Raw genomic sequence first — 55,670 nt, forward strand, 5'->3', positions numbered from 1 at the left:
CGACGGCGCGGGTCTGTTCGTTCGCACGCAACCAGACGAGCGCGAGCACGGTGCGCAAGCGCAGCGCAAGATAGTCGCCGCGCCGGTCTTCGACGCTTCGCAAAGCGCATGTCAATGACCCGAGCGCTTCCTCGGTGTGGTTCTGGGCCATCGCGACCCAGGCCACCGCGATGGCACGGAAGGTTTCGATCTCCGGCGAGACCGCTTCCTCCGCGGCGCAACGGGAGCCCACCAGTTGATCCATCTGCACGACACACGCCGATGCTTCAGTCACCCTCCCTTCCGCAAGATAGAGTCTTGCGCGCTCGACGAGGACGCCGGCAGTCAGCCGGTCCCAGCGGCGCGTGTAACCCAGGGACTGCGCCTGATCGAGCAGCGCATAGGCCTGCTCGGTGTCGCCGCGCGCGATGGCGATCCGCACGAGCACCCGATAGGCGATCAAGGTGCTATCGAGCAGGACCGCCAGGTCGATCAACGGCATGAGATCGACTAGCAGCGCTTCCGCTTCGTCGAGCCGGCCCTGCTCGTACCAGATCTGCGCAATCATCGGCGCGCACAACGCGGCCGAGATGGATTTCGGACCGGAATGGCGCTCGGCGAGTTGCATCGACTCGGTGAAATAACGCTCGGCAAGCGCGAAGTGCATCTGCTGCATTTCCGCGTGGCCGAGCAGGCATAGCCGGTAGACCGAAGCGAACACGTTGCGCTGGTCTTCCTCGATCGAAAAGGGGATCCAGGGTGTCGCGTACAGCGCTTGCAGGTTGCCTGCCTTCCAGTGCCCGAAGCGCACGACGTTGGAGACGACGTTGGTGGTCCAGCTGTCTGTCGACGGCCGGTCGAGACACGCCTGTGCGATCGCAAGCGCGCGCGGCGCGTCGTCCTGTAGCCCGGCCACCACCGAGCGGATCGCCTGGCACTCCCAGCGGATGTTTTCCTGGGCGTTGCCCGGACCCGTACCGGCGTCGCGCTCGATCTCATCGAGCATCGCGAGCGCTTCGTCGAAACGCATCGCCAGCGCCATTCCCCACGCGATCGCGAGCGTGACCGCGACCTGCCCGCGCATCAGGCGCGCAGGGAACTGCCGTTGCCAGCCGAGCAGCGTAAGCAGGTCGCCCTTCGTGACGAGCGCCATCGCGCAGTGACCCATCAGGGAGACGGCGTCTTCCGTATCGCCCGCGGCGATCGCGTGCCTGACCGCGTCTGTCCATTGCTCCGCCCGGGCGTACCACTGGCATGCACGACGATGCAGGTCCACCACTTCATCGCGATGCCGGGTTTCGAGCAGCCGGCGCAGGTACTCGCCCATCAGATGGTGATAGCGGAACGAGCGTCCCTCGATATCGAGCGGTTCAAGCAGCAACTGGCGGGCGGAGATCGTCTCCAGCATGCCTTGCCCCGCGCCAATGCCGGTTACCGCTTCACACAGCGACGCCGTCAGGCGATCAAGTATCGACGTGCGCAACATGAACTCGACCATGCCGGCCGGCAAACGCTTGAGGATGTCTTCAAGGTAGGCGGCGAAGGGCCGCGAGGCGCCGGACGGCGCGCTCACGTCCCAATCGGGTTTGCATTCGTCGCGCGAGAGCACCGAGGCGGAAATTCGCAGCGCCGCAGCCCAGCCTTCCGTGTTCGCGAACAGCGACTTGATGCTGGCGGCACGCAGCCCGCCGGGGCATTCGTGTTCGACAAAACTGCGGGTTTCGTCGAAGTTGAAACGAAGCGCCGACGCGTCGATTTCCAGCAGCTCGTTCCTGGCTCTCAGGTTGGCGAGCGGCAGCGGCGGATCGGTACGCGTGCACACCACGACGTGCACGCTCGTCGGTGCGTTCGCGATGAAATACGACATGGCGTCGTGAATGGCGGGCAGGCTGATCAGGTGATAGTCGTCGACAAATAGATAGACCTCGTCGTCGACGTCGACGAGTTCGTTGATCAGCGTCGACACGACCGAGTGCGCGGGCACGAGCGACGCCTCGGTGGTCAGGCTGAGCGCGGACGCGCCGACGCTCGCGCAAGCGTTGCGAAGCGCCCGCGCCAGATGATGGAAGAAGCGCGCGGGTTCGTCGTCCTCCGTGTCGAGCGACAGCCACGCGACATAGGCGCCGCTTGTGTTCAGCCCGTTGAGCCACGTGAGCGCAAGCGATGTCTTGCCAAAACCGGCAGGCGCCTTGATGACGGTCAGCCGCTTGTACTCCGCTTTCCCGGCGAGCGCGACAAGCCGTGGCCGGTCGATCAATCCGGCGGGCAGGCGCGGCGGGAAGACCTTCGTTGCGAGGAAGACAGGCGGCCTGTACAGGGATGGTGCTTCTATCACGTGCATCAGTTGCTCCAGGCGTTCGGGTTGACCCTGACTGCCATTTGCCGTCCTCGCGATCGCGCTCCCCTGTAAGGGGGATTTTGCGCGGGGCCGCGTTCAGACACCATTGATTCCAGCGAGGAGACATGCAGTTCCACAGTTGGACAACGGTGCGGCACGACGACCGGTCATTGGGAGCCGCCCCTCGGCGGGCGCGACCAGTTGGGGTGCTCTGCTCGGGAAATGATACGCGCAACTGCCTTGAGGCAGCAGACGTGTCTACCCGCATCCGATCGTATTGCGGTGCACAAGCCCGGGCTGGCGGCGCGTATCCCGTACGAACAAAACCAACCCTTTAGCGATCGGTTCACATCGCCGGCGCGAAAGAGTCCTTATCGAAACGGAGAAGGCAATGAAAGTACTGGTTCCTGTCAAACGCGTCGTCGACGCGAACGTGAGAGTCCGCGTGAAGGCCGACGGCAGCGCTGTTGACATCGCGAATGTGAAGCTGTCGATGAACCCCTTCGACGAAATCAGCGTGGAAGAGGCGGTGCGTTTGAAGGAAGCCGGCGCGGCGTCAGAGGTGGTCGTCGTGTCTTGCGGCGTGCAGGGTTGCCAGGAGACGCTGCGCACGGCGATGGCGACAGGCGCTGACCGGGCCATCCTCGTGCAGACCGACGCCGAGTTGCAGCCGCTCGCGGTCGCGAAGCTGCTCAAGGCGCTGGTGGACAAGGAGCAGCCGCAACTCGTAATGCTCGGCAAGCAGGCCATCGATGACGACGCGAACCAGGTCGGCCAGATGCTCGCGGCGTTGCTCGGCTGGCCGCAGGCGACCTTTGCATCGAAGGTGAGCGTTGAAGCCGGCAAGGCGCTCGTGACGCGCGAGATCGACGGCGGACTGGAGACGATCGAGGTCGATCTGCCGGCGGTGGTGACCACCGATCTGCGCCTCAACACACCGCGCTATGCGACGCTGCCCAACATCATGAAGGCGAAGAAGAAGCCGCTCGAGGTGGTGACGCCCGATGCGCTCGGCGTCGACATCTCGCCCCGGTTGTCGACACTGAAGCTCGCTGAGCCGACGAAGCGCGAGGCAGGCGTTCGCGTCGCCGACGCCGCAGATCTCGTGGCCAAGCTGAAGAACGTCGCACACGTCATCTAAAAAGGAAGAGGGAGACATGTCCATACTCGTTATTGCAGAACACGACAACCAGACGCTGAAGGCCGCGACGTTGAACACCGTCACCGCCGCTGCGCGTCTTGGCGACGACATCCATGTGCTCGTCGCCGGATCGCAATGCGCGGCCGTGGCCGAGCAGGCCGCAAGCATTGCCGGCGTGACCCGCGTGCGCGTCGCCGATGCGCCGCACTATGCGCATCCGCTGGCCGAGAACCTGGCCGCGCTGATCACGACGGTCGCGGCCGACTACACCCACCTGCTGGCGCCCGCCACGACCACCGCGAAGAACGCGATGCCACGCGTGGCTGCACTGCTCGACGTCGCGCAGATCTCCGACGTCATTGCCGTCGAATCCGCCGATATCTTCGTGCGCCCCATCTACGCGGGCAACGTGCTCGCGACGGTGCGAAGCGCGGACCGTATCAAGGTCATGACGGTACGCACGACAGCCTTTGAGGCGGCGCAGGCCGTTGGCGGCGCGGCGGCGATCGAAGCGCTCGCACCGGCCGCCGAGGTCCCGGGCTCGCGTTTCGTGAGCCACCAACTGACCCGCTCCGAGCGTCCTGAGCTGACAGCGGCGCAGCGGGTGATCTCGGGTGGCCGGGGCATGGGTTCCGGTGAAAACTTCGCTCTGCTGGACGATATCGCCAACAAGCTGGGCGCAGCGGTCGGCGCATCGCGCGCTGCCGTGGATGCCGGCTTCGCGCCGAACGACTATCAGGTGGGCCAGACCGGCAAGGTCATCGCGCCGCAACTCTATATCGCGGTCGGCATCTCCGGCGCGATCCAGCATCTGGCCGGCATGAAGGACTCGAAGGTGATCGTCGCAATCAACAAGGACGAGGAGGCGCCGATCTTTCAGGTCGCGGATTACTGGATCGTCGGCGATCTCTTCAAGGTATTGCCGGAGTTGTCCGGTGAGCTGGACAAACTGCAACAAAACTAATTCCGGAGACCATGATGAGCACCTATATTGCACCGCTGCGCGACATGCGCTTCGTGATGACGGAACTGGCCGGTCTCGGCGAGTTGTCTTCGCTGCCGGGCTTCGAGGAGGTGAGCACAGAACTCGCCGAGGCTGTGCTCGACGAGGCGGCAAAGCTCGCAACCGAAGTGCTGGCGCCGCTCAACAAGTCCGGCGACGAGCAGGGTGCGCGCCTGACGAAGGACGGCGTGGTCGCAGCGGACGGTTTCGCGACAGCCTACCGGCAGTTCGTCGAAAGCGGCTGGACCGGCCTCTCGGGTGACCCGGATTTTGGCGGCCAGGGGCTGCCCGAGTTGTTGAGTGCGGCGACCGTCGAGATGTGGAATTCATCCAACATGGCGTTCGCGCTATGTCCTCTGTTGACCGCAGGCGCCACGGAGGCGCTAAGGCAGCACGGTTCGGACGAACTCAAGGGACGCTATTTGCCGAATCTCGTCAGCGGCGAATGGACGGGCACCATGAACCTGACCGAGCCGCAAGCGGGCTCGGATCTCGCTGCCGTGCGCTCGAAGGCGGTGCCCGAGGGTGACCACTATCGCCTCTCCGGTCAGAAGATCTTCATCACGTGGGGCGATCACGATATGACGGGCAACGTCATTCATCTGGTCCTCGCACGCACGCCGGATGCGCCCGAGGGCGTGCGCGGCATATCGCTCTTTGTCGTGCCCAAGTTCCTGCTGAATGCCGATGGCTCGCCGGGACAACGCAACGACGTTCACTGCGTGTCTCTCGAACACAAGCTTGGCATTCACGCGAGTCCGACCTGCGTGATGAGCTTTGGTGATCAAGGCGGGGCGATTGGTTATCTGGTGGGGCAGGAGAACAAAGGCCTCGCGCATATGTTCACGATGATGAACGAGGCGCGCCAGAAGGTAGGTATCCAGGGGCTCGCGATTGCCGAACGCGCTTATCAGCAGGCCCGTGAATACGCGAAGGAACGCGTCCAGGGGCGGCTTGCGACCAGCAAGTCGGGAGGCGCGGTGGCAATCATCCATCACCCCGATGTGCGGCGCATGTTGATGACGATGAAGTCCCAGGTCGAAGCGATGCGCGCTTTCGCATACGTGATGGCCGCTGACATGGACCGCGCGCATCGTGACCCCGACGCCGGTGAACGCGCACGTCGCCAGACGCGCGTCGATCTTCTGATCCCCGTGTTGAAGGCATGGTGTACGGAGTTGGGCGTCGAGATTGCATCGATGGGTGTGCAGGTGCATGGCGGGATGGGTTACATCGAAGAGACGGGCGCATGCCAGTTCCTGCGCGACGCGCGCATCGCTCCGATCTACGAGGGCACGACGGGCATCCAGGCTGCCGACCTCGCGGGCCGCAAGCTCACATCAGATCAGGGCGCGGGGATGGCTGAACTGGTGGCCGAGATTCGTCAGGCCGCGCAGGAGTTGGAGCGCAGCACGGAACGCCAGGTGGCGTCCATTGGCACGGCGCTCGTGGCCGCTGTCCAGGCCCTCGACGATGCCACCATCTGGATGTTGCATGCGTTGGCCACTGAGCCTGATGCAGCGCTTGCCGGTTCCGTCGACTATCTGATGCTCGCCGGATACGTGTGCGGCGGGTGGCAGATGGGGCGCGCCGCGCTTGCTGCGTCAAAGAAGTGCGAGGCGAATGAAGACCCGGATTTCCATCGCGCGAAGCTTGTCACTGCGCGCTTCTACGCCGACAAGATCTTGCCCAAGGCGAATGCGCTTCTGGAGACAATCCGCAGCGGTGCACCGAGCGAGTTGAGCCTTCCCATCGAGCAGTTCTGACCCGTGCTGAGCGGCGCTATGAGAGAAAACGGCGGCGTTGAGATATTGATACGTCATACTAAATAAACCAGAGACAAAATGATGAAAAAACTTCTATGCCTTGCGTTAATACCGGGTGCGATATGTTCCACTGCGATGGCGCAGAGCGCGGGCAGTCTCATAACCAGTGTGGGTGGAGTGTGGCTCGACTTTGGCCCGTCTTCCGCAACGTCGTTGCAGAGCACCTCGGGTTTCGGCACATTCACGTCGACAGGAACGGGTGGTCAGATCCATAACACGTTCACCATGGAGCTTTCGACCACTTATTTCGTCACGGACCACATTGCTTTTGACCTGGCGGCGGGCATACCGCCCAAGCTCCAGCTCTTTGCGCAGGGCAAGGCCACGCCATTCGGTGCTGGCGGCCCGTCGCTCGATCTGGGGAATCTTGCGCCGCTCGCCACCACCCGCTCGTGGTCACCCATTCTGTTCCTGAAGTATTACTTCTTCGACGCGCAGACGAAGTTGCGCCCGTTCGTCGGTGTCGGCGGGAATTACACGTGGTTCTCGCATACCAATCTCAACTCGACATTCAGTGCTGCGGGACAACAGATTGCAGGGCCGGGCGGGCAGGTCAAGGCTTCGCTTAGCCCGTCATGGAACCCCGCGGTCACCGCGGGCGCGTCTTACAACATCAGCAAGAACTGGTATGCGACCGGGTCGGTGACCTATCTGTCTCTCAAGACAAATGCGACGGTCACTTCTGTGGCCGCCAACGGTCAGACGGTGTTGACCAGCAGGACGCGCATCACGGCGGATCCGGTGATCGTTTTTCTGGGAGTGGGGTACCGGTTCTAGCTAGACGCTAGTCATTTGGGCTTCTTCAGGAAATCGAGCCCTTCCGGTAATTGCGCATCCGGAAAATGTGTGGAAAGCGTCGTTTCGCGCCACCGCTCTTGTTCCTCGGCGCGCTCAGCGTCTGCGAGACTGCAGACGTGCAGCGCGTCTCCACCGAGCAACAGACGCAACGGAAGCTCTTCGCGACGTGACAGTTCAACGATCAATGCCGCGATCTTCGCGGGGTCGCTGATCTCGTGACCGCCATAGGCTTCGAGAAGCCTGAGCATACTGCCGACCGACTGTTCGTAATCGGGCAACAAGCCATCAACGCCGCTACGTGCTTCGCTGGCCCAGTCGGTGCGCATCCCGCCAGGTTCCAGCGTGCACACGCGGATGCCCATGTGCGCAACCTCCTTCGCGACGACGTCACTGAAACCGCCGACGGCCCATTTCGCCGCCTGATAGGCAGACAACCCTGGCGCCGACGTGCGGCCTCCCGCCGATGACACCTGGAAAATGTGACCAGCGCGCTGTTTGCGCATCACTGGCAGCACCGCGCGAGTCAGGTTGACGACACCGAAGAAGTTCGTTTCCACCTGATCGCGGAAATCTTGCGTTGTCATTTGCTCGAATGGAGCGGTATGGCCATAACCCGCGTTATTGACCAGCACGTCGATGCGGCCAAAGGCATTGAGCGCGTGGTCGACCGCGCGCTGCGCGGCAAGCTCGTCGGTGACATCGAGTGCGACGGGACGAATCCGGTCTGGATAGCGCTCGACTAAATCTCCGAGGCGATCGGGATCACGGGCGCCGGCAACAAGACGATCGCCCACGGCCAGGACCGCCTCGCTGATGAGGCGCCCAAGTCCGCGCGCAGCGCCGGTTACCAGCCAGATTTTTGAAGTATCAGACATAGTGAATTCCTTTAGTTGCGGCCGCCCTGCGCGGCCTTCGAAACGTTCTCCCAGCTTTCCCAAACCTTCAGGCGTTCCGCGTAGACCTGTTTGATCAACGGCAGCATTGCGCTGCCGAGGATAAGACGAAGGGGCGGCTCGGGCGCATCGACCACCTTCAGGATCGCTTCTGCCGTTGCGGAAGGATCGCCAAACGCGTCGGCTGACAGCAGCGAGGCAAGGTGCTGGCGTACCGGCTCGTAAGCCGGCATCGACGGTGCCTTTCTGATGGACGATTCATTCATGAAATCCGTGGCGAACGGTCCCGGCTCGATGATCGTTACCTTGATCCCAAATCCGGCAACCTCGGCGGCAAGTGCTTCGCCCAAAGCTTCGACGGCAAATTTCGTCGCTTCATAGATACCGCCCGCCGGGAAGGCAACGATTCCCCCGGCGCTCGACACCGGCAGGATATGTCCCGATCCCTGCGCTCGAAGGAGAGGGAGCGCCGCCTGAATCACGGACAGCGTGCCGAACACGTTGGTGTCGAAGTTGGCGCGGGCGTCCTGAATGCTGGCCTCCTCGATGGCGCCCATATAGCCGTAACCGGCAACGCTCAAGATCACGTCGAGACGTCCGAAGTGCTGGCGCGCGATTGACGGTACGGACAACCTCGTCGTGGTCGGTGACGTCGAGCGGGAGCAGCAACAGGGTTTCGTCGTATTGTTCTTGCAGGACTTCTAGTGATTGCAGCTCACGTGCGGTAGCCGTGACCTTGTCTCCGCGCGCGAGCGCTGCTTCTGCCCATCGACGGCCAAAGCCGCGCGACGCGCCGGTGATGAACCACACTTTGGGCTCGGCCATGCATATCTCCTGAGTTGATAGTTGCCGCTTAGCTGTCACTACGAATTGACGTTTTTGGTAAAAATGTCAACTTCAGTCTAGTTCATCTGACAGTTTTCGTCAAAGTGTCTTGCCTTCGATGTGCCATAATCGCCGTCATGAGCGAAGCAACTTCAACGCGCCGCGACCAGGTGGTCCAGGCGGCGATAGGCGTATTTCTCCGATACGGCTATGCGCGCACGACAATGGCGGACATCGCGCAAGCGGCGGGTCTGTCTCGTCCGACGCTGTATCTGGCGTTTCCCGATAAGGACGCGATCTTTCATGCAGTCGTGGATGCGATGGTGGCTGGCAAGCTGAGCGAGATTCGTCAGCGGCTGCCTCGCTATCGAGGGTTCGAAAAAAAGCTGCGTTATGCCTGCGAGGCGTGGGGAGCAGAGGGATTCGAACTGGTACAGGCACACCCGGACGCGAAAGACATGTTTGATCTGGGTTTCGCGTCCGTCTGCAATGGATATTCCGCGTTCGGCGACTTGCTGATGGAGATCATCAGCGCACCGCTTGCCGAATCGGGTCTCGGAATAGAAGCCGTCGACCTGGCCCAGACGATCCTGTTTGCTATCAAGGGGTTCAAGGAAATCGCTCGCGATGGCGCAGACATGCGGCGAATGATTGGTGTGCAGGTTGCGATCGTCGCTGCTGCAGTGGGTCGGAAGGGGTGAGGCTGTTTGATGGGGGCTTGATTACAAGCGGATCTTGCCGCCGGTGCCGCTTTGCATGGACGCCAGCCTTGGGAACGTGGCAAATTTACGGCCAGACTTGACCCTGACCCTGACTCACCGCGACGACGCGGGCGCTCCTGCTCGTTTGACTTATCGCCGCCCTTGCTCCATTCCAAATACGTCTTCGCGGAAGATCATGTCAGTTGATCGAATCCCGCTCATCAAGCACGCGCCCGAATAGGATTGAACGTCTCGATACCGGGAAAATCTCTTTCATTATCAGTCACCACAACGCATTGGTTGGCCTCGGCGACGGCCGCGATGATAGTGTCCAATGCGCTCCTTGGCTGTCCCCTGGTCTTTGCATCGGCCATCAGGCGAGCCCAAATAAGACTGGCGTTTTCGTCGAAGGAAAGTACGCGCCCGGCGAACAGTGACTGAGGACCTTCAGGCCCGAAAAACCAGGCATCGAGTTGATCTCGCCGTTTGCCAGCGGGCTTCTCCAGCAAGCCCCGACGGATCTCCGCAACCGTCAGGGAGGCGATGAAAAGGTCTTCGTCGTTCTGTTGGGCCATCCACGTCAGTAGTGACTCGGACGGGGCTGGTTTGATGACGTTGCTAATTATGTTGGTGTCGAGCAGGTAGCGCATCAGATATCTACGTGACGTCCATCATCGTGTGAACGAACCAGATCAATATCGGTTTCGACCAGCGGCGAGCGTCGAAGGGCAGCCAGGATGCCGCCCTTTTTGGGTGGGCTACCAGAGATGGTCTGGCTTATTGCTGCACGTAGTTGTGAGGCCTGGGGAGTGTCTTCGGCCAAGCAGCGAGCCAACGAGCGGAGAAGGTCGCGATCAGCATCACGGCCCAGTACTTCAAAACGTGCAAGGCCACGTTCGCTGAGCCGACTGCGATAGTTCTGAATGGCGCGATTTTGTGATGTGCGCATGATGCACTCCCGATATATCCAGTAATATAGCCGGGAATTGGCATTCTAGCAAGCGTGACTTCCGGGTTACGGTTTGATGATGGCTCCGAGGCTCAGGCGGGGCATGCTTCCAGACAAGCTTTGGCAACGGTGCGCCGGGACAACGGTGTGAAGTCTTGCGGAACGATTCTTCGAGTGTCAGGGTGTTCGCAGCCAGGAATTCGGCACATGCATTTGAACATTGCACGCTGACGATAACTGCGTGTTCCGGTTTCCTTATGCGAAGCGTCAAGGCTGTCGAATAGAGTTACGCCCGTGGATCGCTATCTTGTCGGCGGCTAAAGAAGGGGATGACCTGACGGTGCACGCAATCTTGTTGTTCGCGTATGAGCGGCCGTATGAAACCAGCCGGCCGACGACTGTTGTTGCTCCGGGGAACCATGCGGAGCGAAATTCCGACTGATGTGCTGAGCCCGCGTCCACGCGGAATAGGCTCGAATGAGTGGCGTGCGGTCTTTACCCCTTTCAAACCCTGCCCACGCCACCTGTGGTGCCTTCGTTGCTCTGGCCCGACAGGTTCTGTATGGTGGATCAACCGATGCAGCACGCCCGGCTGCATGAGACCACGGATACCGAATGACTTCTGAAGCTGACACTCACGTCGACAGATCAACATCCCCAATACGTACCGATGTCCTGATCGTCGGCGCGGGACCCGTAGGCCTCTTCGCAGCGTTCGAGGCGGGTGTGATCGGGTTATCGTGTCAGATCGTCGATACGCTTGAACGGATCGGCGGCCAATGCATCGAGCTATACCCGGACAAGCCCATCTACGATATCCCCGCCATTCCGTCGTGCACCGCACGCGAACTGGTCGACCGGCTCATGGAGCAATGTCGCCCCTTCAACGTCCCGATTCACTTAGGTCAACGAGTCGAAACGGTTCAGCAGCGCGAAGACGGCCGCTGGACGGTCACGACAGGCCAAGGCCTCATCTTCGATACCGCCGCGATCATGCTGGCCGCCGGGAATGGAGCGTTCGTACCGCAACGCCTGGCACTTCCCGAAGCAACGCCGCTTGAAGATAGCCACGTCCACTACAGCGTGCGCAATCTCGCCGATTTCGCTGATAAAACCGTGATAGTCGCCGGCGGCGGCGACTCTGCGCTCGATTGGGCGCTAGCCTTGCGCAAGGTCGCGCGCCGGGTCGTGCTGGTGCATCGGCGCAATGGCTTCAGCGCGGTGGCGTCGAGTGTCGACGACATGAGGCGCGCGGTGGATGCCGGGGAAATGGAGTTCATGGTCGGTTCCATCGCCGCGCTGGCAGCACCCGACAACAAGCTGGCATCGATCGAGATCCGGCAGATTGGCGGAGCCGCGCAGATCGATGCGGATCATCTGGTGGTGCTGTATGGTCTCGTCGCGGACCTGGGACCGATCGCGAACTGGGGTTTGAAAATCAGCGGTGGACGGGTGGATGTGGATACGTCGAACTACGAAAGCTCGCGACCCGGGATCTTCTCGGTGGGGGACATCGCGAATTATCCGAACAAGCAAAAGCTGATCCTTTCGGGCTTTCACGAGGCATCGCTGGCGCTAAGGAAAGCGTACGCCTATGCGTATCCCGACAAGAAGCGGGTGCATGTCCATTCCAGTTACGACGCAGGGCTGGCCGAGCGGATTGCGACGGGTTCGACGCATCAGGAGTGAGATCCCGCTGCCATGCGACGGGGAACGGGAAACGGAAAATGCCGACGCATATCGGTTACTCACCGGGCCGGCTGGAATAAACTAGGAACGCTTACGCCCGCCACGTAGCACCTTCTCAGGGAGCGTTGCATGATTACCCTCTTTTCATACCCGGGGCTGTACGGTCTCGAAGACAACAATCCCTATGGTCTGAAGATATTCGCGTTCCTCAAGCTTTGCGGTTTGCCGTTCGAGCATCGGCATATCCTTGATACAAAATCCGCGCCTCGCGGGCAGCTTCCCTACGTGACCGATGACGAGGAATCGATTGGCGACAGCGACGCCATCATCGCTTACCTCAAGCGCAAGTACGGCCTGGATATTGACCACGCACTGACGCCCATCCAGCATGACCTGGACTTTCTGATCAGGCGAGCGCTCGACGATCTGTATTGGGTCATGTCGTATTCACGCTGGAGCGATCCGCGTTTCTGGCCGGTCTTCAAGGACGCGTTCCTGTCGACACATCCGAGCGTCACCGCAGACAGCCTCGACGCGGCAAGGCAATACAACTTCGAACGGTATCGATATCAAGGCATCGGGCGCTTTGAAACCGGCGAGGTCTACGCGCGAGGTATCGCCGATCTGACGGTGATTTCGAACTTGCTTGGCGACAATGAATTCCTGTTCGGTGCGCGCCCTGCGAGTATCGATGCCGCCGTCTATGGCTTCGTGGCAAACATCTTTTTCTACGAGATCGACACGCCGCTCAAGCAGTTTGTTTTGACACGGCCGAATCTCGTGCGGCACTGCGTTGCGGTTCGTGCAGTGATAGACAAGCCGGTCTGACTACGACGCGTACCGAAGCAATTTGGCAGCAAGCGCTGCGGGCGCGCTGATCATCGCGTCGTGTCCGGTTTCTATCTCGTCCCATGTCCAATGCCCTTGAGCACGGACGAAGTCGCGGCTGGATTGCAGCGGCTTGTACACCGGATCGACACACTGGATGTACACCTTCGGGATCGTGCCGCCCACGGGCTCGTTGAGCGTGATGGGGTCATCGAAGGTCTTCAGCGGGTGCGGCGTGCAGTTACGTTCCAGCAGCGCCACCTGGGCGGGTTCGAACACACCGAATGCACTCGCGGGCGGCACGGGTATGGAGAGGCCGCCGCTGCTTTCGTTCGATTGCGCGATGCGTTGCGCCACGATCTCGGGCGCGAGCCGGGAGAACGCCGTCTGTCCGTGTTCGAGCACGACGGCATCGAGAAAGACAAGTTGCCGGATGCGCTGAGGCACGCGATCCGCCGCACCGGTGATCGGCAGTCCGCCGAAACTGTGGCCGACCAGAATGACGTCGGTCAGGTCTTCGTACTCGAGGACATTGACGATGTCCTGGATAAAGACGCCGAGATCAATAGCCTTCGAAAGCAGATGCGCACGTTCACCAAGGCCGCTGAGGGTGGGGGTAAAGACCTGATGCCCCTGCGCGCGCAAGATTCGGGCGACGGCATTCCAGCACCATCCGCCGTGCCAGGCGCCGTGAACCAGCACGTAGGTTGCGCCTTCGCGGGCAGTGCTCGCATCGATCAGATCGTCTGGGGTAGCCAAGTTCGTCCTCGTCTTCGTTTCTGTTGATAAAGCGTTGCGCAGCGCGATCGTTTCAGCCACGCCCCTCTTGCGCTCTCATGGTCAACGAGACAATAGCCGCAAACCCGCCGCCTTCACGTTGCACCAATTGAAGCTCACCGCCATGGAGCTTCGCGATCCTCTCGACGATAGCCAGTCCCAACCCGGTCCCTCCGGGATGCTTGCCTGTCGATCGTCCCCGCTTGAACGGTGCTTTCAACGCATTCAGATCGCCGTCATTCACGCCTTTGCCGCGATCGGCGATCTCCACGTACGCGGTGTGAATGCCATCGTCGGTCCACGTCCGCACCGACAACCCTACGCGCCCGTAGAGCACCGCGTTCTGCATCAGGTTCATCAGCACGCGCATGACGCTGATAGGACGGAACGCGAACGGTTGCAAGTCGCCGAGAGTGAGTTCGAACACGTGACCAAGACCGGCGAAGTCGGCGGCAAGATTGCTCACGAGCCCATTCAGATCACCGACCTCAGCCACCTCCCGCGTGCCGCTGCCGGCATAGTCCATGAACTGCTGGAGAATGGCGTCGATCTGATCGAGATAATGATCCGTCGATACCGCGAGCTCATCATGTTCATCCGATGGCGTAGTCATGGCCACGGCGAGACGCAGCTTGGTCAATGGCGTGCGGATATCGTGGGAGATACCGGCGAGCATCAGCGAACGGGTCGCATCGGCTTCCTGCAACGCGTGGACCATCTGGTTGAAGGCGACGCTGACCTGTGCGATCTCGGTCGGTCCATCCACACGTAGCGCCTGATGCGCGTCTCCCGCGCTTAAACGGCGAGCGGCGTTGGCGAGATCGCGCAACGGCCGGTTGATGTGGCGCTGGATCAGGTAGGCGGTAACGATGGCAAGTCCGCCAAGCGCAAGCGACAGTGCGATAGCCGAGAGTGCGCCGTCGTTGTGCGCGGCTTCAGGAACGGGCAGGGCAATCCAGTAAGGCTCTGGACCGAGATGCGCGCGAAGCCAAAGCCGTTGTTCGCCTTCTGCTTGCCATTGAACCTCCATGTACGCGGGCAGATGCCGGCGCAAGGTATCGATGAAAACATCGCGCTGATAAGTCAGATAAAAATTGCGCCATGTCACCGGAGTTTCGGAGGCGGCGCCGGCGGGGAATTCCCGCTTGGCTTCGAAGCGAACCGCGAGTCTTTTTTGCGCATCCGGTGGGGCGGTCTGCAACAGGTCATCCAGCGTTTGCACATAGATCGCGAAGGTCTCGGCGGTGCGTTCAATCCGTGGTCTCTGGACGAAGTGAATTAGTATGCTTAACGAACTAACCTGACTGACGATGACCAGCGCCACCAGCAGCGCGATATTGCGTGCGAACAACGAGCGCGGCAGCGTGATCTGGCTCATGCGCCGGCTCACGATTCGACTTCCGCGATCAGCATGTAGCCCACGCCCCAGACGGTCTTCACGAAGCGCGGTTTGGACGGATCGGCTTCCACGATCTGCCGCAGCCGCAGAACTTGCACATCGATACTGCGATCAAGCGCATCGTGGTCGCGTCCGCGTGAGCGGGCAATCAGGTTGTCGCGGCTGACGGGCCGGTTCGGCGAGGCGCCCAGCGCGTTCAATAGCAGCATCTGGGTCGAATGAATCTCGAACACCTCGCCCGACTTGTACAGGCGCTGTTTGCCGAGATCGAGGCAATAGTCGCCGAAACGCACGGTCTGCGACCGGAGCACAGGCTCGCCTGCCGCGATCTTCTGGCGTCTCAGCAGCGCGCGAACGCGTGCAACGAGTTCGCGCGGCAGGAACGGTTTGGCGAGGTAATCGTCGGCGCCGGTTTCGAGGCCAATGACCTTGTCGACGGGATCGCCTTTGGCCGTGAGGATAAGAATGGGCAGCGTCTGGCCTTCGGCGCGCAAGCGCCGGCAGACCGACAGTCCGTCCTCCTGGTCCATCATCAGGTCGAGGATCAGCAAATCGAAGGGCTCGCGCTGCAGATAGCGATCAAGCCGCTTGCTGTCGGCGACGACCCGGACTTCGAATCCGTGACTGCTCAGGAAACGCTGCAGCATATTGCGCAATTCGGCTTCATCGTCGAGAACGATGATCTTCGGCTGACTCTCCATCCATGCCTCCTTCCGTGCGTCGGACTCTCGGACTTCATCATGTTCGCCAAGCCGCCGTAGCAGTGCCTGGGACGGCGGACGTTCAAACCACGGGTTCTGCACGCTCGCCTTCAGCTGCTTCAGGCAAGGCGCAGGTGTCAGGATGAGCGCCACGCTGGCTGCAGGAAGAAGGCAAAGCGGTCCTCAGTTCAAAAACAATAGTCCAGTACGCACAGAACAGAAAGCTTGCACCTGTTGTCGCGTCGCCGTCAGTGCGATGTCGCGCGCTGCTGCATGAATTGCTCGATCTGCGGCAGCGTGATGTAGCCGGCTTTTTGCGTATCGATCTGATCGAAGTTCTGCGCGACCATCGGCATGCCTTGCGCTGCTTGCGCCTGGGTCAGCTTGCCGTCGTGCGTGGTGTTGGCGGCAGCAAAGCGCGCCTGCAGTTGCTGCATCGCGCGCTCCATGCGTTGCGGGCTGACCGAGGCTTGCGGTGCGGTTTGCGCCATGACACCCGCGCTGGCGAAGGCGGCGGCGATGGACAGGACGAAGATGGCAATCTTATTTTTCATGGGGTTCTCCAGTGGATTCCAGTGAATGAAGGGTTCGTTTGCCATCGGTTGCGAGCGTCTGTGTTTTGCCGTTTGAAGCGGCTGCAACCGATGGCAGACCGAAGCTTATCGGCCGGCGCCCGAAAATGAATGACAAACCGGCTACGAATCATGTCGCCGCATGTCATGCATCGGACTCGTAAACTAAGCATCTGCTCCCTACAAAAATGCTGGCTCCGGCGTCTGAGGGCCGATGGTCCGTGACATCGAATGAAATATGTTTTGACGTGGCTTTCAACCGCTGTTTGCGTATCTTTCGGTGGTCGGCGCTACGAGCGCTTTAACGGATTCGCAAGGCGCTCTCGCAATGCGAATGATCCGGCGGAACGGCTTCCAAAGAAGACGAGACCTGCCGATCGAATCTAAAGGAACTCACGTGAATATTCGTCTTATCAGTGCATCGGCCGCCACCGCTTTGGGCCTCATGATTTCCACCGGCGCTGAAGCCCGGACATTGGTTGTCTACGCAGGACCGGCGGTGGTTTATGTGCCGCCGCCGCGGCCTGTCTATTACTCCGTTCCGGTTCAGCATAGATACGTCGCGGTGGTGCGTCCGGCTCCTGTTGTTGCGGTTCCTGTCCGTGTGCCGGCGCCCAAGCCAGTGGTCTATGTGCCGGTGCAGCGCAGCTACGCTGCCGTCCCTGCGGCGTACGTAAGGTACGCACAACCCGTCATGGTGGTTCCCGTCGCCGGGATGCAATGAACGAGTGGAAGTTGTCGGCGCGGCGGTAATTAAAGCGCGATGTGGCGAAGAATACGTTCGCCCGGGCGCGGTTGGCGCACTATCGAGAAGTGTGGGACGTGGATCAACGTCCGGTGATGGTGCGGCATTTATTTCTCTGGAGGAGGTGATCCATGTGCGTTGATTCGATATGTTCTTTGTCGCGGCGGCGTGCCTTGTTCGCCGGTGTGGCGTCCGCGACCCTCGCTGCGTTTTCGTTGAAGGACGCGCGTGCAGATGAACCTTCAACGGTGCCTGGTCCCAACGCGATTGCACCCTCGGATGCGCTTGCTCGCCTGTTGCAGGGCAACAATCGATATGCCGCTAACACGTCTGCAAACAAGGACTATTCTGCCGGCCGGGCAGCACGCCTCACGGCGCAATACCCCTTTGCGGCCATTGTCGGTTGCGCGGATTCGCGGGTGGCGCCTGAATTGGCGTTTGATCAAGGCCCGGGCGACCTGTTCGTCGTAAGGGTTGCCGGCAATTTCGTCAACGACGATGGGCTCGCCAGCCTGGAATACGGGGTGAAGTTCCTGGGTGTACCGTTGATCATGGTGCTAGGACATACGAATTGCGGCGCGGTCTCTGCCGCCGTCAAGGCAATCCGCGAACATGCGGTCCTGCCTGGCCATTTGCCCAAACTGGTCAGGGCGATCAGGCCGGCCGTCGAGATTGCCAGGACGCACGGGCACGGCGATCTGGTGGCGGACGCCACGATCGAAAACGTGCGGTTGAATGCCAACCGCTTGAGGGTCTCGCAGCCGCTGATCGGAGAGTATGTGAAGGCGGGCAAGGTGCAGGTGGTCGGAGCGATCTACGATCTCGCTTCGGGGCAAGTCCGGATGGTGGATTGAAACGATCGCGCGGGTTCAAGCGGGTCAACGATGCATCGACGATCGTATGAGCACCAGTCGAGCGGAGGATCTCATGATAGGCAGTCAGCTTGCAGTTTATGCAGCAACGCAGGGTCATCGCATGCATCACCTGACTGTGGTCGACTGGATCCTTGAAGAGGCCAGGAAGGCCGGCATTGTGGGGGCGACGGTTGTCGAGGTGACCGAAGCTATCGATATGCTCGGCAAGTATCATGCTGCGCGGTTTTTCGAACTGGCTGATCAACCGGTCGTGGTGACGGTCGTTGCGGATGATGCGCAGATCGACGCGCTGCTCGCGAGCCTCAGGCAAGGGGGAGCGAAGCTGTCCTATACGCGTGCTCCGATCGAATATGAGGTGCTGGGGCAACCGTGAGGAGCAGCCGCTTGCTGCATTGCGCCAAGCGTGACGGTCTTAAGGACGTGACCTACAATTAAGTGTCGTGCGATTTATCGCCGGCGTCACGCAGTCGATCTGTTTTAAGCTGCGCGGCGAGTGTACGCATGAAGTTTGTAAGGGTGGCGTTCGGTCAGCACTCGGGATGTCGCCGTGGAGGTCGGTATGAACGGCTATCAACTGACGTTCTACACTGAGCAGAACCGCAAATGCGGTCATCTGACGTTTTGTGAATGGCTTCTGCAAGAGGTTCGCACGCGAGGTATTCGAGGGGCGACCGTCATCAGCGCAGCAGAAGGCGTCGGGCACGCGGGTGCTCATCATGCGGCGCATATTCTTAAACTCGCTGACCAGCCGGTGCAGGTCATCCTGGCGGTGACCGAGCATGAAGCCGACGAGATACTGGAAGTGGTGCGTGCACAAAACGTGCAAGTTTTCTACACGCGCGCGCCTATCGAATTCGGCTTGCTAGGCGATGTCCCGCCACCGAAGAAAGCAAAAACGTTTTTCCGGTTTCGTCGGCCGACAGAGAGCAGGTTGAGGTAATCGGGCGTGTCGGTTAAAGCTGGAACTCTAGCCGTGGGCGTGACAAGCGTATGCCAGAGCATTTAGTGCCGTCGGGATCAGGCGCAATAGCTGCGCCGTTGCCGGTTGAGCGGCATCGCCTGTTCTTCGCCATTGTGCCGGACCCGGATACGGCTTTGCATATCGAGCGGTTGGCACAACGTCTGCGTGTCGAACATGGCTTGAAAGGAAAACCGCTTCCGACTGCGCACTTTCATGTGACAGTGCATTTCATCGGTATCCACGATACGTTTTTCGAGCGTGTCGCCTCTTGGGCGCAAGCCACCGCGTCGACCGTTTCGATGCCTGCGTTCGACGTTACGTTTGATCATGCCGCCAGCTTTCACCGGGTGGCCCGCGAACGGCCTGTCGTGCTGCTTGGAAGCGACGGCGTCGCGGCGCTAAAGGAGTTCCACGGTATTCTCGGCACGACGTTGACGAAGGCCGGGTTTAATCTAAAACCGTCAAGTTTCACGCCACATGTGACCTTGCTTTACGACAGGCAAGAAGTCGCCGAACGAACCATCGAACGGGTTCACTGGACCGCGCGCGAGTTTGTTCTGGTTGATAGCAGAGTGGGTAAAACGCAGCACGTGCAGCTTGCGCGATGGCCGCTTACGGCGTGAGCCAACCATCGGGCGGCAACGTTGATCCTGAAGACGGCTTCTTGCCAATCCATAGTGCGGTCGCGGTTCGCACCAAGGGCATGGGTTTAACTCACGTTGAAATGCACACGCACGTCCTGATGACTTTCTACGGGATGTCCTTTTTGCATCGCGGGGAAAAAGCGCCATTTTCGCAGCGCTTCGAGCAGTAGCGCGTTCAGGCGAGGGTTCTGCGTCGGCTTCGAAAGTTCTACTTCGATCGTTCCATCTGCGTGGATATCGAAACGCGCCACGGCGATGGCCTGATAGGCATCCTCGCGAAGATCGTCGGGGAGAGAGGGCATTGGCTGACTGATGACACGAGCGGCGGAACCCTCTGGCGCGGCCGCCGCATTGCTTGACGATGCGGAAGATGACGACGCCGTAACGCCCGCAGAAGATGTCGTCGAGGGGCTTGCCTCCGGCTTCGCCGCCGGTGCCGGTTCGTCCGTTTTCGCAAGCATGCGTTCCGGGGTCGGGTGCTGGATTTCGTGCGGTTTCGTCACTCGGGCCGGCGTTGGATCTCGTCGTACATGCACTTGCGGGGTAACTGCAGCGGGAGGCGCCGAAGGGGCAACGGCATGCGTATTGGCGGGAGGCGCGGCTAATTCGACAAGGCGCATTTCCATAGTCGCTTGTACCGGGGCAGCGGCGCTCGGCAAAGGCCGCAAGAGCGGGTTTACGAGCCGGGTCAGCAGAACGGCCCAAAGCCCAAAGGCAATCAAAAGGGCCACGCTAAATCTGAGTCGTGGCGCATCCATCAAACCTGCCCGTCTCCCCATCCCGCTACTCACGATTTATTGCCATCAGGAAATGCTCCGCGCCCGCGCGGCGCGCGGCCAGCATGGCCTGAACGACGGCTCCTTGCGCCGCGGCGTCGTCCGCTGCGATGATTACGTTTCGGTCCGGTTTGAGAAGCCGCCTGACGCCGGCTTCCACCTGATCCAGACGCACGGGCTGCCGATTCAAAAAGACCGTGTTCGTGCGATCGACCGCGAGCGTCAACGGCTGATCCACCGACATCTGCTGCGCTTGTCCCGTTGGCAAATTGACCTTGACGGCATCCAGCCGCTGCATAGCCAGCGACGCCAGCATGAAGGTGGCGAGCAGAAAGAACATCACGTCGATCATCGGAATGATCTCGATGCGCCCACGCTTTGACGCCCGCGAGCGCCGGAACTTCATTGCACGCCTCCGTCTGTTGCCCTGGCGCTTTCGGCCTTGAGCCGAATCTCGCTCAAGCGCTCGTTGGCGTGCACCTCGAGGTCATCGATCAGGCGTTCAAGGCGTCGCGAGAAATAGTTGAATGCGAAAAGCGCGAACAACGCGACGACCAATCCAATAGCGGTCGCCACCAGCGATTGCGCGACGCCACCGGTCACACCGCCAGGATTGACCAGGCCGTTGCCGCCGAATAGCTGGAACGAATGCATCATTCCGACAATGGTCCCCAGCAGCCCGAGCAAGGGCGCGGCCGTCACGATAGTCTCCAGCACCCAGAAGCCGCGGCTCATGTCACGTTCGATACGCGTGGCGACCGATTGCGCACGGGCTTCGACCAACCATAATGGTGTGCCGGTTGGCGCTTCGACCGTTGCGTCGAGTCGCTTGAACGCATGCTGTGCCGGCAGCGTGTTGGTGGCGGTTCCCGGCTCGCTTGCAAACCGGACGAACATATAAGCGCGATCGATGACTATGGCGATCGCGAGCACCGCCAGCAGCGTGAGCGGATACACCACCCAGCCACCCAACTGTGCCGCGGCAGTGATGCCTGCCCAATCTGGCATGATCAAATCCTTTTCGTTAAGTAATCCGATATATTAAAAATTCTTCGTGATACCCGCATACATGGCAATGTGCGGACCATACTGCGGTGCACCCACGCCAATGCCGGAGCCGTCACGCAACTCGTAGACGCGGTTGAACGCGTTGATGAGCAGCAGCCGCGCGTCGAACTTGCCGATCAGCGGTTCGTTGAAGTTGAAGTGATGGATCACGCCGAGGTTCACCTGCGTGTACACCGGCAAGCGGTCCGTGTTCGCGAACCCGCTGCGCAAACCGCTACCTACGATGCCGTCGAAGGTGAAGGTGGTCTTGCCCAACTGGTACGCGCCACCGAACGACGCAGTCACACGCTGGTCGTGATCGAGGAACACATAGTGGTTGCTGATGAAAGCGAGTTCGTCGGCGCTGAAATTGAACTGCGCAGAGTCTATGTCCTTGCCCTGCGCGCGGCTGAACGCAACATTCACGTAAGCCGAAACATTGCCCTGCTTATAGTTGCTCGTGAATTCGACTCCATATACGCGGCCGTATTTATAGTTGAAAGGCGTGAAGATCAGCGCGGTGCCGAATTGACCTTCGTCGAGCAGGTTCGTCGATTTCTTGTAGTACGCGTCGACGCCTACCGTGATGGTCGAGCTCAGCCGCTGAGTGACACCGAGATCGAAATAGTCGCTGCGTTCGGGCTGCACGGGGTCGTTTTGGGTCGACGCCTGCGCAGTCGTACCGGCAAAGCGCGCAATATCTTCGCCCGATACAAGCTCGAACGCAGGCGGCGTGAAATAACAGGAATATCCGGCGTGAACCGTCGTTGAAGGCGTCAACGCATAGACAAGGCCCACGCGCGGACTTAGCTGGCTCGCGCTCACGTACTCGTCCATCTTGTCGTAGCGCAGGCCGTAGTTGATCGTGAGTTTGTCGGTCAGTTTCCACTCGTCCTGAACGTACGCGCTATACAGATAACCCGTCTTGCTGCTCGAATCAGGCACGTTGAATGGTTGATCCGAGAGCTGGTTGCCGTCGGCATCGGCGGGGAAGACACTCAGGTTGTTGTTGAAGATCGCATGTTCCTGCTGAAACGAAATGCCCGCGCGAAGCGTGTGTTTTTCGTTTAAACGATAGGTCGTATCCGCTTGCACGCCATTAGCGCTGTCGCTGTGAAAATCGTTCGCTGCCACGCCGTTGAACAGCAGGTCTCCCACCGGGTCAGGATTGAATTGCGTGCGCGAGTAGCGTGTAAAGAGCGCGACCTGATAGTCCAGCGCGCCGCCGTTGGTCCCTTGCAGGGCAACGACCGCGAACTGGTTGAGTTCGGATTGTGTCTCGTTGAGCTTGCTCGAATCGAACGTGGTGTTGCCGTTCAAAGTAAAAGCGGTGGGCAAGCCGGGTGTATTGGGAATCTCGAACTGGTTGCTGGTCGTGCCGAACATCAGGCTCACGCGCGTGAGCGGATTGATGATGTAGGACATCAGGCCGAATGCATCGCCCTGACGCGTGTGATCGTGAATCGGGCTCGCGCTGGAAGTCGGATTCTCGATGCCGAGATTGTTTTCGCCCAGCGAGCCGCTGAAATAGTAGCTGAACGGTCCCTGGCTGCCGAAGACGTCCGCGCTGGTCTTGATGGTCTGGTGGCTGCCGCCGAAGACATCGATGGAGCCGCCGTTGCCCTGGTCGCCGTTCTTCGTATGAATATCGACGATACCCGCCGTGCGGTCGCCGTATTGCGCGGGCAATGCTCCGGTCAGAAGATTGAGCTGGTCGATGATGCGCGTGTCCAGCGACTGGCCGAATCCACTGATCGGCTCCGGAATGATGATGCCGTTGATACGGTATTGCAGGTTGGCGTGATCGCCGCGCACGTGCAACTGGCCGTACGAGTCGCTCGCCACGCCCGGCGCTTGCAGCAGCACCTGGTTAAGCGGCGTGTCCTGGCCGGCGGGGAGGGTATCAATATCCGCCTGGCTGAAGCGATACACGCTGCTGCCCGTTTCCGGCAGCAAGCCGTTGCGTGCGCGATCGAGCCGCTTCGCATTGACCTGCACATCGATTGCGTCGCTCTTGCCGAGCGCTACCGACACGGACGCATCTACACCTTCGCTCGCGGTTGCGATGCTGCTGCCGCTTGCGTAGCCTGGCGCTGCCACCACTACCGCGTACGTTCCCGGCGCAACATGATGGACCGCGAAGCGTCCGGTAGCGTCCGTGCTCGTGGCGCCAACGGATGCACCGCTGGCGTCTTGCAGGGCCACGCTCGCATTGGCGACGGGCTTGCCGGAGCTATCGGTGACGGAGCCTGATACGGCACCGTCCGGACTGGCGGCATAAGCGTGTCCGGCACCGATCTGAGCGAACAGCAATAAGGCCGCGTGGGCAATGAGCGTACGATTTTTCATCGATTATTTTTCTGGATGGATTGTGTTGGATGTGAGCCGCTCGGCGACGCCGACCGTTCGCCGAGGATTGATCTTGATTTGTAAGAAACGTAGTCCTAACTGATTTCACGCATGCGTCGTGTACAGGCGTATGAAGCCGCGCGGCCAATCTGGGGCCGCGGAACGCTGGACGGATAAAAAGTTCTTCAAGTGATGAATGCAATGTTATAACATTCGTAACCAATTGTGCGAGAACTTTTTGGACAGATAGAAATGAACAAGTTGCCAGTAACCGTTTTGTCGGGCTTCCTGGGCGCAGGAAAGACCACGTTGCTTAACCACATCCTGAACAATCGTGAGGGCAGGCGTGTGGCCGTTATCGTCAACGACATGAGCGAGGTCAATATCGACGCCGCCCTGGTCCGCGACGGCGGTGCGGAACTCGCGCGCACAGACGAAAAGCTGGTCGAGATGAGCAACGGCTGCATTTGCTGCACGCTGCGTGAAGACCTCTTGCTCGAAGTGAACCGGCTTGCGAAGGAAGGGCGCTTTGACTATCTCGTGATTGAATCGACGGGGGTTTCCGAGCCGCTGCCGGTGGCCGAAACCTTTACATTCGCCGACGAGCAGGGCCAAAGCCTGTCCGATGTCGCGCGTCTGGACACCATGGTGACGGTGGTGGACGCGTTCAATTTCCTCAGGGACTACAGCTCGGCGGACAGCCTGCAAGCGCGGGGCGAATCGATGGGCGAGGAGGACACGCGCACGGTGGTCGACCTGCTGGTCGAGCAAGTCGAGTTCTGCGATGTGATCGTCCTGAACAAGGTTGACCTTGTCGGCGACTCGGACCGCAGGCGCCTGATGAAAATCCTGGTAGGGCTGAATCCCCGGGCAAGGATAGAGATTGCGGAGTTCGGCAAGCTTGGGCTGGACAAGGTGCTCAATACCGGTCTGTTCGACTTCGATGAAGCGTCAAAAGCGCCCGGCTGGCTCAAGGAGTTGCGTGGCGAGCACACGCCCGAGACCGAGGAATACGGCATCACGCATTTCGTTTATCGTGCGCGCCGGCCGTTTCATCCCGAGCGTTTCTGGCAACTGATCACGAGCAACTGGCCCGGCGTGGTGCGCTCCAAAGGTTTCTTCTGGCTTGCCAGCCGGCCGACCTATGTCGGGTCATGGTCGCAGGCGGGCAGCGTATGCCGGCACGGCGGGATGGGACTGTGGTGGGCAGCCCTACCGAAAGCCTATTGGCCGGAAGATGCCGAATCGCTGAAATCGATTGATGACGACTGGGACCCGGAGGTAGGCGACGCGCGGCAAGAGTTGGTGCTGATCGGCATTGACATGGACGAGGGGGCGTTACGCGCGCGCCTGGATGCGTGCCTGCTCAAAGACTCGGAAATGGCGCAAGGTCCGCAAGCCTGGCAGCGATTCACGGACCCTTTTCCTGCATGGGAAGCGGACGCTCAGAACGCGGAATAAGCCGCCAGGAGCATAAGGCCGCAAAAGAATTAGCCGCCGCAAGAAGACAGTTCCGCCACTTGCAGCACTTCGCCCGTGGCGCCGCGTTCGACGAACGCCACCACGCCTTCGTGGCCATCGGCCGACGTGTAGTCGCCGGAGATCAACGCGCGTCCGTCGACTATCCGGACCGGCCCGATCCACCGACGCACCACGCGGTCGTGATGCAGCGTCGCCCCGCTGTTTTCGCCGCCTTTTACCGCGCTGACGACCTGGTTTTCGTACACGGCGGCGTATGCGACCGCATCGTCGGGAAGGTTCTTGCGAGCCGTGAATGCAGCGTCGAATGCGACGTGGCCGGGCGCGGCAGGATGACCGCCAATGTGGATATCGGCGAGCGGGGTTTCGCTATTCAACTGCTGAATGCGGGACTCGAAGCTTGCGTCGTTCGACCAGCTGCGCAACTCGCGGCCGCCCACGAAAATCTCGGGCGTGTACACCACATGGCCGCCGCCCGTATCGGTCAGTTGCTGCTGTCGCGTGGTGAATGCTGATTGCGCAAAGCGATCCTTCCACGCCCAGCTATCCCAGTAGTCCACATGCAGCGCCAGCGGTACGATGGTGTTGGTCTTGCGGGCATGATCGAGTTCGCTCAACCAGTTGTCGGCAGGAGGGCAACTGTTGCAACCCTCGCTCGTATAGAGTTCGACGAGTGCGGCGCGATGATCGGGGCTCGATGCGCTGCATGCGTTTCCGGACGCCGCGCTGGCCGTGGCGGCGGAGAAGGCAACGAGCAGCGCTGCGAGGGATAAGATCGATGAAGCACGCATGATGGGCTCCGAAGGTAAGAGGAAGGATGTCGCAGAACGGAAGGCGTCAGGATTGACGAGCATCGGCAATTATTCGCAGTTCAAATAAGGCATTGCGAATGCCTGATCAAGAAGTCGCGTCGCCTGATAGGTATTTCGGCGCTTCGTGAAAACCGGTTACAGCCCGCGTGAAATTGACTTGGTGCATCCGCGAGCTCGTGTGAAACGTATATAACGCTGCGGCAATTGAAGCTCCCGAAGACAAGCCAAACACCAGGCGCGCCGCGCCAGCGCACGGAAAATTCATACGAAGTGAGCTGATACGTGTAACCGTATCGGATAGGTAACCGAACTACTAACATCACGATTGCTGCCCGTCATCGCGTGCCTCACGACTTAACTTGCGCACGCACGCCGCCTGAGGCACGCTAACCCGGCGTAGACCGCCAGCACCGCAGTTCCCGACAGCACCAGGAGAACGCCATGACCCCGGACATCGCTGCACCTATTGAAGCTGGACAGTTGCTGCCGTTCCGCGAGTCGGTACTGGCGATGTTAGGCGTTTCGTTTGTAGCGATGCTGGTCGCTCTCGATCAGACGATTGTGGGGACGGCGCTGCCGCGTATCGTCGCCGATCTCAAGGGATTCGATCTGTATGCATGGGTCGCAACCGCGTACATGCTGACATCGGTCATCACGATCCCGATCTTCGGGCGGCTAGGCGATTTGTTTGGCCGCAAGCCGTTCTTGATGGCCGCGATTATTCTCTTCACGATCGCCTCCGTCATGTGCGGCATGGCGGCCAATATGATGTTCCTCGTGTTTGCGCGCGGCTTGCAAGGGATCGGCGGCGGCATCCTGGTGGGCACGATGTTCGCCACTGTCGCCGATCTTTTCCCCGACCCGAAGCTTCGCCTGCGTTGGCTGGTGTTTGTCAGTTCGGCGTTTGCTTTGGCAAATATTGTTGGCCCGACGCTAGGCGGCGTGCTGACCCAGTACGGTGGCTGGCGGCTCGTGTTTTTCGTCAACTTGCCGGTGGGCATCGTCTCGTTGCTGTTCGTGCACGCTTTCCTGCCCCATCTGCGGCGGCCGCGTTCAGCCGGGCCGGTAAAGCTGGACTGGGTTGGCGCGCTGGTGCTGGCGTCCACGTTCGGCGGGCTGCAACTGGTGATCGAATGGGTCCCCAATGAAGGGATCACACCACTCACCTGTGCAGTAGGTTTATTCACCCTGACCGGCGCAACGGTGCTGCTGTTCTGGGAAAAACGCATGGCGTATCCGATCGTACCCATCGACATGCTGCTGGATCGAAAGCTGGCGGCGTTGTTTGCGATGGCGGTACTCGGCGGTTTCTCGCTCTTCTCGCTGGTCTTCTACGTGCCCTTGTTATTTCAAGGCGGCTTTGCGATGTCGCCGCATGACTCAGGCATGCTGATCACGCCGCTGCTGCTGGGTACGACGGTCGGCAGCGTGTTGAATAACCGGATCGTTACGCGCATCAGGCATGCGAATGGTGTGATGTATATCGGCTTTGCGCTGTTCGCTTGCGCCGCGCTTTGTCTCGTCGCTATCACGGGGACTGTGCCTCATCTCGTGTGGATGGCGTGCATGGGATTCAGCGGCGTAGGGTTGGGTCTGGTCGTGTCGAACCTCACGCTCTTTTCGCAGCAACTCGTGGCGCGCGACCATCTTGGCGCCGCGACGGCGCTGCTGCAATCGCTGCGCTTGTTTGGCGGCATGCTTGGCACGGCCATGACGGGCGCGTTGCTCGGCCACCTCTATACGAGCGGCGTGCACCGGTCGCTGGATACGTATCAGGCGACGCAGTGGTTCAAGTCATTCGCGAGCCCTGAGTTGCTGATCGATCGTGCGGAACAGGCGGCGCTGATTGGCCGCCTGATCATGGCGGGTCATGCCGGCGACGCGATGATGCAGTCGGCGCGTGGCGCATTGATCGAATCGATACACGTGGGACTTGGGCTAGCGGCTGCGGCAGCAATCGTTGGGCTTTGCCTTGCCTGGTTCGTGCCGCCGGTGCGGGTTGACCGGCTGGATACGGGGACACGTACCCGCTAAAAGCTTCTTCTTCACGGCTTACCAGCGCAACGCTCTCGGCCCCAGCAAACCACCAAGGACGGTTGGGACCGCCATGCCCAGCACATACCAAACGCCCCAGAACGGCACGGTCATCTCCACGCAATAGAGCGTATAAACGAGCACGGCTTGCGCGCCGCTCAGCAGGCCGGCTGCTGCACCCGCAATAACCGGACGCGTTGGCGCCAGCCCTTTCATGGCCCAGAACACGGCAATAAAAGTGGGCGCCGACAGGATCACGATATTCATCGTGCAGACTTGCCAGGTCTTGCCAAGTACTAGCTGAAGACGCAACGTGGGCGGAGCCGCGACCATCACAACCAGCGCCGTCAGCCAGATCAGCACGAGCGGAATGGCGAGCGCGACCCAGGCCATTTTTGTGTCCGCGCCTGGACGTGATAGCCGCATCGCGACGAAAAGCGACGCGCCTACGACCGCGAGCGGGAACGCAACCTTCAGCCAGAAGAGGGGAGTGGTCAGCATTTGCGGCATGTCGCCGCGCACGCCGTAGATGGCGACCACCATGCACGTAGCGCCGGTCAATCCAAAGAACAAAGCGGTCGCGAAGCGTCGCGCGATGACATGCGGATGGGTCGGGACGATGCCTGTTGCAAGCATCGATACGAACTCGCTGGTTTTCATGACCACTCCGCTGATAAGGAACGACAGCGCTGCCAGCTGTTAAGCAGCGTCATGCACTAACGCATGATTTCTATTCGTTTCGAGGAGTGGCCGGGTTACGCCAGCGTGCTAATTTATACGCTCAGCGAGAACTACCAGCGCAAGAACCTTGGCCCAAGCAATGCGCCGATCAGCGTGGCAAGCGTCATGCCGAGCAGGTACCAGACGGCCCAGAACGCGACGCTCATCTCGGGGCAGTGCAAGCAATAGGCCATCGTCGCGAGGGTCCCCGCGAGCATGCCGCCCGCGGCCCCGGCGAGCCTCAGCCGGGTTGGCGCGAGTCCGCGGATTGCCCAGAACACGGCAACAAACGCCGGCACCGACAACAGCACGATATTGAACGGACAGGTACGCCATGTGTGACCCATGACAAGCGGCAGGCGTGCGTCGGGTGAGGCGAGACACAAGACCGCGACTGCCGCGCTCCACACAACGAGCACGGGCACCGCAGGCATTGCCCAGAACTTGCCAATGGTCGTACCGGGGCGGGACAGCCTCACCGCCAGGAACAATGCTGTAGCGGCAAGTGACGCCGGGAATGCAAACCTGGCCCAGAAAATCGGCGTGCGCGAGACTACCGCAATGTCCGGCCGTACACCGAAAATCACCGCCATCAGTACGAGCGTGCCGAGCCCGCCCAATGCGATTGCACGCCCGAAGCGGCGCGCGGGCACGCGAGAGTCGACCGGCGTCACGCCAGTCGATAGAAGCGAAATCAGGTCCTCGGTTTTCATGCGGTGCCTCGAATCTTTGCTGCCAGTGCCTTCAATCCACGATGGATGCCCACTTTGACGGCCGACTCCGACATGCCCGTGAGCGCCGCGGTCTCAGTCACGGAGAGCCCTTGCAGCTTGACGTGAACGATCGGCAGCCGGTGACGGTCCGGCAATTGTTCGAGCAGCTTGGCGACGTCGCGTTTGGCATCGGCTGGTTCTTCATCCGAGGTCGCGAAGATCTCGAGCGCGTCGTCCAGCGGATCGTTCAATGCTTCACGCCGCGATCTCGCGCGGAAAAAATCCATCAGCTTATAACGTGCGATCCCATGCACCCAGGCGGTCAACGGCTCGTCGGGGCGATAGGTGTGGCGGCTGTTGTGCACGGCCAGCAGGATCTCCTGCACGACATCTTCGATGTCGTCCTGCAGGTAATAAATGCGCTTTCTCAGGAAGCCGCGCAGATGTCCCGTCAGGTCGTCGAGGAACGTCCGATAGGCGACAGCGTCCCCATTCAGGCCGCGAATGAACAGGGCCCTCAACCGTTCTTCGACACCAGGCACAGAACCACTTTGTATTATTCGCTTCATCGCGGAATCGGGTTACAGCGCGCTTCAAATAAATTGCGACGGGTTTGCCGACGGGTGTCGACGGTCCCGGCGCCGGGGATAAATACGGTTCGTGGCGGCCATCTGCAGCAGGTATTCCGGCAGGCCTTGCAGGGCGAGAGGTTCCTCACCCCAAGGTTCTGACGCCGGAGATTACCGCGATTTTATGTCGGGATCGGTCTTGGCCGCGCTGCGAGGCAATGCTTCGCGTTGGCTGCAAGCTAAAGATCCGGCATGCAAACGCGGCGCAATCGCATGCGCGGTACTAACACTAACTGCACACAACAAAGCGAGCGGATTGTGCCGGATCGGCTTGCTTCTGTCGATCGCAGGCCGAGGCCGAAAACCATTGGCCCCAAGCGAGCGCTTGCTTAGCGTGTGATCTCAGGATAATTCGATGGGAACAACGCGCGCCGCGTCTCTTCGTCCACCTCGCGCTTGAACGTAAGGTCGCGGCCCACCGCCCGCGCTCGAGCGACAGCGGGGCGTTCGCAAATGGCGTCGAAGAAACGGCTCAGATTAGGGAATGCGGCAAGCGGCGCGTCGGTGGCCAACACCCGCGACGCGCGTTCGAGCCATCCCCACGCGGACATATCGACGATTGAATACTCGTCTCCCACGATGTAGTCGCGCCCCGACAAATGCTCGTCAAGCACACGATAGTGCCGTTCTATCTCGCGCCGATAGCGGTTGATCGCATATGGAATCTTCTCGGGCGCGCCGTGCTGGAAGTGCACCGCCTGACCCGAGAAGGGACCGAGTCCGGAGCTGATAAAGAACAACCATGAGAGCAAGTCGGGCCGGTCCGAGGGCTTACCCGTGAAACGCCGCGTCTTGTCGGCGAGATATAGCAGGATCGCGCTGGAATCGAACACCCTTGCTTCGGTGCCGTCGGGACCGTCTGTATCGATGATGGCGGGCACCTTGCCGTTCGGATTGATGCTCCTGAATGCCGGCAGATGCTGCTCGCCCTTGCTGGTATCGACGGGAAATACCTCATAGTCGAGCCCTGCCTCTTCGAGAAAGAGCGCAACCTTCGCGGGATTCGGCGTCGGGTGAAAGTAGAAACGGATCATGTCGTCCTTGGGTGTTGAGGTGGGCCGCTTGCGGAAGGCTGAGTCCCGCCAGGCGCCATGCGTGGAGAGCGTCGAACGTCACGGACAGCGCGTAAAAGGGGAGACCATCCAGACACGCCGATGCGTACCGTTGAAATACATCTGTAAGACTCAAGCAGCGATGCCGTCCTCATTGCCCGACGCACATTGCCCATTTATGATTTAGATCGATCGATTTAGAATATCGTAACGAAAACGGAATGGCAATATCGCCTAGTTCAAGGGCTTGTTAAACGGAGTAAGGGACTGCATGGCACGGCCAAGAGAATTTGACGAAGCCGCCGTGCTCGACGCCGCGGTCCTGTGTTTCTGGAATCGTGGCTACGAAGCTACCTCGGTTCGTGAACTCGCCGATAGCATGGGCATCACGGGCGCGAGCCTCTACAACGCTTTTGGCGACAAACACTCGCTCTATGGCAAGGCGCTCGCTCACTACGTGTCGCAAAGCGTGGACGACCGTGTCCGGCGTTTCGACGGCACGCTGTCGCCGCTTCAGTCGATCAAGGCGTTCTTCGATGAGATCGTCCACCGCTCACTCACTGACAAGGACCGCAAGGGCTGCATGCTGGTGAATTCGGCGCTGGAAATGGCGCCGCACGATCCGGAGTTTCAGCAAGTCGTCGCGGGCGTGCTGGTGAAGCTGGAGGCTTATTTCGGCCGATGCGTGGCCGCGGGGCAGCAAACCGGCGAGATCTCATCCGCGCAACCGGCTGAAGACTTTGCGCGCCTCTTGCTGGCGGTCTTGCTCGGTATTCGGGTACTCGCACGCAGCCGGCCGGAACCCGCGCTGCTGGAAGGACTCCTGCGACCGATGCTCGCGTCGCTCGATGGCCGGACTTCCGCCGGATAACTGAGCGGTCGCGCCGGTTTGGCTGTTCATCACCTTGCTGCCCCTTCCCAAGGGTCATTCGTTCGCCGCGCCAGATTGTCCGCGGCAAAAAAATAGCTCGCTGTAACCCATCCGTCTTTCCTGACGAACTAACTCACATAAGCGCAACGCATGCCCGCCTTCGCGTTCTTAAAAAATTTCATTGGGCGATGTAACCCGCCGGGCAATCGGCGCGAATTAACTAGCAACTAACGACCTGCTTCCGAAGGCCTCTTGCAGACGATAGAGGAGCGGATCAAGAAAGCGAGTTGCACAAGATGCACTTGGCGGCGTTTTTTCCCCGCCCGTGGAAACCAGTCATGGAGGCCCAGATGAACGCAACACATGAAGCGAGGCGCGTAAGCATTCCCTCGCCGACCATTCAGCCGGTCTGGGTACGGATCACTCATTGGCTCAACGCGCTCGCGGCGATCCTGATGATGCTCTCGGGATGGCGAATCTACGATGCATCACCAGTATTCAAGGGTTTCGTGATTCCGCCGGGCATCACGTTGGGCGGATGGCTTGGCGGCGCTCTGCAATGGCATTTCGCGGCCATGTGGCTGCTGTTCTTCAACGGCCTCTTTTATCTCGCGATGAACATTGTCACGGGGCGTATCAAGCGCAAGTTTTTTCCGCTCTCGCCGCGTGCCATTTTGCATGACCTGGGCGAGGCGCTTAAAGGACATTTATCGCATGCCGACCCGAGCAAATACAACGCGGTGCAGAAGTTCGCGTACCTGTTTGTGATGCTCGATATTGCCGTGCTGATCCTGTCCGGCCTCGCAATCTGGAAATCGGTGCAGTTTCCGCTGCTGCGCGAATTGATGGGCGGTTATGACTTTGCGCGTGTCGTGCATTTCTCTGCCATGTCGCTGCTGGCGGCGTTCATTGTCGTGCATCTGGTGATGGTGTCACTGGTGCCGCGTTCGCTGCTTACGATGATTCGCGGGCGCTGACACGGCTGTGCGCACACGCCCGATTAAAAGATAACTTAAGGACTCGAGGAAGCTCGATCATGAAACCCGTCAAACCGAACCACGTGAGCGTTGACCGCGAGTCGCTGATCATCGACGTTCGCCGCGAACTCGACATGCCGTCCCGCCGCCTCTTCGGCAAGCGCATCGTGACGCTCGGCGGCCTGGCAATGTTGGCCGGTTGCAGCATCTCGGACGACAAGTCCGTCGAGACCTTCCTCAGCCGTGTGTCGCGCCTGAACGATACGGTGCAAGGCTGGCTCTTCGATCCAAACCGTCTCGCGCCGACTTACACGGAAGCGCAGATCACGCGGCCGTTTCCGTTCAACGCGTTCTACGGTATAGACGACGCTCCTGTTGTCGATGGCTCCGACTTTCGCCTGAAAGTAAGCGGGCTGGTGCAGAACACGAAAACGTGGAGCTTGCCCGAGCTTTACGCATTGCCGAAAGCCGAGCAGATCACGCGGCATATCTGCGTGGAAGGGTGGAGCGCGATCGGACGCTGGGGCGGCACGCCGTTCTCGGAGTTCCTGAAGCGGGTGGGTGCGGACACATCGGCGAAATACGTGGGTTTCAAGTGCGCGGACGACTACTACGAAAGCATCGACATGCCGACCGCCTTGCACTCGCAGACCCTGCTGGCGTTCACCTTCGATGGCCAGCAACTGCCGACAAAATATGGTTATCCGATGAAACTAAGGATGCCTACGAAATTGGGCTATAAAAATCCGAAGCACATCATGGAGATCTTCGTCACTAACAAATTCCCTGGCGGCTATTGGGTCGATCAGGGCTACAACTGGTTCGGAGGTTCCTGACGTCACGAAGGATCGAGACATATCGCGGCGTCAGGTACTTCGATTCACCCCGGCACGACCGGATACTTTTACTACAGGAAGAGGTTGATATGAAACTGTTCATCACTGCAGCACTTGCAGCAACGTTGGCCCTGAGCGGCTCCATGGCGTTCGCTCAGGCAAGCGATGCGATGGCCCACGATTCAATGGCGAAGGACTCCATGTCCAAGGACGCCATGTCGAAAGACACAATGAAGAAGGACGCGATGAAGAAGGACGACAAGATGAAAAAGAACGACGCAATGGGCCATCCGGCTTCGGGCGCGATGGCGCAGTAATCTGTGCAGTAGTATGCATGAGCATCGAAAGCGGGTCTGCGGGTGTGGTTGGTCCGCTTTCGATTGTGCTTTCACCTTCTGTTGATACTTCCGGTATCCGCAAGTCCTTAAAGCCCGGCGACGGACGACCACCATTCAAACCGCCTGGGGTGCCAGCATGCTTTGGCCCTTAGCGCACCTCTTCTCCCAGCACCAGCCTTCGTCCCAACTCAACCTCTGTATTTTTGGCGGGTTTTAATCGGGGATCTGATGTTCCCGGGACAAACGCGACCGGCTCAAAGGCCGTGCGCGAATGTGGCATTTATCGGCCAAGTGCGGCATGTCCGCCACATTCACCCCCAAACCACTCGTTTTGATAAACAATAACGGCACCGCACGAACTCGTGAGCCTCGAAACCAACGCCGCCGATGCCCGATCACCGTCTGCTGAGAATCTCTCCTGAAACGCACCGCGTCGCGATTGACCTGGTCTACGCAACCGATCGCAACCTGACAGGCAAGCCGATCTACAAGACGGCACATTGCTTGCTGCTGGCTCCCGCCGAAGCCGCCCTGAAGAAAGCCGTCGAGCTGGCGGGCAACATCGGCATGACGCTGAAAATATTCGATGCCTACCGTCCGCCGCAAGCCCAGCAGGTGCTCTGGGACTTCCTTCCCGACCCGACCTATATAGCAGACCTCAAGCGTGGCTCGAACCATAGCCGCGGCACCGCGGTCGACCTGACACTGGTCGACGCGCAAGGCCGGGACCTCGATATGGGCACGGGTTTCGACGAGATGTCGGTCGCTTCCGAACACTTCCATCCGGGCTTGCCGGAGCATGTGCAGCGCAACCGCACGTTGTTGCTTGGCGTGATGCACGGCGCCGGCTTCACCCATATTCCGAGCGAGTGGTGGCATTACGAATTGCCCGGGTCACGCGCACTGGACCTGATCGACAACGCCGACAGCGGCCCCCTGCGCCTGATGTAAGCGCACCGGGTAACCGCACCGACCGCGCAGAACATCTCATCAACATCCCTCACGGAGCGAGTATGAAACGGGTATTGTGCAACGCGTTGGCAGCTATCGCGGCAGCGTCCACTCTGATGCTGGCCGGCACGCGCGTGGCCGAAGCAGCCACGCCGAAGGACATGCTGGTCATGGCCACTTTACTCGACGAGTTCACCACGCTCGACCCGGGCGAGATCTACGAACTGGTGCCGCAGGAATACGTCGCCAACACCTATGACCGCCTGATTCGCGTTGACCTGAAAGACCCGGCCCACTTCAATGGCGACGTTGCGCAATCCTGGGCAGTAAGCCAGGACGGCCTCACGTTCACCTTCAAGATTCGCTCCGGCCTCAAATTCCACTCGGGTAACCCGCTCACCGCCGACGACGTCGCGTGGTCGATCCAGCGCACCGCGTTGCTCGATAAAGGCGCGGCCGCCGTGCTGGCCGGCATCGGCCTGACGAAAGAAAACGCGCTGCAGAACGTGAAGAAAATCGACGACAGCACGGTATCGATCACCACCGACCAGAAGTACGCGCCCACGTTCGTGTTGAACGTACTGGGCTCGTGGCCGGCCTCCGTGCTCGACAGGAAGTTGCTCGAATCGCACGCGAAGGGTAACGATTTCGGCAACGAGTGGCTCAAGACGAACGAGGCGGGGTCTGGCGCCTACAAGCTGGTGAAGTGGACCGCGAACGACAGCATCGTGCTGCAGCGTTCCGATGGTTATCGCGTGCCGCTTGCGATGAAACGGATCGTGCTGCGGCATGTGCCCGAAGCATCGAGCCAGCGGCTGATGATCGAGAACGGCGATATCGATATCGCGCGTGACCTGAGTTCCGACGACCTCGCCACACTGACGAAGAAGGGCACGATTCGCGTGACATCGGTGCCGCAAGCGACGCTGATGTACCTTGGCCTGAACAACAAGAATCCGAACCTGGCAAAGCCAGAAGTCCAGGAAGCCATGAAATGGCTGATCGATTACAACGGCATTCAGCAGAACATCGTGCGGACCACGTACAAGGTGCACGAGACCTTCCTGCCCGAGGGTTTCCTCGGTGCGCTGAACACCAATCCGTATCATCAGGACGTGGCAAAGGCGAAGGCGCTCCTCGCAAAAGCCGGTGTACCGAACGGCTTCACGGTGAAGATGGATGTGCGCAACGACTCGCCATACGGCGAGATCGCGCAGGCGGTGCAGGCGAACCTGGCGCAGGGTGGTATCAAGGTCGAACTGATTTCAAGCGATAACAAGCAGACCCTGGGCAAGTATCGCGCGCGTCAGCATGACATTTATATTGGCGAGTGGTCGGCGGATTACATCGATCCGCATAGCAACGCGCAGGGCTTCGCGTGGAATCCGGACAACTCGGACAAATCGGCCTTCAAGATGCTCGCGTGGCGCAACGCGTGGGACATTCCACAATTGACGAAGGAAACGCAAGCGGCGCTGGAGGAATCGTCCACGGCAAAACGTGCGCAACGCTATGAAGCGATGCAGAAGGAATTTCTCGCGAACTCGCCATTCGTGATCATGTTCCAGAAGGTCTCGCAAGTCGCGGCGCGGCCGGGCGTGACGGGCCTGGAAATCGGGCCGATCTTCGACCTCGTGTCGTACCGTGACGTGAAGAAACAGTAAGCGTGGCTGCACAACTCTCCGCGTTCCAGCGCCTGCAACGGGTGCTCACCCGCCACGCCGGCGTACGCCGGACGTGGCTCTTCGTGCGCTGGCTGCTGATGCTCGCCGTGACCTTCATCGGCTTGCTCGGCGTGACGTTTTTTATCGGAAGAAAGATTCCGATCGATCCATTGCTTGCGATGCTGGGCGAGCGTGCATCGGCGCAAGCTTATGCAACGGCGCGCCTGGCACTCGGGCTCGACAAGCCCTTGATCGTCCAATTCCTGATCTACGTGCGTGACGTGTTGCACGGCGACCTCGGCATGTCGCTGCTGACATCGAACCCGGTGATCGACGACATCAAGCGCGTCTTCCCCGCTACGCTCGAACTTGCCACGCTGTCCACGTTCATGGGCATCGTGATTGGCGTGCCGCTGGGCGTGGCGGCTGCCGTGCGGCATAACCGCTGGATCGATCACGTGGCGCGTTTCATCGGTTTGGCGGGCAGTTCGCTGCCGGTGTTCTGGCTAGCGCTGATGGGCTTGCTGCTGTTCTACGCCAAGTTGCATTGGGTGTCCGGACCGGGGCGTATCGACCCGCTATACGACGGTCTGGTCGATACCCGCACAGGCAGCCTGCTGGTCGATTCCCTTCTGGCGGGCGAGTGGGATGTGTTCAAAAATGCGCTCTCTCATATCGTGTTGCCCGCGGCCATTCTCGCGTTCTATTCCATCGCCTACTTAAGCCGCATGACGCGATCGTTCATGCTTGAGCAGTTGAGCCAGGAATACATCGTGACGGCGCGGGCGATGGGATTGAGCGAGCGTCGCGTGATCTGGCGTCACGCGTTTGGCAACATCGCGGTACCGCTCCTGACGGTGATCGCCCTTGCTTATAGCTATCTGCTGGAAGGCTCCGTGCTGACGGAAATCGTGTTCGCTTGGCCGGGCATAGGCTCTTATCTCACCGGCGCGTTGCTCAACGCCGACATGAACGCGGTGCTGGGCAGCACGCTCGTGATCGGCGCCACGTTCATCACGCTCAACCTGCTGACCGACGCGCTGTATCGCGTGTTCGATCCGCGTGCCCGATGACTGCCAAAGGCTCATGACGTGCTTCCATCCACAGACAATTCAACTCAGACAATGAAGCCAGCGCGCGGGGAGTGGCGTGCGTGGCTTCTCACGGATACGCCCGCGTCGCGCAGGCAGGCTGCGTTGGGCTTGGCGTACCGTCGCTGGCGGCGTTTCGCGAGCAATCCGCTGAGCGTGTTCGGGCTGGTGATCCTGATACTGATGATTGTGATCGCCGCAATCGGGCCGCTATTGCCGCTGCATGATCCCTTGCGGCAAGTGCTCGGCGACCGGCTGTTGCCGCCCGGTTCTCCGTCGCACTGGTTCGGCACCGATCAACTCGGCCGCGACATCCTCGCGCGGCTCGTGATCGGCTCGCGCCTGACCTTGAGCATCGCGATCCTGGTCGTGGTGCTGGTCGTGCCGGTGGGTTTGCTGATCGGTACAACAGCGGGTTTCTGCGGTGGTTTCGTCGATACCGTCCTGATGCGCCTGACCGATATCGCACTCGCGTTCCCGAAGATCGTGCTGGCGCTTGCATTCGCGGCGGCGCTCGGGCCAGGCGTGATCAATGCGGTGATTGCGATCTCGATCACGGCGTGGCCGCCGTATGCCCGCCTCGCGCGCGCCGAAACGCTGCGGCTGGTGCAGGCCGATTTCATCCACGTGGCGCGCTTGCAGGGCGCGTCGTCCATGCGGATCCTGCTGCGTTACATTGTTCCGCTCTGTTCGTCGTCGGTGATTGTGCGGGCGACCCTCGACATGGCCGGCATCATCCTGACGGTCGCGGGACTCGGCTTTCTCGGGCTTGGTGCGCAGCCGCCGAGTCCCGAGTGGGGCTTCATGGTGGCGTCGGGGCGCGGCGTGCTGCTCGATGCATGGTGGGTCGCGACCATTCCCGGCATCGCCATCCTGCTCGTGAGCCTTGCGTTCAACCTGCTCGGCGATGGTCTGCGCGATGTCTTCGATCCCCGTCAAGGAAGCTGACATGCCAGACGATACCCTCTGTGAAATCGATAACCTTCGCATTGCGTTCGAGGGCCACGACGGCACGCTGACCGAAGCGGTGCGCGGCATTTCGCTGACGCTCGCCAGAGGCGAGCGGTTGGGTATCGTCGGCGAGTCGGGGTCGGGGAAATCGCTGACGGGACGCGCGTTGCTCGGGCTGCTGCCTGCATCGGCACATTGGTCGGCCGACGCCATGCGCCTCGATAACCACGATTTGCTCGCCCTGCGCCCGAAGGAGCGGCGACGCCTGTGCGGCACGCAGATGAGCATGATCCTGCAGGACCCGAAGTATTCGCTGAACCCGGTGATGACGGTCGCGCAGCAGATGCGTGAGGCGTTCGGGCGCCAGTCGCCCAAGCTGAATGCGAAAGCCATGCGCGAACGGATTGTCGAGGCGCTTGCGGCCGTGCATATCCGCGATCCAGAGCGAGTCGCCGATGCCTATCCGCACGAGTTGTCGGGCGGCATGGGCCAGCGCGTGATGATTGCCATGATGGTGTCGTCGGGCCCCCGGGTGCTGATCGCCGACGAACCGACCAGCGCGCTCGATGTGCTCGTCTCCATGCAGGTGTTGTCGGTACTCGACGAGATGATTGCGAAGCACAATACCGGGCTGATCTTCATCAGCCACGACCTGCCGCTGGTGATGTCGTTTTGCGACCGCGTGCTGGTGATGTTTGGCGGGCGGGTGGTCGAGACCTGCGCGGCGCGCGATCTTGCCCATGCGCAGCACCCGTACACGCGCGGATTGCTCGCCGCGAGTCCGCCGCTGCGCAATCCGCCGGACGAACTGCCGGTGCTGCAACGCGATCCCGCATGGTTCGCCGAGGTCGCGCCATGATCGAAGCAAACGAGGTCCAGGTACGCTTTAAAACGAAAACCGGTTTCTCCGATGCCGTCCGCTCGGCGACGTTTCATGTGGATGAAGGGGAGGTGTTCGGACTGGTCGGCGAATCGGGTTCCGGCAAATCGACCATGCTGCGCGCGCTGACCGGACTCGTACCCATCGCCAATGGGTCGATGCGGATTGGCCGCCATACGCTTGGCAAACACATCGATCGTACGTTCAGGCGCGAAGTGCAGATGGTGTTCCAGGACCCTTACGGATCGCTGTATCCGCGCTTTACCGTGGACCAGACGCTGCGCGAGCCCCTGACCATCAACGGCATGGATCGCCACGATGCCCGCATTCTCGACGCATTGCGCGAAGTCGGTCTCGGGCCCGCGTTCCGGTTTCGGTATGCGCACCAGTTGTCGGGCGGACAGCGCCAGCGCGTGGCGATAGCGCGGGCGTTGATCGTGGAGCCGCGCGTCCTGTTGCTCGACGAGCCGACGTCCGCGCTCGACGTGTCCGTGCAGGCGGAAATCCTGAACCTGCTGCGGCGCTTGCATCGCGAACGCCATCTCACGATGATCCTCGTCAGTCACAACATGGCGGTGGTCGGATTTCTATGCCAGCGGGTCGCGGTGATGCGCGATGGCGAGATCGTGGAGCAACTTCCCATTGAAGCCGTCCGAGAACAAAACGTGACGCATGAATACACACGAAGCTTGTTGCTTGCCACAGAAGGGTATCGACGCAAGGCAATCGATCCGGCCTAGTCCTGCTGCGAAATATGCGCGGAGCTCGCCGCGAACCGCCCTGCGCAAGCCGCCTGATAGAATACGAATCTGGTAGTAGGCATCCCCGAAGCGCGTTGCGCCGGGATCGCTCACGCGGCTTCCCACGCAGCCGGCGGCTCATTTGAAAGTGAATGACACCGCGAAGCGCAACCCTCAAAACGTGACAATCCGGCTTGATCCTGCTGCTCGATAACGTTCTCCGACAAACGTTCGACACACCGGTCGCCGGCACCTAAAACGCCGATGAAACTGCTAGATGCCCTGGTCGAACAGCGAATTTCGGCTGCTGCCGCGCGCGGCGAGTTCGACAACCTGCCCGGCGCAGGCGAACCCCTCGAATTCGACGACGACGCCCTGGTTCCTGATGAGGTCCGCGTCGCCAACCGCATTATGAAAAATGCCGGTTTCGTGCCGCCCGCTGTCGAATATTTGCGCGCGCTTCGGGATCTGCAACACGAAGCCGGCAGCACCGAAGATCCGGCGACCCGCCGCAAGCTGCAAGCGAAAATGCTGGCGCTCGACATGGCGCTGGAATCCTTGCGCGGCAGCAGCACCGTTGTGCCGCTGGAATACCGGCGGCGCATTGCAGAACGTTTGTCCGAGCGTCTCTCGGAGAACGGCAGGAATGCGGTGTCCGAGGCCACCGGAAAGTGACTCCCGCATCCCCAACCGATCTCGCCTTGACGGCTGCCGCAGAACGCGATCGCCGATTCATGGCGCTCGCGCAAGCCGCCGCGGAGCAAGCGCGAGCGTTGGGCGAAGTGCCGGTCGGCGCGGTCCTGGTTCGTGGCGATGACGTCATCGCGACCGGCTTCAATCATCCTATCGGCGCGCATGATCCGTCGGCGCACGCCGAAATGGCCGCGTTGCGCGCGGGCTCCCTCGTGCTTGAAAACTACCGCTTGCCTGGTTGCGAACTCTACGTCACGCTCGAGCCCTGCATCATGTGCGCCGGCGCGATCATGCACGCGAGAATCGCCCGCGTGGTGTTCGGCGCGCACGATCCGAAGACGGGCGCATGCGGGAGCGTTGTGGATGCTTTCGCCATCGGCAATCTGAACCACCACACGAGCGTCACCGGCGGGGTGCTTGGCGATGAATGCGCCAATGCGTTGCGCAGTTTTTTTGCCGAACGCCGGCGCGCCGTGCGTGAAGCGCGCGATGCCCGTAGTGCCCGCGATGCCGTACCACCCGATTCCACCGATCCACTTTCCCTTCGCTCATGACCCACCCGACCCGTACCATCGATCTCGTCGCGCCTTCGGGGTACCCCGACTCTGAAGTGGTTGGACGCGCGATGGAGCGCCTGCGCGCGCAGGGGCATCGGCTGGAGAACGTGTCGGCGGCGCACCGTCGTTTTCAACGCTTTGGAGGCACCGACGGCGAGCGTGCGGCGGACCTGAACCGGCTTGCGGATTCGTCGCGTCCTCTGCCCGACATCGTATTGGCGGTGCGCGGCGGTTACGGCGCTTCACGCATTCTTCATGGCCTGGATTACGAGGGCTTGCAGCGCCGCTTGCACGACCAGCCGATCGCGATTGTCGGCCATAGCGACTTCACCGCGATCCAGTTGGCGCTGTACTCTCTGGCCGGCGTGAAGACATTTGGCGGCCCCATGCTCGCTGCCGATTTCGGCGCGGAAGAACCGAGCGCGTTCATGATGGAGCATTTCTGGAACGCGATCACGCACTCGTCGTTCAAGGTGACCAGCCACGTGCCGCAGGCCCAGTCCGTCGATGTTACCGGCATGCTGTGGGGCGGCAATCTGGCGATTATCGCGTCGCTTATCGGCACGCGATACATGCCGCCGGTGGAGGGCGGGATCCTGTTCATCGAAGATGTGAACGAGCATCCTTATCGCGTTGAACGCATGATTTACCAACTGCATCAGTCAGGGATTCTCGCGCGGCAACAGGCGCTGGTGCTGGGCGAATTCACGGGCGGGAAGCTGTCGGAGTACGACAACGGCTATACGTTCGAGACGATGCTCGAACAGGTCAGGTCGGTGATCCGGATTCCCGTTGTGACAGGATTGCAATTCGGGCATGTGCCCGAATTGCTGACGTTGCCGTTCGGCGCGACCGCGCACCTTGTGGCTCGGTCGCACGGCTTTGAAATGAAGCTTTCCGATTATCCGTACTTGGCGTAGCGGGTTTCATGCAAGTCGGACGAGCGCCCGTAAGGGCGTTTTTTTTCGTTCAACGCACCGGTGTTGAGCGTGCACGCACGAACAACGTGCATTAGATTGTCAACAATATAGCCATCGTATTTGGTCTTATTTACTTAGATAACTCGCGTAACGCCTTACTGGACGGTCATCTGAGTAATTGACCAGAAAAATAACGCGTCCGTAGCGAAAAAAAGTTTCTAAAATTGTTGACAGTCTTTATGTCCGTCATAAGATGTATCACATAGAGCGAAGACGATCATGTCCGAAACGAAATTGAAAGATTTGTCGAAGGTAAGCGTCATCGGCACTGCGGCTTCGGTCGCCGCCGCGACGGCGGAATCGATTGCGGCAAATATTCGTGATGCCATTCTCGAACACCGTCTCGCTCCTGGCGCGAAGCTGACAGAAGCACAGTTGTGCGAAGTATTCGATGTCAAGCGCGGCACTGTGCGCCTGGCGCTGGCGCAGCTTGGCAGTGAGCGCCTCGTGGACCTTGAACCGAATCGTGGCGCGTTCGTCGCAAGCCCTTCGGTGCAGGAAGTGCACGAAGTGTTCGAGATGCGGCGAATCATCGAAATGGCGGTCGTCGAGCGTATCTGTACCGGGCATGGCACGCGCCGGCTCAAGTCGATCAGCGCGACGATCGGACGTGAACGCAAGGCCTATGAGAGCCGCGATTTCTCGTCCTGGATACGGCTGTCCGGCGAGTTCCATAAGGAGCTTGCGCAGCTTACCGGCAATACGGTGTTGTGCGAATGTTTGTCGGGTCTTGTGGCGCGTTCCACGCTGATATCGGCGTTGTATGAATCGCTCGGGCAAAGCTCGTGCAGCTTTGAAGATCACGAGCAGATCCTGGCCGCACTGGATGCCGGCGACGCACCGAAGGCCGCCGAACTGATGGCGCGGCACTTGCAGGAAGTCGAACTGAAGATGCTGGACCGGCCCGCGCGCGGTGCTGTTGATTTGCGTGAAGTTTTCTCGAAGCCGAAGGCAAGTGAGCGCGATAAAAGCGCGTGATTTTTAGCTCGATGACCGGCTCGATTTTTAGCCCGATTATCAGTCTGACTGGCAGCAACACCGCGACCGCTCTCCGGGCGCGAAGTAATACCCGCACTATCAATATCTGAAAGCCAAACGAATTTAAAAAGCCCGCGTTCAACGAATGCGTGGACTTTCACCATGCCTTTTCCGTGGACGCATGCGCGTTATTGCGCGTGCCGAGTGGATGAATTGCGTCTGGTCGCGTGATCTCCCGCGACTGCAGGACGCCGTAGCCCATACCGACAAGAAAGCACTGCGCGTTGACCACGCGATGGTGCGTATTGCTATACGCAAGCTATACGAAGTCGACCATTCGCGGCTTGATTGCCGAGCTCATTCAAGGAGAAGTCATGGTTCAGTTCAGTGCAACCCCAGGTAGTACTGCAATACCTTCCTACGACGATGATTCTGGTAGTAATCCTGAGAATCCGGCCGGATACAGCGACCGGCTCTATAACGATGATCTTGCGCCGCTCAAACATCAGACGTGGAGTGCCTACAACATCTTTGCGTTCTGGATGTCCGACGTGCATAGCGTAGGTGGTTACGTGTTCGCGGGGAGCTTGTTTGCGTTGGGGCTGACGAGCTGGCAGGTGCTGGTTTCATTGCTTGTCGGAATCGGTTTTGTGAACCTGCTGTGCAACCTCATCGCCAAGCCGAGCCAGCAGGCGGGCGTTCCGTATCCGGTGGCGTGCCGCGTGACCTTCGGCGTGCTGGGGGCGAATCTTCCCGCTGTGATTCGCGGCTTGATCGCGGTGGCATGGTATGGAATCCAAACATTTTTGGCGTCGAGCGCACTGGTGATCGTGGTGCTGAAATTCATGCCCCAATGGCTGCCTTATGCCAATGTCCACAAATACGGTTTCGCCGGACTCTCGGCTGTGGGCTGGGCCGGGTTCATGCTGCTGTGGGTGTTACAGGCCGTGGTGTTCTGGCGCGGGATGGAGATGATCAAGAAGTTCATCGACTTGGCGGGCCCGGCGGTCTACGTGGTGATGTTCATTTTGGCGGGTTACATGGTGTGGCGCGCGGGCTGGCGCAACATTGGCTTGAACCTGGGCGGCGTGAAGTATCACGGCATGGAAGTGGTGCCGGTCATGATCACGGCCATCTCCCTGGTGGTCTCGTACTTCTCCGGACCCATGTTGAATTTCGGCGACTTCTCGCGTTACTGCAAGAGTTACAAGAGCGTGAAGCGCGGTAACTTCTGGGGCTTGCCGGTCAACTTCCTGGCGTTCTCGCTGGTGACGGTCATCACGACCGCCGCGACCTTGCCGGTCTTCGGCCAATTGATCACGGACCCTGTGGAAACAGTGGGGCGTATCGATCAACCGACGGCGGTGATCCTGGGTGCGTTGACTTTCACGATCGCAACCATTGGCATCAACATCGTGGCGAATTTCGTCTCGCCGGCGTTTGACTTCTCCAATGTCGCGCCGCGTCTGATCAGTTGGCGGATGGGCGGCATGATGGCCGCGGTGGCGTCGATCTTCATCACCCCGTGGAACCTCTTCAACAACCCTGCCGTGATCCACTATACGCTCGATGTGCTCGGCAGCTTCATCGGTCCGTTGTATGGCGTGCTGATCGTGGATTTTTACCTGATGAAGCGTGGCAACATCAAGGTTGAGGAGTTGTACACGACTTCGGTGACAGGCCGTTACTGGTATAGCAATGGTGTGAACTGGCGCGCGGTGGCGGCACTCTTGCCCGCAGCGGCCATTGCGGTGGCCTGCGTGATGGTGCCATCCCTGGAAGGCGCCGGCAACTTCTCGTGGTTCATAGGTGCCGGATTGGGCGCGTTGTTCTACAGGATCATTGCGGACAAGAACTCGGTATCGAATTTCGCTTAGGAAAGAAATCAAGGAAATCAAGGCGGCGGACAGGCCATCGCAAAGGTTTCCCGGGACGGGATGCGATGGCGCGCTGCGCAACAAATGCAAGCAAGGGTTTGTGTAGATACTATGTAATCCGGATCAAATGATGCTTGCAGGAACTAGAGGAAGAACCAAATGCGTATCAAGCTGATCAATCCGAACACAACGGAACGCATGACGCTGGCAATGGACCGTTGTGCTCGCGAAGTAGCGTCAAAAGGAACGGAGATAATCTCCGTAAGCGCTTCAATGGGGCCGCCCTCTATCGAGGGTTACTACGACGAAGCACTTGCATCGCTAGCCTTGTTGCAGGAGATTGAAAAGGGTGAGAAAGAGGGCATGGACGGGTATGTCATTGCCTGCTTCGGCGACCCTGCGTTGTATGCCGCCAGGGAATTATCCAGGGGTCCGGTCATCGGCATTGCGGAAGCGGCAATGCATGCGGCAAGCGTCATAGCGCCGAGTTTCAGCGTAGTGACAACCTTGAAGCGCACTTGCACGATGTCCTGGCACCTGGCGGAGCGCTACGGCATGAAGCGATTCTGCAAGAACGTCCGTGCAACCGACGTAGCGGTGCTGGACCTGGATATTCCCGGGTCCAGCGCGCGCTCGATCATCATAGAAGAGTGTCGCAAGGCTTTGGCGGAAGACGATGCCGAGTCGATCGTCCTGGGTTGTGCAGGCATGGCCGAGTTTTGCCACGAGATTGAAGACGCCATCGGCGCGCCGGTCATCGAAGGCGTGACGACCGCGGTGAAATGGGCGGAAGCGTTGATTGCGCTAAAGCTGCGAACGTCGAAGCGAGGTGATTATGCGCGCCCGCTAGCTAAGCAATATGACGGCGCGCTAGCGCCTTATAGTCCAGGCAAACCCCAATAAAACGCCTGGACCATACACCTCGCCTGACCCGCAATATCTGCGTATGAATATGGGCGTGACGATGTGTTTTCGCTAAACTGGCCTATCGTCGCGCGGGTCTTTAACCGTGTGCGGCTCCATCGACTTCCACGCACTCATCCAGCCATGTCGAATGAACTGAAGTACCCACGCGACCTGATCGGCTACGGGCGGTACCCCGTGCAGCCGAATTGGCCCGGCAACGCACGCATTGCGGTGCAATTCGTGCTGAATTACGAGGAAGGCGGGGAAAACTGCGTACTTCATGGCGATCCGGCATCGGAACAATTCTTGTCCGAGATCGTGGGCGCGGCGGCGTATCCGTCTCGGCACATGAGCATGGAATCCATCTACGAATACGGCTCGCGTGCCGGTGTCTGGCGCATCCTTCGCGAGTTCGAAAAGCGCGATTTGCCGCTTACCGTGTTCGGCGTGGGCATGGCGATCGAGCGTCATCCGGACCTCGGGCGCGCGTTCGTCGAATTGGGGCATGAGATCGCGTGTCATGGGTATCGGTGGATCCACTATCAGGACATGTCGCCGGAGAAGGAAGCGGAGCACATGCGTCTTGGCATGGAGGCGATTGAGCGCGTGACGGGCGTGCGGCCGCTCGGTTGGTACACGGGACGCGACAGTCCGAACACGCACCGGCTGGTCGCGGAACATGGCGGGTTCCTGTACGACTCGGATTATTACGGCGACGACCTGCCGTTCTGGATGGACGTGGAGGTCAGTGGGGGCGCGAAGACGCCGCAACTGATCGTGCCTTATACGCTCGACACCAACGACATGCGTTTTGCCACGCCGCAAGGGTTCAACACGGCGGAGCAGTTCTTCACCTACTTGCGCGATGCGTTCGACGTGCTTTACGAAGAAGGCAGTGAAGCGCCGAAAATGTTGTCCATCGGCATGCATTGCCGGTTGCTGGGCCGCCCGGGACGCTTCCGTGCGCTGCAGCGTTTTCTCGATCACATCGAGCAGTTCGATCGTGTGTGGGTGACGCGGCGGGTCGATATTGCGCGGCACTGGCGCGAGCATCATCCTTATGAAGGGACGGCGGGAGTGACCTCCGGAGTGAGCGCGTCATGAGTATCGTGCGGATCACTTTGGACCAACTCAATGCGCTGCCTGCCGGCGCGTTCATCAACACGCTTTCGGGTATCTTCGAACACTCTCCGTGGGTGCCCGAAGCTGCGCTTGCGAAGCGGCCGTTCACGAGCATCGACCAGGTTCACGACGTCATGGCGACGATCGTCGACCAGGCGGGTGACGCACGGCAACTGGCCTTGATCAACGCCCACCCGGAGCTTGCCGGCAAGGCTGCGGTGCGGGGGGAACTTACGGACGAATCCACGCGCGAGCAGAGCGGCGCCGGCCTCAATCTCTGCACTCAGGAAGAGTTCGACAGATTGCAGGCGCTCAACGCTGCGTACCGTGAGAAGTTTGGATTTCCGTTTATTCTGGCTGTGCGCGGGTTTGATCGCCACGGCATTATCGCGAACTTCGAGGCGCGCCTGCATCACGGCCGCGACATCGAGTTACGCGAGAGTCTTCAGCAAATTTACCGGATAGCGCGCTTCAGGCTCGACGATTTGCTTGGCGTTTGAGCGCTTGAACGCAGTGCGTCCCCTTCAAAATCTTATAAGGAAACATCATGGCCGCCCCCATACTCGATGCCAACGCGCCTGAATTCACGCGCCGTTATGTGAACCTCGCGGACCCGCGCTTGGGCGCGCAGGCGCTTGAGGCCAGCGACGAATTTTTCGCACCGAAAGAGCGGATGCTCAATCCGGAGCCGGCGGTGTTTATCGTGGGCAAATACGACGATAACGGCAAGTGGATGGACGGCTGGGAAACGCGTCGCAAGCGGGTGAGCGGGTTTGACTGGTGCGTGGTGAAGCTGGCGCGGCCGGGTGTGATCAAGGGTTTTGATATCGATACCAGCCACTTCACGGGTAACTTTCCGCCGGCTGCGTCTATCGAAGGTGCGCACGTGGCGAATGGTGCACCAACGCAAGCGACGCAATGGACGGAAGTCGTGCCGTCCATGACGTTGCAGGGGAACACGCATCACTACGTGGACATTGCCAGCGAGCAGGCGTTCACGCATCTGCGTGTGAACATTTACCCGGACGGTGGTATTGCGCGCTTGCGTGTGTATGGACAGCCGCAGCTTGACTGGAGCAGCGCCAGCCGCACCGAGCTATTCGATCTCGCCGCCATGGAAAACGGCGCGTATGTCGTTGGCGCGAACAACCAGCATTTCGGGCCGGCTTCGACCTTGCTGATGCCGGGACGCGGCGCAAATATGGGCGATGGCTGGGAAACGCGGCGTCGTCGTGAGCCGGGGAACGATTGGTGCATTGTGGCGCTGGCTCAGCCGGGCGTGATCAAGAAGATCGAAGTGGATACGGCGCATTTCAAGGGCAATTATCCTGACCGGTGTTCGTTGCAGGCCGCATATGTGAAGGGTGGAACGGACAGCTCGCTTGTCACGCAGGCGATGTTCTGGCCGGTGTTGCTGGGCGAGCAGAAGTTGCAGATGGACAAGCAGCATGTGTTCGAGTCGGAACTGGCCGCGTTGGGTCCTGTCACGCATGTGCGGTTCAACATTTATCCGGACGGCGGAGTATCGCGGTTGCGGTTGTTCAGCACGCTTGTTTGATGCGAGCGTGCATGACATGGGTTTTACGATGAAAAAACTGCTGATTGAACCGCTGACCCGGGCGGCGTTCGAGCCGTTCGGCGATGTCATCGAGCTCGAGGGTGCGAAGCAGATTCCGATTAATCTCGGGACGACGATTCGTTTCCACGATCTTGCACGGATTGATGTGGAAGACGAGGGCGGCCGGCCGCTTGTGAATCTGTTTCGCGGGCAACCGCGGGTATTGCCGTTTGAGGTTTCGATGCTCGAACGGCATCCGTTAGGGAGTCAGGCTTTCTTGCCGCTTAACGATCGGCCGTATCTCGTTGTTGTTGCGCCGGCTGGGGAGTTAGATGAATCCGCTATTCGTGGGTTCGTTACGAGCGGATGGCAAGGGGTGAATTATGCCAAGGGCGTCTGGCATCATCCGTTGATCGCACTCGGCGAAGTCAGCGACTTCATTGTGGTGGATCGCGGCGGGGAGGGTAATAACCTCAACGAACTTCAGCTTAGTGAATCAGTTTGGTTAGTCGACTGAGTTTTCGCTTGGAGATGGCGCGGGCTTCGCGTACACGGCAGTCGAGGCCCGCATCGTCATTCAGGGTTTGATGTTCGATAGATCTCGATTCACCGCATCAAGATCAAAGGCGTCGGGGTCAAAACTGCCGCCGCACCATTCGAGCATCTGTTCATGATCTTCATGCGATTGATCGTTGATCGCTTCGAGGAAGCCGATATACCCTGGAGGACCCCCTACGTCTTCCGGGGGACATGCATTGCCGCCAGCCAGGCACATTGGCAAACGCAATCCAGGATTAGGCGCCAAGATCTTTTCGATCTTCACCTTATGTTCCCAGTTATCGCCAAAGTCGTAGAGGTAGGTAAACGATTTTGACGCACCCAGTGCTTGGGTCAACGGGACTCTCACTTCGTTCAGCATCGGCGGATCGGTCGGGAAATCGGGGTCCGGTTGGCCGTAACAGGTACCATCAAACTCGAATTCATGCAGGTGCTCGTCCTCCCAACCCATGGACCACTGGAATACTCGGTGCAGTTTCACAAGCGTGATTGATCCGGGTACCAAAACCTGCCGCCAGATCGTCGGCTTGAGATAGAGCAGTTCGACACGCAACTGATAAACCGGGGAGGGTGATTTGACCGCGCCCGTGGCCGGCTTACGTGATTGAGCCATCTCGATGGTCCCTTTTTCGGCCTGCTTCGCTGCCCGCTTACCAGCGCGAGCCGCCAAGCAAGTAATCCGTCAAGACGATTGATGGGAGGAACGCCACTTCGCTCCAACACTGGCGGCCGTGTAGGCACTTGACTGGACGCCGTTTGGGCGTGCCGTTCCGAACATGGGCTAGTCTATCACCGGACCTTTGACCATCAAGCGGTTGATGTCGCGACCCATAGTAGGTCCATCCGCACGACTAATCGTCGAGTCGCGCAGGCAGACCTTCCAGTCCACCGGCGCGAGCAAACCCCAAACCTTACTTCAAAGCCCCACCCTGGAACCAGGCAGCGATCTTCGACCGCTCCTTATCAGTCATCTGCGTGACATTGCCCAACGGCATCGCCTTCAACACCACAGCCTGCTGATAAAGCCGCTGTGCGTTCAGCGAAATCGACTCGGGCGTATCCAGCAAAACGCCGGCCGGCGCCGCCCCCATCATCGTCGGATGAGCGGCGTGACAAGTCGCACAGCGCTGCTGCAGGATGGGTTCGATATCGGCCACGCGAATCGCAGGCGCGCCAGCCACCGGCGCAACGGTCGGCACACCTTTCGGCATGGTCCACGCAAACGCGCCAAACATCAGCACGACACCAATCACCGGCAAATACCACAGCACCTGGCCACGATGGCGCATCACGAAGAATTGCCGGATCAGCGCGCCCGCCAGCATGATGATCAGCAACACAGCCCAGTTATACGGATGCGTATAAGTCATCGCGTAGTGGTTCGATAACATCACGAACACCACCGGCAACGTGAAATACGTGTTGTGCACCGAACGTTGTTTGCCGCGCTTGCCATAAATGGCATTGGGCACCTCGCCCTTGAGCATGGCTGCAACCATTTTCCGCTGGCCTGGAATGATCACAAAAAATACGTTCGCCGACATGATTGTGGCCAACGTCGCCCCTGTAATCAAATACGCGGCACGCCCGGCGAACACATGGCAAGCCAGCCACGCTGCGATGACCACATAAGCGCCCACGCAGATCCCGAGCAAGCCATCGCGATTGCCCAAAAACCGGCACAGCGAGTCGTACACAATCCATCCGGCCAGCAAGAACCCCAGCGCCGATGAAACCGCCACTACGGGTCCCATATCAAGCACGTTCTTATCGATGAGATAGGTGCTCGGCGAGAACAGATACAACACCATGAACAGGCCAAAACCCGACATCCATGTGGTGTACGAAGGCCACTTCGACCAGTGCAGGTCGTCGGGCATGTTTGCCGGCGCCACCGTGTACTTCTGCATGTTGTAAAAGCCGCCGCCATGCACATGCCACAACTCGCCAAACACACCGCGCTTGGTCGCAGCGGGGTCTTTCGCCGGCTTCAGGCTGTTGTCGAGCGCGACGAAGTAAAACGACTCGCCAATCCAGGCAATCGCCACCACCACATGCAGCCAGCGCAAAGCAAGATTCAGCCAGTCAACAATAAAGCCTTCCATGAAACGTCTCCACCACGAATTCTGTTATCGAACCATCGGCCGACGCCGGATTAAAAAGCGTCGGCCAAGCTGATTCAAACTAAATGAACACCAGAAAAAAACCTCAGCTACCGCGATACGTGCTGTACGCCCAGGGAGAGACCAGCAGCGGCACGTGATAGTGCGAGGTGGCATCGGCAATACCAAAACGCAGTACGACTCGATCCACAAAACGCGGCTCAGGTAGATCAACGCCACTAGCCGCGAAATAAGCCCCCGCGTGAAATACGAGTTCGTATTCGCCGGCGACGAACCCGTCGTCCTGTAGCAACGGCGCGTCGCAACGGCCATCCGAGTTGGTGTGCGTGGTGAGGAGTGCGCGCCGGGCGTCGCCGGTCAGCACGAAAAGTTCGACCTTGATACCGGAGCCGGGGCGGCCGTGGGCGGTATCGAGTACGTGGGTTGTGAGCTTGCCCATTCGCGTTGTCCTTGTAGTGTGCGAGGAGCGGCTGCGCATCGAACCGTCTGAGTTCTCGTCATGTTTCTTTCGACAATCAGCGGCGGATCGAGGCTCCACAAGCGTGGCTACATACCCGTCGGCGTGAGAGGATGCGCGCCGTGTACAGCATTGTAAAAAGTTGCGGTGATCATAACGCCCGCGATAGGCAAGATAATCGCCAGCACATATCGGTCGCTCGCATATTGCGCTGCCGTAAAGAAAACGTCAGCGTTCCAACCGTTTTCACCGCTTCCCGGCGATGCTACGCGAGCCAAAATTCACGATCATATCGAGTCCGTGAAGACAACTATGGCAGCGTCAGCATTGTCAGGGGCTTTTTGGCTACGGACAGTAGCGTCTTGCACAGCGGCCACGGCGGCCATATACGGCGAGGCTCGCTGGGCATCCCGAAGACGGCGATCGACGCTGGGTAACCGGGTAACAGGCGCGGATTCAAGCGGTGCTTTTATGCTTTTGCGCCCTCGGTAAAACAGTGAAATAGCGGAGATCGGCATGCAACAGAAACCCCGGACATTGCTGGTGAAGAACGCGCACGTGCTCGTCACCATGGACGAGACTCGGCGCGAGATTCCCAACGGCGGCTTGTTCATCGAGGACAACCGGATTACGCAGGTCGGCGCGACTAGCGACTTGCCGCAGGAAGCGGACGAGGTGCTGGACCTGTCAGGCCACCTGGTGATTCCCGGCCTGGTCAACACGCATCACCACATGTACCAAAGCCTCACGCGGGCTGTGCCGGCGGCGCAGAACGCGGAGTTGTTCGGCTGGCTGACCAGTCTGTACAAGATCTGGGCGAACCTGACGCCCGAGATGATCGAGGTATCGACGCTGACCGCCATGGCCGAATTGCTGCTCTCGGGCTGCACGACGTCGAGCGATCATCTCTACATTTATCCGAACGGTGCGCGTCTGGACGACAGCATTGCGTCGGCGCAACAGATCGGCATGCGCTTTCATGCGGCGCGCGGCAGCATGAGCGTCGGGCAGAAGGACGGCGGCTTGCCGCCCGATTCAGTGGTCGAGAAAGAAGACGCGATCCTCAAGGACACGCAGCGCCTGATCGAAACGTATAACGATGAAGGCCGTTACGCGATGCTGCGCGTGGTCGTCGCTCCTTGCTCGCCGTTCTCGGTCAGCCGCGAGCTGATGCGCGATTCGGCGCTGCTGGCGCGGGAATACGGGGTGTCGATGCATACGCATCTCGCCGAGAACGTGAACGACGTCACGTACAGCCGCGAGAAGTTCGGGATGTCGCCGGCCGAGTACGCGGAAGATTTGGGCTGGGTCGGACCGGATGTCTGGCACGCGCATTGTGTGCAGCTGGACCGTGCGGGTATCGAGTTATTTGGGCGTACGGGCACGGGTGTCGCGCATTGTCCGTGTTCGAACATGCGGCTGGCGTCGGGCATTGCACCCATCCGGGCGATGCGAGACGCGGGCGTATCGGTCGGAATCGGTGTGGACGGATCGGCATCGAACGATGGCGCTCAGATGGTCGCCGAAGTGCGGCAAGCGTTGTTATTGCAGCGCGTGGGTTTCGGTCCCGATGCCATGAGCGCACGCGAAGCGCTTGAAATCGCGACGCTGGGCGGCGCGAAGGTGCTGGGCCGGGATGATATCGGTGCGTTGGCGCCCGGCATGGCAGCCGATTTCGTTTCCTTCGATCTGAGCCAGCACGGTTTTGCGGGCGCGTTGCACGATCCCGTTGCTGCGCTGGTGTTTTGCGCGCCGTCGCAGGTATCGACGAGTGTTATCGACGGAAAGGTAGTGGTGCGCCATGGCCAGTTGACGACGGTCGATCTTGGACCGATCGTCGAGCGTCACAACCGGCTGGCGGGTCAGCTAACCTCGATGGCCAACTAGATTAAGGCGCTTCGATCAGCGAGCGGGTGGCATCGGCGACGAGGTGGCGCAGCCACCGCACTTCGTCGGAATAATGGCAGCGCTCGTGCCACAGTTGGTAGTACTGCATCGGCGGGAAATCGAGCGGTGCGGGCACCACGGTCAGCGGCAAGAACTTGGCGTAGTGATCGGCGAAGAGGCGCGTGGTGGTGAACACGAGGTCCGACTTGATCAGCACGTAAGGCGCAAGATTGAAGTAGGGCAGCGTAACAACCACATGGCGCTTGAGGCGCTCGCGTGCCAGATGCACATCGATCGCGCCGCGCTGGCCGACGGAATACGGCGTAGGCGCGAGGTGCGGCGCGTTCAGATATTGGTCGAGCGTAAGCGCACCGCGGCGGGCAAACGGATGATTCGAACTGACGAGACAAACGATCTTGTCGACGAAAAGATTCGAGAGATGCAGTTGTTCAGGCGGCTCGGGCCAGTTGCCCACCACGATATCGAGCTTGCCGTCCTCCAGCGCGAGTTCGTAGTCGAAAGCGGGACCCAGCGAATGAAATTCGAGCGTGGCGTTGGGCGCGGCTATCCGAAAGCGCTCCACCACGGTCGGCACGAACAGCACGTTCAGATAATCCGGGCAGCCAATGCGATAACACCGCACGGAAGTCGAGGGTTCGAAGTTGTGCTGCTGAACCTTGATGCGTTCGATTTCGCGCAGCGCGTTTTGCGTGGGTTCGAGCAGGCGCAGGCCGTACTCGGTCGGCACCATGCCGGCTTTGCCGCGCACGAGCAGCGGATCGCCGGTGATATCGCGCAGACGCCGCAGCGCCGCGCTGATGGCGGGTTGTGACTGATTGAGCTTGACGGCCGCGCGCGTGACGCTGCGCTCCATCAAGAGGGTGTGAAGGACGCGTAACAGGTAAGTGTCGATCGCTTCGCGTTGCTGACTCATCTTCTCTCCAATATACGGTCAGGCTGATCGACCAGGGTGCAGAACATATCGTTTTTAATATGACACATTGTTTCCGTCAAGCTGGGCATACCCGCAAGCACACTCGTTGCAAGCTGCGCAACACCGTGCTGTTGCTAATTGCGCGCACTATTTTGAGCAATCGACGGCCCGCACCGTTTTGGGTATCTTTTACTCGCAGACTGGTTGTTTCCGTTGCCCACATGCCGGTCATCCCGGTTTTGCGCAATTTCCGCACTTTCTGAGTCCATATGGGCGACGCCATTTCCTCATCCATTCAGCCGGGCGGTGCGCTTACATCGCGCCTCGCGCTACACGGCATCAGCAAGCAATATCCCGCCGTCAAGGCCAATGACGACGTGACGCTTATCGTCGAACCGGGTGAAATCCACGCCGTGCTCGGCGAGAACGGCGCGGGCAAGTCCACGCTGATGAAGATCATCTACGGCGCGGTGCGTCCGGACGAAG

Annotated in this window: 57 protein-coding genes and 1 pseudogene (2 of these 58 only partly in view); 36 read left to right on the top strand and 22 right to left on the bottom strand. The window is 60.0% G+C overall.

Annotation, left to right across the window (positions count from 1 at the left end; translation table 11 throughout):
* Positions 1-2,320 carry the 5' portion of a LuxR C-terminal-related transcriptional regulator gene (locus ACSOSP_RS01680; RefSeq protein ID WP_455309202.1) on the bottom strand. The gene continues 413 nt to the left of window position 1, outside the view, so only the first 2,320 of its 2,733 coding nucleotides appear in the window; its start codon is at positions 2,318-2,320; the stop codon falls past the left edge of the window.
* 388 nt (positions 2,321-2,708) lie between these two features.
* On the opposite strand from ACSOSP_RS01680, the gene ACSOSP_RS01685 reads away from it, so the two are divergent.
* From ACSOSP_RS01685 to ACSOSP_RS01700, 4 genes are all read left to right on the top strand, one after another.
* A complete protein-coding gene (locus ACSOSP_RS01685) occupies positions 2,709-3,458 on the top strand; it encodes an electron transfer flavoprotein subunit beta/FixA family protein (RefSeq protein ID WP_455309204.1) in 750 nt (249 codons plus the stop codon).
* Positions 3,459-3,474: 16 nt separating this feature from the next.
* Complete coding sequence (locus tag ACSOSP_RS01690) at positions 3,475-4,422, top strand: electron transfer flavoprotein subunit alpha/FixB family protein (protein ID WP_455309205.1); 948 nt, start codon at positions 3,475-3,477, stop codon at positions 4,420-4,422.
* Between the two features lie 14 nt (positions 4,423-4,436).
* The gene (locus ACSOSP_RS01695; protein WP_455310803.1) at positions 4,437-6,227 is read left to right on the top strand and encodes an acyl-CoA dehydrogenase C-terminal domain-containing protein; all 1,791 of its coding nucleotides are present in this window, start codon (positions 4,437-4,439) and stop codon (positions 6,225-6,227) included.
* A gap of 78 nt (positions 6,228-6,305) precedes the next feature.
* A complete protein-coding gene (locus tag ACSOSP_RS01700) occupies positions 6,306-7,064 on the top strand; it encodes an OmpW/AlkL family protein (protein ID WP_455309206.1) in 759 nt (252 codons plus the stop codon).
* Positions 7,065-7,075: 11 nt separating this feature from the next.
* Here the strand turns inward: ACSOSP_RS01700 and ACSOSP_RS01705 are convergent, their stop codons facing one another.
* Positions 7,076-7,960, bottom strand: coding sequence for an SDR family NAD(P)-dependent oxidoreductase (locus tag ACSOSP_RS01705; RefSeq protein WP_455309208.1), 885 nt, complete (start codon positions 7,958-7,960; stop codon positions 7,076-7,078).
* 11 nt (positions 7,961-7,971) lie between these two features.
* Positions 7,972-8,803 (bottom strand): annotated as a pseudogene (locus ACSOSP_RS01710) (SDR family NAD(P)-dependent oxidoreductase).
* 137 nt (positions 8,804-8,940) lie between these two features.
* Between ACSOSP_RS01710 and ACSOSP_RS01715 the strand changes: the two are divergent.
* Positions 8,941-9,504: a TetR/AcrR family transcriptional regulator gene (locus ACSOSP_RS01715; RefSeq protein ID WP_455309210.1), complete on the top strand. Its 564-nt coding sequence runs from the start codon at positions 8,941-8,943 to the stop codon at positions 9,502-9,504.
* 221 nt (positions 9,505-9,725) lie between these two features.
* On the opposite strand, the gene ACSOSP_RS01720 is transcribed toward ACSOSP_RS01715, so the two are convergent.
* Positions 9,726-10,154 (bottom strand): PIN domain-containing protein, encoded by a 429-nt coding sequence (locus tag ACSOSP_RS01720; RefSeq protein WP_455309211.1) that lies wholly within the window; start codon positions 10,152-10,154, stop codon positions 9,726-9,728.
* Positions 10,154-10,453: a hypothetical protein gene (locus ACSOSP_RS01725; RefSeq protein ID WP_455309212.1), complete on the bottom strand. Its 300-nt coding sequence runs from the start codon at positions 10,451-10,453 to the stop codon at positions 10,154-10,156. The genes ACSOSP_RS01720 and ACSOSP_RS01725 overlap by 1 nt, the downstream gene beginning before the upstream one ends.
* 615 nt (positions 10,454-11,068) lie before the next feature.
* On the opposite strand from ACSOSP_RS01725, the gene ACSOSP_RS01730 reads away from it, so the two are divergent.
* Together ACSOSP_RS01730 and ACSOSP_RS01735 are read left to right on the top strand one after the other, a co-directional pair.
* Positions 11,069-12,142, top strand: a complete 1,074-nt coding sequence (locus tag ACSOSP_RS01730; RefSeq protein WP_455309213.1) for an NAD(P)/FAD-dependent oxidoreductase — start codon at positions 11,069-11,071, stop codon at positions 12,140-12,142.
* Between the two features lie 129 nt (positions 12,143-12,271).
* Positions 12,272-12,970: a glutathione S-transferase C-terminal domain-containing protein gene (locus ACSOSP_RS01735; protein WP_455309214.1), complete on the top strand. Its 699-nt coding sequence runs from the start codon at positions 12,272-12,274 to the stop codon at positions 12,968-12,970.
* Here the strand turns inward: ACSOSP_RS01735 and ACSOSP_RS01740 are convergent, their stop codons facing one another.
* The 4 genes from ACSOSP_RS01740 to ACSOSP_RS01755 all read right to left on the bottom strand — a co-directional run bounded on the left by ACSOSP_RS01740 (position 12,971) and on the right by ACSOSP_RS01755 (position 16,401).
* Positions 12,971-13,729, bottom strand: a complete 759-nt coding sequence (locus tag ACSOSP_RS01740; RefSeq protein WP_455309216.1) for an alpha/beta fold hydrolase — start codon at positions 13,727-13,729, stop codon at positions 12,971-12,973. It lies immediately after the preceding gene.
* Between the two features lie 52 nt (positions 13,730-13,781).
* Positions 13,782-15,125 carry an ATP-binding protein gene (locus ACSOSP_RS01745; protein ID WP_455309218.1) on the bottom strand — a complete coding sequence of 448 codons (1,344 nt, stop codon included), beginning with the start codon at positions 15,123-15,125 and terminating at the stop codon, positions 13,782-13,784.
* An 8-nt stretch (positions 15,126-15,133) separates the two neighbouring features.
* Positions 15,134-15,847, bottom strand: coding sequence for a response regulator (locus ACSOSP_RS01750; RefSeq protein ID WP_455310805.1), 714 nt, complete (start codon positions 15,845-15,847; stop codon positions 15,134-15,136).
* A gap of 248 nt (positions 15,848-16,095) precedes the next feature.
* Complete coding sequence (locus ACSOSP_RS01755) at positions 16,096-16,401, bottom strand: EF-hand domain-containing protein (RefSeq protein WP_455309220.1); 306 nt, start codon at positions 16,399-16,401, stop codon at positions 16,096-16,098.
* A gap of 415 nt (positions 16,402-16,816) precedes the next feature.
* Between ACSOSP_RS01755 and ACSOSP_RS01760 the strand changes: the two genes are divergently transcribed.
* The 5 genes from ACSOSP_RS01760 (at position 16,817) to thpR (ending at position 19,623) form a co-directional block, all read left to right on the top strand.
* A complete protein-coding gene (locus ACSOSP_RS01760; protein ID WP_455309222.1) occupies positions 16,817-17,143 on the top strand; it encodes a hypothetical protein in 327 nt (108 codons plus the stop codon).
* Between the two features lie 152 nt (positions 17,144-17,295).
* Positions 17,296-18,018, top strand: coding sequence for a carbonic anhydrase (locus tag ACSOSP_RS01765; RefSeq protein WP_455309223.1), 723 nt, complete (start codon positions 17,296-17,298; stop codon positions 18,016-18,018).
* Between the two features lie 73 nt (positions 18,019-18,091).
* Positions 18,092-18,412 carry a DUF190 domain-containing protein gene (locus ACSOSP_RS01770; protein ID WP_455310806.1) on the top strand — a complete coding sequence of 107 codons (321 nt, stop codon included), beginning with the start codon at positions 18,092-18,094 and terminating at the stop codon, positions 18,410-18,412.
* Positions 18,413-18,598: 186 nt separating this feature from the next.
* Entirely contained in the window at positions 18,599-18,979 is a 381-nt protein-coding gene (locus tag ACSOSP_RS01775) for a DUF190 domain-containing protein (protein ID WP_455309225.1), read from the top strand.
* Between the two features lie 50 nt (positions 18,980-19,029).
* Positions 19,030-19,623: an RNA 2',3'-cyclic phosphodiesterase gene (gene thpR / locus ACSOSP_RS01780; protein WP_455309226.1), complete on the top strand. Its 594-nt coding sequence runs from the start codon at positions 19,030-19,032 to the stop codon at positions 19,621-19,623.
* A gap of 86 nt (positions 19,624-19,709) precedes the next feature.
* Here the strand turns inward: thpR and ACSOSP_RS01785 are convergent, their stop codons facing one another.
* The 4 genes from ACSOSP_RS01785 to ACSOSP_RS01800 all read right to left on the bottom strand — a co-directional run bounded on the left by ACSOSP_RS01785 (position 19,710) and on the right by ACSOSP_RS01800 (position 23,816).
* Positions 19,710-19,946: an energy transducer TonB gene (locus ACSOSP_RS01785; RefSeq protein ID WP_455309228.1), complete on the bottom strand. Its 237-nt coding sequence runs from the start codon at positions 19,944-19,946 to the stop codon at positions 19,710-19,712.
* 481 nt (positions 19,947-20,427) lie between these two features.
* The gene (locus tag ACSOSP_RS01790; RefSeq protein ID WP_455309230.1) at positions 20,428-20,826 is read right to left on the bottom strand and encodes an ExbD/TolR family protein; all 399 of its coding nucleotides are present in this window, start codon (positions 20,824-20,826) and stop codon (positions 20,428-20,430) included.
* The gene (locus ACSOSP_RS01795) at positions 20,823-21,428 is read right to left on the bottom strand and encodes a MotA/TolQ/ExbB proton channel family protein (RefSeq protein ID WP_455309231.1); all 606 of its coding nucleotides are present in this window, start codon (positions 21,426-21,428) and stop codon (positions 20,823-20,825) included. The genes ACSOSP_RS01790 and ACSOSP_RS01795 overlap by 4 nt, the downstream gene beginning before the upstream one ends.
* A 33-nt stretch (positions 21,429-21,461) precedes the next feature.
* Positions 21,462-23,816: a TonB-dependent receptor gene (locus tag ACSOSP_RS01800; protein WP_455309233.1), complete on the bottom strand. Its 2,355-nt coding sequence runs from the start codon at positions 23,814-23,816 to the stop codon at positions 21,462-21,464.
* Positions 23,817-24,068: 252 nt separating this feature from the next.
* Here ACSOSP_RS01800 and zigA point away from each other — a divergent pair, with 252 nt between their 5' ends.
* Positions 24,069-25,277, top strand: a complete 1,209-nt coding sequence (gene zigA / locus ACSOSP_RS01805; protein WP_455309234.1) for a zinc metallochaperone GTPase ZigA — start codon at positions 24,069-24,071, stop codon at positions 25,275-25,277.
* Between the two features lie 29 nt (positions 25,278-25,306).
* Here zigA and ACSOSP_RS01810 read toward each other — a convergent pair whose 3' ends face one another.
* Complete coding sequence (locus ACSOSP_RS01810) at positions 25,307-26,086, bottom strand: DUF1223 domain-containing protein (protein ID WP_455309235.1); 780 nt, start codon at positions 26,084-26,086, stop codon at positions 25,307-25,309.
* A 462-nt stretch (positions 26,087-26,548) separates the two neighbouring features.
* Here ACSOSP_RS01810 and ACSOSP_RS01815 point away from each other — a divergent pair, with 462 nt between their 5' ends.
* Entirely contained in the window at positions 26,549-28,141 is a 1,593-nt protein-coding gene (locus ACSOSP_RS01815; protein ID WP_455309236.1) for an MFS transporter, read from the top strand.
* A gap of 18 nt (positions 28,142-28,159) precedes the next feature.
* Here ACSOSP_RS01815 and ACSOSP_RS01820 read toward each other — a convergent pair whose 3' ends face one another.
* The 4 genes from ACSOSP_RS01820 to ACSOSP_RS01835 form a co-directional block, all read right to left on the bottom strand.
* Positions 28,160-28,801 (bottom strand): DUF1109 domain-containing protein, encoded by a 642-nt coding sequence (locus ACSOSP_RS01820; RefSeq protein ID WP_455309237.1) that lies wholly within the window; start codon positions 28,799-28,801, stop codon positions 28,160-28,162.
* Between the two features lie 131 nt (positions 28,802-28,932).
* On the bottom strand, positions 28,933-29,574 hold the full coding sequence (locus ACSOSP_RS01825; protein WP_455309238.1) for a DUF1109 domain-containing protein: 642 nt from the start codon (positions 29,572-29,574) through the stop codon (positions 28,933-28,935).
* Complete coding sequence (locus ACSOSP_RS01830; protein ID WP_455309239.1) at positions 29,571-30,143, bottom strand: sigma-70 family RNA polymerase sigma factor; 573 nt, start codon at positions 30,141-30,143, stop codon at positions 29,571-29,573. Before ACSOSP_RS01830 ends, ACSOSP_RS01825 begins: the two co-directional genes overlap by 4 nt.
* Positions 30,144-30,532: 389 nt before the next feature.
* Positions 30,533-31,237, bottom strand: a complete 705-nt coding sequence (locus ACSOSP_RS01835) for a glutathione S-transferase family protein (RefSeq protein ID WP_455309240.1) — start codon at positions 31,235-31,237, stop codon at positions 30,533-30,535.
* Between the two features lie 289 nt (positions 31,238-31,526).
* On the opposite strand from ACSOSP_RS01835, the gene ACSOSP_RS01840 reads away from it, so the two are divergent.
* From ACSOSP_RS01840 to ACSOSP_RS01935, 20 genes are all read left to right on the top strand, one after another.
* Positions 31,527-32,126 carry a TetR/AcrR family transcriptional regulator gene (locus ACSOSP_RS01840; protein WP_455309241.1) on the top strand — a complete coding sequence of 200 codons (600 nt, stop codon included), beginning with the start codon at positions 31,527-31,529 and terminating at the stop codon, positions 32,124-32,126.
* A 350-nt stretch (positions 32,127-32,476) separates the two neighbouring features.
* Positions 32,477-33,103 carry a cytochrome b/b6 domain-containing protein gene (locus tag ACSOSP_RS01845; protein ID WP_455309243.1) on the top strand — a complete coding sequence of 209 codons (627 nt, stop codon included), beginning with the start codon at positions 32,477-32,479 and terminating at the stop codon, positions 33,101-33,103.
* Between the two features lie 59 nt (positions 33,104-33,162).
* Positions 33,163-33,939 (top strand): molybdopterin-dependent oxidoreductase, encoded by a 777-nt coding sequence (locus tag ACSOSP_RS01850; RefSeq protein WP_455309244.1) that lies wholly within the window; start codon positions 33,163-33,165, stop codon positions 33,937-33,939.
* An 89-nt stretch (positions 33,940-34,028) separates the two neighbouring features.
* A complete protein-coding gene (locus ACSOSP_RS01855) occupies positions 34,029-34,256 on the top strand; it encodes a pentapeptide MXKDX repeat protein (RefSeq protein ID WP_455309246.1) in 228 nt (75 codons plus the stop codon).
* Between the two features lie 408 nt (positions 34,257-34,664).
* On the top strand, positions 34,665-35,228 hold the full coding sequence (gene ddpX, locus ACSOSP_RS01860; RefSeq protein ID WP_455309248.1) for a D-alanyl-D-alanine dipeptidase: 564 nt from the start codon (positions 34,665-34,667) through the stop codon (positions 35,226-35,228).
* Between the two features lie 62 nt (positions 35,229-35,290).
* Entirely contained in the window at positions 35,291-36,892 is a 1,602-nt protein-coding gene (locus ACSOSP_RS01865) for an ABC transporter substrate-binding protein (RefSeq protein WP_455309250.1), read from the top strand.
* A gap of 32 nt (positions 36,893-36,924) precedes the next feature.
* Positions 36,925-37,965: an ABC transporter permease gene (locus ACSOSP_RS01870; RefSeq protein ID WP_455310808.1), complete on the top strand. Its 1,041-nt coding sequence runs from the start codon at positions 36,925-36,927 to the stop codon at positions 37,963-37,965.
* Positions 37,966-38,016: 51 nt separating this feature from the next.
* A complete protein-coding gene (locus tag ACSOSP_RS01875) occupies positions 38,017-38,931 on the top strand; it encodes an ABC transporter permease (protein ID WP_455309251.1) in 915 nt (304 codons plus the stop codon).
* Position 38,932: 1 nt separating this feature from the next.
* Complete coding sequence (locus tag ACSOSP_RS01880) at positions 38,933-39,793, top strand: ABC transporter ATP-binding protein (RefSeq protein WP_455309252.1); 861 nt, start codon at positions 38,933-38,935, stop codon at positions 39,791-39,793.
* Positions 39,790-40,554 (top strand): ABC transporter ATP-binding protein, encoded by a 765-nt coding sequence (locus tag ACSOSP_RS01885; RefSeq protein WP_455309254.1) that lies wholly within the window; start codon positions 39,790-39,792, stop codon positions 40,552-40,554. The genes ACSOSP_RS01880 and ACSOSP_RS01885 overlap by 4 nt, the downstream gene beginning before the upstream one ends.
* 264 nt (positions 40,555-40,818) lie before the next feature.
* A complete protein-coding gene (locus ACSOSP_RS01890; RefSeq protein ID WP_455309255.1) occupies positions 40,819-41,229 on the top strand; it encodes a DnaJ family domain-containing protein in 411 nt (136 codons plus the stop codon).
* The gene (gene tadA / locus ACSOSP_RS01895; RefSeq protein WP_455309256.1) at positions 41,226-41,801 is read left to right on the top strand and encodes a tRNA adenosine(34) deaminase TadA; all 576 of its coding nucleotides are present in this window, start codon (positions 41,226-41,228) and stop codon (positions 41,799-41,801) included. The genes ACSOSP_RS01890 and tadA overlap by 4 nt, the downstream gene beginning before the upstream one ends.
* Positions 41,798-42,724, top strand: a complete 927-nt coding sequence (gene ldcA / locus ACSOSP_RS01900) for a muramoyltetrapeptide carboxypeptidase (protein WP_455309257.1) — start codon at positions 41,798-41,800, stop codon at positions 42,722-42,724. Before tadA ends, ldcA begins: the two co-directional genes overlap by 4 nt.
* A gap of 279 nt (positions 42,725-43,003) precedes the next feature.
* Positions 43,004-43,762 (top strand): GntR family transcriptional regulator, encoded by a 759-nt coding sequence (locus tag ACSOSP_RS01905; RefSeq protein ID WP_455309258.1) that lies wholly within the window; start codon positions 43,004-43,006, stop codon positions 43,760-43,762.
* 374 nt (positions 43,763-44,136) lie between these two features.
* On the top strand, positions 44,137-45,639 hold the full coding sequence (locus ACSOSP_RS01910) for an NCS1 family nucleobase:cation symporter-1 (RefSeq protein ID WP_455309260.1): 1,503 nt from the start codon (positions 44,137-44,139) through the stop codon (positions 45,637-45,639).
* 159 nt (positions 45,640-45,798) lie between these two features.
* Positions 45,799-46,542: an aspartate/glutamate racemase family protein gene (locus tag ACSOSP_RS01915; protein ID WP_455309261.1), complete on the top strand. Its 744-nt coding sequence runs from the start codon at positions 45,799-45,801 to the stop codon at positions 46,540-46,542.
* Positions 46,543-46,686: 144 nt separating this feature from the next.
* On the top strand, positions 46,687-47,649 hold the full coding sequence (puuE, locus tag ACSOSP_RS01920) for an allantoinase PuuE (RefSeq protein WP_455309262.1): 963 nt from the start codon (positions 46,687-46,689) through the stop codon (positions 47,647-47,649).
* Entirely contained in the window at positions 47,646-48,167 is a 522-nt protein-coding gene (gene uraD, locus ACSOSP_RS01925; protein ID WP_455309263.1) for a 2-oxo-4-hydroxy-4-carboxy-5-ureidoimidazoline decarboxylase, read from the top strand. The genes puuE and uraD overlap by 4 nt, the downstream gene beginning before the upstream one ends.
* A gap of 47 nt (positions 48,168-48,214) precedes the next feature.
* On the top strand, positions 48,215-49,225 hold the full coding sequence (gene alc / locus ACSOSP_RS01930; protein WP_455309264.1) for an allantoicase: 1,011 nt from the start codon (positions 48,215-48,217) through the stop codon (positions 49,223-49,225).
* Between the two features lie 28 nt (positions 49,226-49,253).
* Positions 49,254-49,742 carry an ureidoglycolate lyase gene (locus ACSOSP_RS01935; RefSeq protein WP_455309265.1) on the top strand — a complete coding sequence of 163 codons (489 nt, stop codon included), beginning with the start codon at positions 49,254-49,256 and terminating at the stop codon, positions 49,740-49,742.
* A 60-nt stretch (positions 49,743-49,802) separates the two neighbouring features.
* Here ACSOSP_RS01935 and ACSOSP_RS01940 read toward each other — a convergent pair whose 3' ends face one another.
* The 3 genes from ACSOSP_RS01940 to uraH all read right to left on the bottom strand — a co-directional run bounded on the left by ACSOSP_RS01940 (position 49,803) and on the right by uraH (position 52,345).
* On the bottom strand, positions 49,803-50,453 hold the full coding sequence (locus ACSOSP_RS01940) for a plasmid pRiA4b ORF-3 family protein (RefSeq protein ID WP_455309266.1): 651 nt from the start codon (positions 50,451-50,453) through the stop codon (positions 49,803-49,805).
* 241 nt (positions 50,454-50,694) lie between these two features.
* Complete coding sequence (locus ACSOSP_RS01945) at positions 50,695-51,888, bottom strand: urate hydroxylase PuuD (protein ID WP_455309267.1); 1,194 nt, start codon at positions 51,886-51,888, stop codon at positions 50,695-50,697.
* Between the two features lie 103 nt (positions 51,889-51,991).
* Positions 51,992-52,345: a hydroxyisourate hydrolase gene (gene uraH / locus ACSOSP_RS01950; RefSeq protein WP_455309268.1), complete on the bottom strand. Its 354-nt coding sequence runs from the start codon at positions 52,343-52,345 to the stop codon at positions 51,992-51,994.
* A gap of 534 nt (positions 52,346-52,879) precedes the next feature.
* Between uraH and ACSOSP_RS01955 the strand changes: the two genes are divergently transcribed.
* Positions 52,880-54,250: an 8-oxoguanine deaminase gene (locus ACSOSP_RS01955; protein WP_455309269.1), complete on the top strand. Its 1,371-nt coding sequence runs from the start codon at positions 52,880-52,882 to the stop codon at positions 54,248-54,250.
* 1 nt (position 54,251) lies between these two features.
* On the opposite strand, the gene ACSOSP_RS01960 is transcribed toward ACSOSP_RS01955, so the two are convergent.
* Positions 54,252-55,184 carry a LysR substrate-binding domain-containing protein gene (locus ACSOSP_RS01960; RefSeq protein ID WP_031364099.1) on the bottom strand — a complete coding sequence of 311 codons (933 nt, stop codon included), beginning with the start codon at positions 55,182-55,184 and terminating at the stop codon, positions 54,252-54,254.
* Between the two features lie 269 nt (positions 55,185-55,453).
* Here ACSOSP_RS01960 and ACSOSP_RS01965 point away from each other — a divergent pair, with 269 nt between their 5' ends.
* Positions 55,454-55,670, top strand: partial view of an ABC transporter ATP-binding protein gene (locus ACSOSP_RS01965; protein ID WP_455309270.1) — the 5' portion only. It continues 1,376 nt past the right edge of the window; only the first 217 of its 1,593 coding nucleotides appear in the window; its start codon is at positions 55,454-55,456; its stop codon lies beyond the right edge, outside the window.

The organism is Caballeronia sp. KNU42 (assembly GCF_053760385.1).

Bases quoted from the DNA above. Each gene is read 5' to 3' on its own strand.
- ACSOSP_RS01685 (WP_455309204.1), top strand. From the start codon at position 2,709: ATGAAAGTACTGGTTCCTGTCAAACGCGTCGTCGACGCGAACGTGAGA.
- ACSOSP_RS01690 (WP_455309205.1), top strand. From the start codon at position 3,475: ATGTCCATACTCGTTATTGCAGAACACGACAACCAGACGCTGAAGGCC.
- ACSOSP_RS01695 (WP_455310803.1), top strand. From the start codon at position 4,437: ATGAGCACCTATATTGCACCGCTGCGCGACATGCGCTTCGTGATGACG.
- ACSOSP_RS01700 (WP_455309206.1), top strand. From the start codon at position 6,306: ATGATGAAAAAACTTCTATGCCTTGCGTTAATACCGGGTGCGATATGT.
- ACSOSP_RS01705 (WP_455309208.1), bottom strand. From the start codon at position 7,960: ATGTCTGATACTTCAAAAATCTGGCTGGTAACCGGCGCTGCGCGCGGA.
- ACSOSP_RS01715 (WP_455309210.1), top strand. From the start codon at position 8,941: ATGAGCGAAGCAACTTCAACGCGCCGCGACCAGGTGGTCCAGGCGGCG.
- ACSOSP_RS01720 (WP_455309211.1), bottom strand. From the start codon at position 10,154: ATGCGCTACCTGCTCGACACCAACATAATTAGCAACGTCATCAAACCA.
- ACSOSP_RS01725 (WP_455309212.1), bottom strand. From the start codon at position 10,453: ATGCGCACATCACAAAATCGCGCCATTCAGAACTATCGCAGTCGGCTC.
- ACSOSP_RS01730 (WP_455309213.1), top strand. From the start codon at position 11,069: ATGACTTCTGAAGCTGACACTCACGTCGACAGATCAACATCCCCAATA.
- ACSOSP_RS01735 (WP_455309214.1), top strand. From the start codon at position 12,272: ATGATTACCCTCTTTTCATACCCGGGGCTGTACGGTCTCGAAGACAAC.
- ACSOSP_RS01745 (WP_455309218.1), bottom strand. From the start codon at position 15,125: ATGAGCCAGATCACGCTGCCGCGCTCGTTGTTCGCACGCAATATCGCG.
- ACSOSP_RS01750 (WP_455310805.1), bottom strand. From the start codon at position 15,847: ATGGAGAGTCAGCCGAAGATCATCGTTCTCGACGATGAAGCCGAATTG.
- ACSOSP_RS01755 (WP_455309220.1), bottom strand. From the start codon at position 16,401: ATGAAAAATAAGATTGCCATCTTCGTCCTGTCCATCGCCGCCGCCTTC.
- ACSOSP_RS01765 (WP_455309223.1), top strand. From the start codon at position 17,296: ATGTGCGTTGATTCGATATGTTCTTTGTCGCGGCGGCGTGCCTTGTTC.
- ACSOSP_RS01770 (WP_455310806.1), top strand. From the start codon at position 18,092: ATGATAGGCAGTCAGCTTGCAGTTTATGCAGCAACGCAGGGTCATCGC.
- ACSOSP_RS01775 (WP_455309225.1), top strand. From the start codon at position 18,599: ATGAACGGCTATCAACTGACGTTCTACACTGAGCAGAACCGCAAATGC.
- thpR (WP_455309226.1), top strand. From the start codon at position 19,030: ATGCCAGAGCATTTAGTGCCGTCGGGATCAGGCGCAATAGCTGCGCCG.
- ACSOSP_RS01785 (WP_455309228.1), bottom strand. From the start codon at position 19,946: ATGCCCTCTCTCCCCGACGATCTTCGCGAGGATGCCTATCAGGCCATC.
- ACSOSP_RS01790 (WP_455309230.1), bottom strand. From the start codon at position 20,826: ATGAAGTTCCGGCGCTCGCGGGCGTCAAAGCGTGGGCGCATCGAGATC.
- ACSOSP_RS01795 (WP_455309231.1), bottom strand. From the start codon at position 21,428: ATGCCAGATTGGGCAGGCATCACTGCCGCGGCACAGTTGGGTGGCTGG.
- ACSOSP_RS01800 (WP_455309233.1), bottom strand. From the start codon at position 23,816: ATGAAAAATCGTACGCTCATTGCCCACGCGGCCTTATTGCTGTTCGCT.
- zigA (WP_455309234.1), top strand. From the start codon at position 24,069: ATGAACAAGTTGCCAGTAACCGTTTTGTCGGGCTTCCTGGGCGCAGGA.
- ACSOSP_RS01810 (WP_455309235.1), bottom strand. From the start codon at position 26,086: ATGCGTGCTTCATCGATCTTATCCCTCGCAGCGCTGCTCGTTGCCTTC.
- ACSOSP_RS01815 (WP_455309236.1), top strand. From the start codon at position 26,549: ATGACCCCGGACATCGCTGCACCTATTGAAGCTGGACAGTTGCTGCCG.
- ACSOSP_RS01820 (WP_455309237.1), bottom strand. From the start codon at position 28,801: ATGAAAACCAGCGAGTTCGTATCGATGCTTGCAACAGGCATCGTCCCG.
- ACSOSP_RS01825 (WP_455309238.1), bottom strand. From the start codon at position 29,574: ATGAAAACCGAGGACCTGATTTCGCTTCTATCGACTGGCGTGACGCCG.
- ACSOSP_RS01830 (WP_455309239.1), bottom strand. From the start codon at position 30,143: ATGAAGCGAATAATACAAAGTGGTTCTGTGCCTGGTGTCGAAGAACGG.
- ACSOSP_RS01835 (WP_455309240.1), bottom strand. From the start codon at position 31,237: ATGATCCGTTTCTACTTTCACCCGACGCCGAATCCCGCGAAGGTTGCG.
- ACSOSP_RS01840 (WP_455309241.1), top strand. From the start codon at position 31,527: ATGGCACGGCCAAGAGAATTTGACGAAGCCGCCGTGCTCGACGCCGCG.
- ACSOSP_RS01845 (WP_455309243.1), top strand. From the start codon at position 32,477: ATGAACGCAACACATGAAGCGAGGCGCGTAAGCATTCCCTCGCCGACC.
- ACSOSP_RS01850 (WP_455309244.1), top strand. From the start codon at position 33,163: ATGAAACCCGTCAAACCGAACCACGTGAGCGTTGACCGCGAGTCGCTG.
- ACSOSP_RS01855 (WP_455309246.1), top strand. From the start codon at position 34,029: ATGAAACTGTTCATCACTGCAGCACTTGCAGCAACGTTGGCCCTGAGC.
- ddpX (WP_455309248.1), top strand. From the start codon at position 34,665: ATGCCCGATCACCGTCTGCTGAGAATCTCTCCTGAAACGCACCGCGTC.
- ACSOSP_RS01865 (WP_455309250.1), top strand. From the start codon at position 35,291: ATGAAACGGGTATTGTGCAACGCGTTGGCAGCTATCGCGGCAGCGTCC.
- ACSOSP_RS01875 (WP_455309251.1), top strand. From the start codon at position 38,017: ATGAAGCCAGCGCGCGGGGAGTGGCGTGCGTGGCTTCTCACGGATACG.
- ACSOSP_RS01880 (WP_455309252.1), top strand. From the start codon at position 38,933: ATGCCAGACGATACCCTCTGTGAAATCGATAACCTTCGCATTGCGTTC.
- ACSOSP_RS01885 (WP_455309254.1), top strand. From the start codon at position 39,790: ATGATCGAAGCAAACGAGGTCCAGGTACGCTTTAAAACGAAAACCGGT.
- ACSOSP_RS01890 (WP_455309255.1), top strand. From the start codon at position 40,819: ATGAAACTGCTAGATGCCCTGGTCGAACAGCGAATTTCGGCTGCTGCC.
- ldcA (WP_455309257.1), top strand. From the start codon at position 41,798: ATGACCCACCCGACCCGTACCATCGATCTCGTCGCGCCTTCGGGGTAC.
- ACSOSP_RS01905 (WP_455309258.1), top strand. From the start codon at position 43,004: ATGTCCGAAACGAAATTGAAAGATTTGTCGAAGGTAAGCGTCATCGGC.
- ACSOSP_RS01910 (WP_455309260.1), top strand. From the start codon at position 44,137: ATGGTTCAGTTCAGTGCAACCCCAGGTAGTACTGCAATACCTTCCTAC.
- ACSOSP_RS01915 (WP_455309261.1), top strand. From the start codon at position 45,799: ATGCGTATCAAGCTGATCAATCCGAACACAACGGAACGCATGACGCTG.
- puuE (WP_455309262.1), top strand. From the start codon at position 46,687: ATGTCGAATGAACTGAAGTACCCACGCGACCTGATCGGCTACGGGCGG.
- uraD (WP_455309263.1), top strand. From the start codon at position 47,646: ATGAGTATCGTGCGGATCACTTTGGACCAACTCAATGCGCTGCCTGCC.
- alc (WP_455309264.1), top strand. From the start codon at position 48,215: ATGGCCGCCCCCATACTCGATGCCAACGCGCCTGAATTCACGCGCCGT.
- ACSOSP_RS01935 (WP_455309265.1), top strand. From the start codon at position 49,254: ATGAAAAAACTGCTGATTGAACCGCTGACCCGGGCGGCGTTCGAGCCG.
- ACSOSP_RS01945 (WP_455309267.1), bottom strand. From the start codon at position 51,888: ATGGAAGGCTTTATTGTTGACTGGCTGAATCTTGCTTTGCGCTGGCTG.
- uraH (WP_455309268.1), bottom strand. From the start codon at position 52,345: ATGGGCAAGCTCACAACCCACGTACTCGATACCGCCCACGGCCGCCCC.
- ACSOSP_RS01955 (WP_455309269.1), top strand. From the start codon at position 52,880: ATGCAACAGAAACCCCGGACATTGCTGGTGAAGAACGCGCACGTGCTC.
- ACSOSP_RS01960 (WP_031364099.1), bottom strand. From the start codon at position 55,184: ATGAGTCAGCAACGCGAAGCGATCGACACTTACCTGTTACGCGTCCTT.